Here is a 57671-nt window from a genome sequence, read left to right on the forward strand (position 1 = left end):
GCCCGGGCGGCGCGCGCGGGCCACGACGCCGCCGGGCGGGCGCTCGACGGCGGGCACCGGGCCGCGGACCCGGTCGAGCTGTGGACCACGGCGGCCGACCTGGCCGCCGTGGCGATCGAGATCGGGCGCTGCGCGCTGGGCGCTCCGCTCGCGCTGGTCGGCCGTGACACCGCGGCCCGCCTGCGGGCCCCGGGTCCTCGCCCGCTCCACGGCCTCGCCGCGATGCTCGACGCCCACCGCTCCGGCGTTGAGTTCGGGCAGACGGCGGCCCTGGCCGGTCACTACGCCAGGTCGGTGCTCCGCCCGCGCACGGGCCCCGGCCTGGTCGTGCTGGCCAACAGCCGGTCCGGTGACCGGCTGAGCGAGGCGGTCGAGGCCCGGCTGAGGGGCATACGCCAGATGACGGAGAACCCCCTGGACAGGCGGTGACGGAACGTGACAGGAGGGGGCTCGCTCCTGGGGGGAGCGGAGAAGGGGCAGGCACGTAGCGTGAGTTGGTAGAGAATTGTGTTGTCAGGGCCAGGCCTGCTTCACACAATGTCTTCGCAGTGTCTTCGCGGGGGGCGGGGCGTGCGGTCCTGGAAGGAGGCGGTGTGACGCCCCGGTTGTCATTCCAGGTGCTGGGCCCGCTCAAGGTGAGCGTTGACGGTCGTCCGCTGCTGCTGCGCAGCGCCCGGCAGCGTACGGTGCTCGCCGTGCTGCTGCTCACCCCGGGCCGCGCCGTCTCCGTGGACGCGCTCGCGGACGCCGTCTGGCACAGCGACCCGCCCGCCACCGCCCGCAACCAGATCGCCATCTGCGTCTCCGCGCTGCGCAAGACGTTCCGCGACGAAGCGGGCGTCAGCGGCCTCATCGAGACGCTGCTGCCCGGCTATGTGCTGCACCGGGAGGGTCATTACGTCGATGTGGCCGACCTGTACGAGTCGGCCGCCGCTGCCCGCTCCGCCGTCGAGGCGGGAGACGCGAGCGAGGCGGCGGCCCGCTTCGAGGACGCCCTCGCCCTGTGGTCGGGCCCGGTCCTCGACGGCCTCGACGGCAGCGCGCTGAGCGGCACCGTGGGCCGGATCTCCGAGCTGCGCATCGACCTGGCCGAGGAGTACGCCGCCGTCCAGCTCCAGCAGGGCCGCTATCGGTCGGTGGTGGAGAGCCTGGGCCCGGTCGTCGCCGAACACCCGCTGCGCGAGCACGCCCGGGCCGTCCTGATGCAGGCCTACCACCTCTCGGGCCGCCGCTCCGAAGCGCTGGACTGCTATCGCGAAGGGCGCCGCGTCCTCGTCGAGGAGCTGGGCGTCGAACCGGGCGCCGAACTGCGGGAACTGCACCGTACGGTGCTGGCGGGCGACGGGCGGGCCCTGATGCGGACCGCCGTCGTGCCGGACGCCGTGGCTCCCGACGCCGCTCCCAGTGCCGTACTCGACCTCGTTCCCCGTCAACTGCCCTTACCTCCCGAGCCGTTCGTCGGACGGGAGGGCGAACTGGAGCTGCTGCGGCGGATCGTGCCGCCGGGGCCCGGCTACTCCGGCGGCCCGACGGCCGGCGTCGCCGCCATCTGCGGTCCCGCCGGGGTCGGCAAGAGCGCGCTCGCCCTGCACTGGGCCGACCGGGTCGCCGGACGTTTCCCCGACGGCCAGCTCTACCTGGACCTCCAGGCGCACGGCCACGGCTGCCCCGGAACACCGCAGGCGGCCCTCGACCGGGCGCTGCGCGCGCTCGGTGTGCCCGGCACCTCGATCCCCGAGAGCCTGGAGGACCGGGCCGCGCTCTACCGCGGAATCCTGGACGGCAGACGGCTGCTCGTCGTCCTCGACAACGCCCGCTCCGTTGAACAGATCCGTCCGCTGCTGCCCGGCCGCGGCTCCGTCCGGGCCGTGGTCACCAGCCGTGACCCGCTGCACGGGCTCGCCGGGACGCTCGCCGTGGCCCGGGTCGAGCTGGGCGCCATGAGCGCGGCCGAGAGCCTGGACCTGCTCGCCGCCACGATCGGCGAGCACCGGGTGACGGCCGAACCGGTCGCGGCCGAGCGCCTGGTGGACCTGTGCGACCGGCTTCCGCTGGCGCTGCGGGTCGTCGCCACCCGCCTGCTCTCCGACCATCGGTGGTCGCTGGGCCAGATGGCGGCGCGGATGGAGGACCGCCGTGAGCGCATCGGTGTGCTCAACCCGGGTGAGAGCGGGCTGCGTTCGGGCGTCTGGCTCGGCTACCGTGCCCTGTCGGTGCAGGCCGCACGCTTCTACCGGCAGCTGAGCATGCTGGAGGTGCCCGACGTCCCCGCCTGGATCGGCGCCCCCGTCCTCGGCGTCACCCCGGCCGCCTCCGAGGAGCTGCTGCACCAGCTCGTCAAGGCCCAGCTCCTGGAGGCCCGCCCCGCACACGGCGGCGGGACCCGCTTCCGCTTCCAGGACCCGCTGCGGCTGTTCGCCCGGGAACGCTGCCTGGCCGAGGACAGCCCGCAGGAGCGCGATCAGGTTCTGGAGCGGGTCATGGCCGCCGTGCTGACGCTGGTGTACGCCGCCCAGGAACAGCTGTACGGCAGGGGCGAGGCCCCGCAGGAGAGCCCGGCGTACATCGAGCCCGTACCGGGGGAGACGGTCAGTGAACTCGTCGCCGACCCCATCGAGTGGTTCGAGGGTGAGCGGGAGACGCTGGGCGCCCTGGTGGCGCAGGCGGTCCGCGACGGGCAGGCGGGCCGCGCCTGGCTCCTGGTTGTCGGGACCGTTCCGTTCTACGAGACCCGCAACTACCTGGAGGACTGGCGGCGCACCGCCGAATGTGCCCTCGAAGGCGCCCGGCGCGCGGGCCACACGCGAGGCGCGGGCACGATGCTCCGCTCCCTGGGGACGCTCGCCATCTACCAGCGCCGCTACGAGGAGGCGCGGGAGCGGCTGCTCACCGCCCTGGTCCACCTGGAGCGGACGGACGACACCCAGGGCCGGGCGATCGCGCGGCGCAACCTCGCGGTGTGCGCCCGCTTCTTCGGGGACATCGCCGAGGCGGCCCGCTACTGCGAGGAATCCCTGGTGCTGTTCCGAAGGGCCGGGGACTACTCGGGCCTCTCCCACGCGCTGGGGCTGCTCGCCCAGATGGAGATCGAGCAGGGCAACCCCGAGCGCGGCGTCGAGCTGAGCAACCAGGCCATCGAGGTCAGTTACGAGGCCGGGTCGCTGCGCAGCCGTACCCAGAACCTCTACCGGCTGGCCGAGGCCCTGCTCGGTACGGGCCGGTCGGCACAGGCGGAGCGGATCTGCCACGACGTGGTGGGTCTCGCCCGCGGCCAGGGCGACCGGCTCGGCGAGGCCCACGGTTTGTGCGCCCTCGGTGAGGCGCAGTGGCGGCAGAACGAGCCGCACCGCGCCCGCGCCAGCCTGCTGCGGGCGCTGCGGCTCGCCGAGGAGGTGGGCGACCGGTTCCTCCAGGCACGGATCGTCATCCATCTCGCCTGCGCCGAGGCGATCCGCGGGACCGCCGGGGCGGGTGAGCCGCTGGACTGGGCCCAGGAGGAGTTCCGCACCTTCAACGCGACGATGTGGGCACGGCGGGCGGGGCGGCTGCGCGAGGTTCTGGAGTCCCACGACACCGTCCGCCCCATCGAGGGCTCGGTCCTGGTCTGCCTGCTCGCCGACGGCTGACCCGCCTGCGGGTCACGTCCAGGGCAGGTCGTCGTCCGCGGTGGTGACGTGGGCCCTGACCTCGGTCCACGGCAGGTCGCCCGTGTTCTGCTCGGCGCCCATGGCGGCCAGCAGGGGAAGAAGCAGGAGGAGCGCGGTGCCGGCGAGCGCACGTGCGACCGAGGTACGGGGCTTACGCATGAACGATTCTCCTCATGGTGGCCGGTAATGCTGGAAGAAACTCCCTGACGAGGTTTCTGTAAGCATCATAGGAGGCATATGCTTTTGATTCGATGTCCCGGCCATTTCGCGCACTCGAAATCGTGCCGATAACGCGCTGAAAGTGCCCGCGCATAGATTTCCGGCGATGGATTCGCCGAGGGTCCGCGGGACGGAGATGCGCTGTGGTGAAGTCTGCTGGTGTGGCTTTCCTGCCCGCCGAGGGAGCCGCCGAGGGAGTCGATGCGGGAGCCGTCGAAACCGATGCCCCGGGGGCGTTGGCCTTCCGGCTGCTGGGCCCGGTCTCCGCGACCCGGGAGGGCGCTCCGGTCCCGCTCTCCGGCACGAAGATCCACACCGTGCTCGCGGTGCTGCTGCTCGCCCGCGGTGCTCTGGTGGCCGACAGCCGGCTGAGCGCCGCCCTGTGGGGCGACGCGCCGCCGCCCACCTCGAACGCGCAGATCTACACCTACGTTTCCCGGCTCAGAAAGACACTCGGAAACCGGGTGGAGATATTCCGGAAAGGGCCGGGCTACGTTCTCGACGTTCGTGCGGCCGAAGTCGATCTCTTCTCCTTCGAACGGCTCGACCGGCTCGGCCGTCAGGCCCTGGAAGAGGGCCGCCACGAAGAAGCGGGCAGACTGCTCGGCGGTGCGCTCGACTGCTGGAGCGGCCACGCCCTGGAAAACGTGACCGAGCATCTTCTCCAGTTCGAGCGGCCGCGGCTGGAATTCCTGCGGGCGCAGGCGCTGGAGCGCCGGATCGAGGCGGACCTGTCGCTCGGCCGCCACCGCTCACTGGTGCCCGAACTCCTCTCCCTGGTGGCCCGCTTCCCCATGGACGAGAACCTCCGCGCCCACCTGATCACCGCCCTGCACCGCTCCGACCGGCAGGCCGAGGCCGTCCAGGTCTACGGCGAGGGGCGGCGCATCCTCGACGAACAGCTGGGTGTCGTGCCCGGGCGACGGCTCAGCACGGCCTATCTGCGGATGCTGCGGGGCGAGGGCCCCGGCGTTCCGCCGCGGCGGCCGCCCGTGCTGCTGCCCGCCCGGGCCGCCGCGTTCACCGGGCGCACCGCCGAGGCGGCCCGGCTCAGATCCCTGCTGCTGAGCCGACCCTCGGACCCCGCCGCCCGGCTCAGGGCGGCGCTGGTCACCGGGATGCCGGGCAGCGGAAAGACGGCCCTGGCCGCCGAAGTGGCCCACGGCTGCGCCGAGGCGTTCCCGGACGGTGTGGTGCACGCCGAACTCCACGACGCCGACGGGGCCGCCCGGCCGCCCGGCGCCGTCCTCGGCGACATCCTCGCCGCGCTCGGCGAGGCCGGAAGCGCCGAACGGACCACGGACCGCAACGGACTGACGACCCGCCACGGCCTGAACGAACTGGTCGTCCGCTACCGGGCCCGGACCGCCGACGCCCGGCTGCTCGTGGTCCTGGACGACGCGTCCAGCGACGTACAGCTGACCGGGCTGCTGCCCGCCGGACCGGACAGCGCGCTGCTCGTCACCAGCCGGGGGCGGCCCGCGTGCGTGCCCGCCGCCCATACCGTCGGACTCGGACCCCTGGGCGACGTTGACGCCGCCGCGCTGCTCGCCGAAACCGTCGGGGCCGAGCGGACCGGCGCCGAGCCCGGGGCCGTCCGGGACCTGGTCCGCCACTGCGCCGGACTGCCACTCGCGCTGCGGATCGCGGCCGCCCGGCTCGCCGCCCGCCCGCACCGGACCATCGCCCGGTTCGCGGACCGGCTGGCCGACCCCCGCACCCGGCTTGCCGCCCTGAGCTACGGAAGGCTCGACCTGGCCCGCACGCTCGGCCGGGCCCTCACCCGGCTGAGCCCGGCCACCGCCGCCCTGGTGCCCTGGCTCGCCGCGGTGGGGCCGGGCCCCTTCACCGCCCGGCTCGCGGGCGAGCTGACCGGCCTGACCGAGGCCCAGGCGGAACACGCCCTGGAAGAACTGGTCGACGGCAGCCTGCTCCTCGCCGAGCCCGACGGCCACCTCGGCGAGGGCCGCTACCGCTTCCACTCGCTGGTCCTGCTGTACGCGGACACCACGCCCCGGCGCGAGCTGCCCCGGTGAGCCCGCGTCAGGCCGACGGCAAGTCCGGCGACAGCCCTGTTCAAGACGCGGCCGAGGGTGGCCGCGATGAAGCCCAAGGATGGTGACTGCCATGAGTGAGGCGGCCCCGATCACTCGCCAGTACGCGGCACAGGCCCTCTCCTCGGCCATCGAGGAGGCGGCCGGACTGCTGGAGGTGCGGTACGAACGCGAGGACGTACTGCGCATCCTGGACCTGTACGGAGGAGATCTTCCCGAGGCCCTGATCGCGTTCCGGGTATCCACCGGCGCAAGCCGCGCGGGTGAGCTGGACTGCCGGTTCACCGTGCCACAGGACAGCGACCCGTACCGGCTCGCCCTGGAGAACGGTCTGCTGGAGACGACGGACCACCCGGTGTCCAGGCTGCTCTCGGAGGTGCACGACACCTGCCCCGTCGACGGATACGGCATCGACTTCGGCGTTGTGGGCGGGTTCAAGAAGATCTGGGTGGTGCTGCCCCGCACCGCTCTCCAGGACGTCGCGAAGCTCGCCGAGCTCCCGTCGATGCCGCCCGCCCTCGGCCGGAGCCTCGACTTCTTCGACCGGCACGGCCTGGGCGACACCGTGGGCCTGCTCGGCATCGACTACCGCAACCGCACCGTCAACATCTACTTCGGCGAGCCGCCAGCCGGGGGCATCGCCCCCGAGTCCGTGCGGGCCATGCTCCGCGAGGTCGACCAGGCCGAACCCAGCGAGCAGATGCTCCGGCTCGGCCGCGAGGCCTTCGGCGTCTACGTGACCCTCGACTGGGACTCGCCGGCCATCACACGGATCTGCTTCGCCGTGGCGACGACCGACCCGGCCTCCCTGCCCGTCGAACTCGACGAGCGCATCCGGCTGTTCGTACAGCACGTGCAACGGGCCGATCCGCACACGCGGTTCGTCTACGCGGTCGCCTCCCAGCCGGACGGCGAGTACTACAAGCTCCAGTCCTACTACCGGTGGGGCGCCGGCGTGCCGGAGATCATGCAGCTCCCCGAAGGGTCCCTCGCGGACCCGGTGTGAGCCCGCCTCCCTCCACTGCCCCCTCTTCCCTCTCCCTATCTCTCCCTCTTCCTCCTCGACTTCCTCTGGAAGGACGCACCTTGAGCACCGTAGAAGTCCCGGTACTGATCGTCGGCGGTGGCGGATCCGGCCTGGCCGCCTCCGTCTTCCTGTCCGGCCACGGCGTCGACCACCTGCTGGTCGAGCGCCGCGACGACACCTCGCGCCTGCCGAAGGCGCACTACCTCAACCAGCGGACCATGGAGATCTTCCGCCAGTACGGCCTGGCGGACGACGTCACCGAACCGGCGGCGTCCCCCGAGCAGTTCGGCAAGGTCCGCTGGCAGACCACTCTCACCGGCGACGGCCCGCTGGACGGGCGGGTCATCCACGAGATGGACGGCTTCGGCGGCGGCGGACTGCGCGAGGCGTACGAAGCGGCGGGACCCGTGCTGCCCGCCAAGCTGCCGCAGCTGCGCCTGGAACCGGTGCTGCGCCGCCATGCGGAGGAGCGCAACCCCGGGCGCGTCCGGTTCGGCCACGAGCTGATCTCGCTCACCGAGGACGAGGACGGCGGGAGCGTCACCGCCGAGATCCGCTCCACCGAGAACGGCGAGACCACCACGGTCCACGCGCAGTACGTGATCGCGGCGGACGCCGGCCGCACGGTGGGCCCCGCCCTCGGCATCCGTATGGAGGGGCTGCCCGCCCTGTTCGACGCCACCACCGCCTACTTCTCCGCCGATCTGTCGCCGTGGTGGACCGAGGGCTCGGTCATCACCTGGTTCCTCAACCCCTACCGCGCCGACCTGTCCAGCGCCCTCATCGAGATGGGCCCGACCTGGGGCAAGCACTGCGAGGAGTGGGGCCTGCACCTGCCGCTCGCCGGGATCGACCGCGACGACGACGAAGCGGTGACCGGCCGCATCCGCGAGGTGCTGGGCCTGCCCGAACTGGAGCTGACCCTGCACGAGGTGACCAGCTGGACCGTGGAGGCCGTGCTCGCCGAGCGCTACCGCCACGGCCGGGCGTTCCTCGTCGGCGACGCCGCCCACCGCCAGCCGCCTGCCGTCGGACTCGGCCTCAACAGCGGCATCCAGGACGCGCACAACCTCGCCTGGAAGCTCGCCGCCGTGCTCTCGGGCCGGGCGGGCGAGGGCCTGCTCGACACCTACGAGGCCGAGCGCCGGCCCGTCGGGCAGTACAACCTGGGCTGGGCCATGTCCGCCGCCGCGCACCACCAGGTCGTCATCGACGCCGCCGTCGGCCTCGGCCCGCACGTGCCGCCGGAGCGCCGCACCCCGGTGTTCTTCTCGTACTTCTCGCCGACCCCGGTCGGGGCCGCCCAGCGCGCCCGGGCCGCGGAGATCTTCGCCACCCACCGCGGCGAGTGCCAGGCACTCGACGTGGAGACCGGCTTCGCCTACGAGCAGGGCGCGGTAGTTCCGGACGGCAGTCACCCGCCGGCCCGCTCGCCGCTGGGCGATGTGTACCGGCCGACGACCCGGCCGGGACATCTGCTGCCGCACGCCTGGGTCGAGCGGGACGGCCGCCGGGTCTCCACCCACGACCTCGTCGGCTCCGCCACCGGCTTCACGCTGATCACCGGGGCGGACGGGGCGGCCTGGGCCGACGCCGCCGCCGTGGCTGCCGAGAAGCTGTCCGTCCCCGTGACCGTGGTCCGGATCGGCGCGGGCGGCGAAGGCACGGAGTGCACCGACGCCGACGGCGTCTGGCAGCGGCTGCGCGGTACGGACGGGGCGGGCGCGGTCCTCGTCCGGCCCGACCAGCACGTGGCCTGGCGCGTCACGGGCACCGCGACCGATCCGGCCCAGGCCCTGACCGAGGTGCTCTCCCTCGTCCTGGGCCACGGGGCCCCGTGACCGCCCACGACGTCTGCTCCACCTGCCCGGACTCCCTCACGAACACGGAAGAAGCAGCATGATCAACAGAAGGTCCTTCCTCACCGGCGCCGGCGGTGTCGCGCTCGCCGCGACGGCGCTGTCCGGTGCCGCGCAGGCGAAGCCGGCCGGCTTCGGCACCCAGTGGAGCCGACTGGCCGACCGGCTCCGGGGGCGTCTCGTGCTCCCGTCGGACGCCGACTACCAGCGGGCCAAGCAGCTCTACCAGGTCCAGTTCGACGCCACCAGCCCGCGGGCGGTCGCCTACTGCGTCTCCACCTCCGACGTGGCCAACTGCATCCGCTTCGCCGAGGCCTACGGCATACCCGTCGCCGCGCGCAGCGGTGGGCACAGCGCGGGCGGCTACTCCACCACCCCGGGCCTGGTCATCGACGTCTCCGGGCTCAACTCCGTGGAGCTCGGCAACGGTTCCGTGCGGATGGGCCCCGGCGCCCAGCTCGTCGACATCACGGACACGCTCGCACCGGCCGGGCTCGGCATCTCCGGCGGCTACTGCCCCACGGTCGCGGCGGGCGGGTTCTTCCAGGGCGGGGGGATGGGCCTGTTCACCCGCAGCATCGGCATCGCCTCCGACAAGGTGACCTCGGCGCAGGTGGTCCTCGCCGACGGGTGCACCGTCACCGCCTCGGCGAACCGTCACAGCGACCTGTTCTGGGCGTTGCGCGGAGGCGGCGGCGGCAACTTCGGGATCGTCACGTCCTACGACGTCACGCCCTCGCCGCTGACCGATGTGGCCGCCATCAACCTCGTGTGGACCTTCGACCAGGCCCTGGACATGCTGGACGGCTGGACCCGGTGGCTGCCCGACGCCCCGTGGACGGTCGGCAGCGGTGTCAACGTCACGCTCGCCGACGCCGCTCCCGGCGGAGTGCCGACCGCCTCGGTGTTCCTCGGCTCGGTGGACACCGGCCCGGGGTTCCAGGAGGAGATCGCCCGGCTGATCTCGCTGGTCGGCCGCCCCCCGGTGTACCAGCAGAAGTTCAACGCCCCGTACAAGTCGGTACTGATGTCGCTGTACCAGTGCTCCGAGCTGACGGTCCAGCAGTGCCACCGCGCCGACACCTCCCCCGACGGGAAACTCCAGCGCCCGGCGTTCGGCGCCTGGCGCAGCCGTCTGTTCGAGCGGACGATGCCGCGTGAGGGCTGGGCCAGGGCCCTGGAGACGTTCGACTCGAAGCGGTTCTCCGGGCAGATGCGCCAGTTGCAGATCTCGGCACTGGGCGGCCGGGCCAACACCGTGGCCCGCGACGCCACCGCCTATGTCCACCGCGACAGCCTCTTCTCGGTCAGCTACCTCACCTCGAACGCCTCCGGGCCGGTCTCCGACGAGGCCAAGAGCGCCGCGTGGGAGTACGTGGACGACGGCTTCGCGACGATCGACCCGTACTCCAACGGTGAGACGTACCAGAACTTCATCGACCCGCGCCTGCCGAACTGGCAGCGCTCCTACTACGCCGAGAACTACGCGCGGCTGGCCCGGGTCAAGCGGAAGTACGACCGGTACGGATTCTTCCGGTTCGCGCAGAGCATCCGCTGATCCGCCACCCGGCTCCGCACGGGGTTCCTCCCGGCGGAGCGGGTCCCTCCCGTAATCCCTGGCCATTCCCGCCGGTTCGGACCGGCCGAGACAGGAGCACTCCATGAAGATCGCGGACCGCGCGCGTCCGGCCCCGCCGACGCTGCCCGACGGGATTCGCCCAAACGAGGTGACCCGGGCCACGAACCGGCTGGTGGCGTACGTCAGCGGCAGAACCGACGACGACGGCGCGATACGGGAACAGTGCGAGAGCAGAGTGCTGGAATCCGCGCTCGCCCTCGCGCTGATGACCCGGGCCGGGGACGTCTCCCCGGCCCGGGACCGCCTCCTGGCCTATCTGCGCGGCCACCAGGAGTCCCCCGACGAGCTCGACCGGGTCCTCGCCTCACTCGCCGTCGGCGGTGCCGCGGGCCGGGCTCCCGGCGGCGACAGCGCCCTGGTCGCCACCCTGGCGGCAGGCGTACTCGGTGCCGCCCCGGGCTTCATCTCCACCCGCCGCCGCCTCATGGTCTACGCGGTGCTCGCGGTGCTCGGCTGCCCCCTGCCCGCCGACGCCGAACTGCCGGGCGGCGGCGAGGTGCCCACCGACCCGCTGCACTCCTGGGCAGCCGTCCAGCAGGCGTCCATCACCCTGATCCTGGCCGCCGCCCTCGGCGTACGGAACCGGGCCACCGACGCCGCCCTGGACACCCTGGTCGCCACCGACCCGGCCGCCACGGTATGGGAGGGCTACGCGCTGATGCACCTGCTGGTGCTGCACGCGCTCGCCGGTACGCCCGGTCACGAGGAGACCGTGCGCCGGGGCCTGGCGACGCTGCTGCGCCACCAACGTACCGACGGCGGCTTCCCGTTCGTCCTGGAGATGCACAACTGGTGCACGTCCACCGGAGGCCTCGCCCTGCACGCGGCAGGCGCGGACCCCGCACTGCTGCGCCGGATGGCTGCGACGCTCGCCGCGCAGCGGGGCGGGGCCGAGCTGCGCTCGCTCTCCCGTGGCGCGGCGCTGACCGGCGGCTGGTCGATGTCGCCGATCGTCGCGCAGAACGATGTCGACGACACCTCCTGCGCCCTGGAGTTCCTCCAGGTGGTCGACCCGGTCGCGCATGCCGCGACGGTACGGGACGGGGTGGCCGCACTGCTGGCCGTGCAGGGCGCCGACGGCGGCTTCCCCACCTATGTCCGGGACGCTTCGTCCGAGCCGTGCATGACGGCCGCCGCGGTCTGCGCGCTCGGCCCGCACCCGGCCACCGCACCGCAGCGGGCCAAGGCGCTCGGCTTCCTCGCCGACCACCAGCTCGCCGACGGCGGCTTCGAGCCGGGCTGGAGCCGCAGTCGGCTGCACAGCCTGTTCCGGGTGCGGCTCGCCGCCTGCACGGCGGGCCCGAACGACCCGCGCACCGCCGCGATGGCCGCGCGGATCGACCGGACGGTGCGCGAGACGCAGAACGCCGACGGCGGCTGGGGCATGCAACCCGGCGACCCCAGCGACGACATCAGCACCGCCTACGGACTCATCACGCTGTGCCACGCGGAGGACCCGCGGCCCGTCGGCACCGCCCTGACCTGGCTGCTCGACCGGCAGAAGGCCGACGGCAGTTACGGCGGCCCACCCGACATGGTCGGCCCGCGCCCCTTCGCCTACCACTTCCCGCTCCTCACCGACATACCGGTGCTGCTCGCCCTCGGGCACGTCCGTGCCCGGGTCCTGCACCTCTGAACGCACCATTCACCCCCACACCGACCACGGATCACCCCCACACCAACCACGGAGAGACAGACATGCTGCGAAAACTGGCCGCCTTGCCCAGCGGAAGGGTGGGCAAGTGGGTCGTCATCGCGCTCTGGGCCGTCGTACTGGTCCCGGCGCTGATGCTCGCCGGGAAGCTCGGCGAGGCGGAGGAGAACGACAACTCGGCCTGGCTGCCCGCCAACGCGGAGGCCACCGCCGTCGTCGAGCGCGCCCAGAAGCTGATGCCCACCGACTCCGTGCCCGCGATCGTGATCTACGAACGGTCCGGCGGCGTCACCGACGCGGACCTGGCCAAGGCGGGGGCTGACGTCCAGGCCTTCCAGGACATCGACAACGTCGTGGGCCCGGCCCAGGGCCCGGTCAGGTCCCAGGACGGCAAGGCCATCCAGACCGTCATCCAGGTCCACAAGGACAAGACCGGCTGGGAAGGGCTCGGCAAGGTCGTCGACGCGATGGCCGAGGTCGGCGAGAAGGACGCCGACGGACTCAACTTCTACGTCACGGGACCGGCGGGCTACGGAGCCGACTCGATCAAGGCGTTCGGCGGCGGCGACAGCGCGCTCACGACCATCACCGCGCTGGTCGTGGTCGCGATCCTGCTGCTCACCTACCGCAGTCCGGTACTGCCCCTGCTGCCGCTGATCACCGTCGGCGTCGCCCTGACGGTGGCGCAGGCGCTGATCTACCTGCTGGCCAAGGACGCCGGCCTGGTCGTCAACAAGCAGACCAGCTTCATCCTGGTCGTCCTGATCTTCGGTGCCGCCACCGACTACGCACTCCTGCTGATCTCCCGCTACCGGGAGGAACTGGCCCGCCACGAGGACCGGCACGAGGCGATGGCGGAGGCCCTGTACCGGGCGGGCCCGGCGATCGTGGCCAGCGCGGCGACCGTCGCGATCAGCCTGATGCTGCTGATGCTCGCCGTGCTCAACTCCACCAAGGGGATGGGCCCGGCCTGCGCCATCGGAGTCCTGGTCGGCCTGCTCGCCATGGTGACGCTGATGCCCGCGCTGCTGGTCGCCTGCGGCCGGTGGATCTTCTGGCCGTCCAAGCCGGTGCACGGCGCGGTCGCGGAGGAGAAGGAGACGATCTGGACCCGGATCGGCAACGCGATCTCCGGCCGTCCCCGGCTGGTGTGGGTGGGAACCGTGGCGGTGCTCGGCCTGATGTCGCTCGGCGCGCTCGGGCTCGACGCCAACGGCCTTTCCAACAAGGACCAGTTCACCAACAAGCCGCAGATGGCGGTCGGCGAGGAGATCCGCACCGAGCACTTCCCGGCCGGATCCGGCGACCCCGTCTACGTCGTGGCCAAGGCCGAGGCGGCCGACGAGGTCCGGACGGCACTGGCCGGGGTGGCCGGGGTCAGCAGCGTCGCGGACCCGGTGGTCAAGGGCGGCGAAGCGGTGCTGCTCGCCCAGCTCGCGGACGAGCCCAGCAGCGAGGGGGCGATGCGCACCGTCGAGCGGGCCCGGGACGCGGTCCACGGCGTCGATGGCGCGAACGCCCAGGTCGGCGGCAGCACCGCGATCATGGTCGACACGCAGAACGCGGCCGCCCGGGACTCCAAGGTGATCATCCCGATCGTGCTGCTCGCGGTGCTCCTGATCCTGGGTGTACTGCTGCGCGCGGTGGTCGCGCCGCTGCTGCTGATGGGGACGGTGCTGCTGTCGTTCGGCGCGGCCCTCGGCGTGAGCAGCCTGGTGTTCGAGCACATCTTCGGCCTGGCCGGGGCCGAGTCCTCGTTCCCGCTGCTGGCGTTCGTGTTCCTGGTCGCCCTCGGCATCGACTACAACATCTTCCTGGTCACCCGGGTCCGCGAGGACGCGCTGCGGCTCGGCACCCGGCGCGCCGCGCTGACCGGACTGTCGTCCACCGGCGGTGTGATCACCTCGGCGGGCGTGGTGCTGGCGGGCACCTTCGCGGCGATGGCCTCGCTGCCGCTGGTGTTCGCGGTGGAGCTGGGCTTCGCGGTGGCGTTCGGCGTGCTGCTCGACACCCTGGTGGTGCGCTCGGTGCTGGTCACCGCGCTGACCCTGGACGTGGGCCGCTGGATGTGGTGGCCCAGCAAGCTGTTCCGGCGCTCCGACGGCCTGGGGCAGCCCGAGACGGAGGAGTCCGGCAAGGTGCCCGCGTACAGCGGGAGTTGAACCAGCCCCTGCCACCGGCCCCCGGCACCGCCGCCTGTCGCGGCGGTGCCGGGCGGGCCCGGTGGCAGCGGCGATCGCATGCACAGTCCGGGGCAGGCCCGGACACACTTTCGCGGGGGCAGACCTATGAGTGCAGCGAGAACGGACGGCGATGGTTCCCGCCGTATAGCCGAACTGGAGTACGAAGTACGGGAGTTGAAGCGAGCCAACGAGACGCTCAAGCAGTACGTCAGCAGGGCGCTCGACCTCGACACCGCATCCCACCGACGCCCGGACGACCGGGCCCCGGACAGCGTGGCACGAGCCGCCCCGGGTCTCACGGCACGAGCCGCCCCGGAGCCGACGGACCCGCCGCGCCGCCCCGGTCTCGGTACCGGCACCGGTCTCGGCAGCGGTCTCGGCACCGGACCGGGCGCCGTGGTGGAATTCCGCGTGCTCGGCCCGGTCGAGGCGGCCGTCGGCGGTCGGTGGGTGGACCTGGGCGCGCCCAAGCAGCGCGCGGCGCTGGTGCTGCTGGTGAGCCAGGTGGGCCAGCCGGTCTCGGTCGACGTCCTGGTGGAGGCGCTGTGGGACGGGCGGCCACCGCAGTCCGCGATCACCTCGCTGCACGCCTACATCGCCAATCTGCGCCGAGCCCTCGAACCGCACCGCGCACCGCGCACCCCCTCGACGGTGCTGTGCACGCGCGGCCGCGGCTACCTGCTGAACAGCCGGGCCGTCGAGGTCGACGCCCACCGCTTCTGGACGAACGCCACCGCCGGCTGGCAGGCACTGGACCGGGGGGACCCGAGGCGGGCGCTGTACGCGTTCGAAGCGGGCCTGGCCCTGTGGCGTGGGGAGGCCTACGCCGAGGTGGCCGCGGCCCCGCTCGTCGCACCCGAGGCCGTACGCCTGGAGGAGCTGCGCCTGTCGGTGATCGAGGGCCGCTGCGCCACCCTGATCGCGGTGGGCAACCACGAGATGGCGGTGCCCGAACTGGTGGCGTTCACCCAGGCCCATCCGCTGCGCGAGTACGGCTGCGAACTGCTCAGCCTCGCGCTGTACCGGGCGGGCCGGCAGGCCGACGCGCTGTCGGTTCTGCGGGCCCACCAGAAGCGGATGGTGGAGGAGCTGGGCATCTCCTCCAGCCCCGCGCTCCAACACCTGGAGCTGGAGATACTGCGTCAGGCGCCGGAACTCGAACACTCCTGAGGGCTGTCCCGCCAGGGACGACGGGACAGCCCCTGGCCCGGCCACTGCCGAGGAAGCCTCTGGCGCGGCGACCCCGAACGGGGCCGCCGCGCCAGAGGCTTCCTCGGCCGGGTCAGCGGGCGAGCACCAGCGTGGTGGGGGAGGGGGTGTCCACGAACCGGATGTCCTCGAACCCGGCGGCGGTGAGCCACGCGTGGTAGTCGGCGCGCCGCCATGTGGAGCCGTGGCGGCTCTTGAGGAGCATCTCCCCGGCGAAGGTCAGGGCGAACGGCGGCCCGCTGCGGTCGTCGTCGGTCGTGTAGTCGGAGACGACGAGCGTCCCCCCGGGCCGCAGCGCCCTGCGGATGCGGGCGAAGACCGCCCGGTTGTCCTCGGGCCCCTCCTGGTGGGCGATGTTGGAGTACATGACGACGTCGTGCTCGCCCTCGCCGAAGCCGACGGTGTGGAAGTCGCCGTCGATGTGGTCGACCCGGTCGCCCACCCCTTGTTCGGCCAGCAGTCGGCGGGCGATCGCGTTGATCGGCGCCCAGTCGATCTGGGTGGCCCGGGCATCGGGGTTGAGCCCCAGCCAGACGGCCGAGCAGACCCCCGAACCACCGCCGATGTCGAGGATCGAGACCTTCCCCGCCCCGGCCAGCCCGAGCTCCTCGGCGGCGAGGTGCGCCACGGGCACGGCCTGGGCGGCGATGGCCTGGACGAGGTTCTCCCAGTGCGGGTTGTCGGCGACCTCCACCACCGCGTCCGTCACCGGCCCCCCGGCGCGTACGACGTCGGGCAGCGCGGCCAGCGACCCCAGGTGCCCCATCTTCAGCCGGGCGAACCCGGCCAGCGACCTCGGCCGGTCCGCCACGAGGAAGGCGGACGCCTCGGGGGAGTTGCGGTAGCCGCCCCGCTCCACCTCGACCACACCGAGCGCGACCAGCCCGTCCAGGAGCGCCTGCGCGCCGCGCGGCGCGATCCCGGCCCGCTCCGCCAGTGCCGCCGGAGTGGTGACGCCGTCCTCCAGGTGCGTGAACAGGTCGTACGTCGCCGCCGTGCCCAGGACCCCGGTGGCCCAGTAGCCGTTGATCATCCGCAGGATGCGGTCGGAGGAGATGCCTGTCGGTGTGCCGGTGCTGCTCATGCGATCCTCCCCGCGTACGGACGCGGCGCGGCCTCGGCGGCCAGGCGCGTCCGGTGGTCGTGTGATGTGCCGTCGACCCAGGTGCCGAGGGCCATCTCGGCGGTGATCCCGGGGCCGAAGCCGGCGATGACGCCGGTGGCGTCCGCGGGCAGCGGCCCCTCCTCGAACCGTCGGCGCAGCGCGTCGAGCACCACCGCGCTGGCGATGTTCCCGTACTCGCTCAGCGTTCCCCAGCTGTGCCGGAACACCGTGCGGTCGACCCCGAGGTACTTGGCGAGGTCGTCCAGGATCCGGGGGCCGCCCGCGTGGACGATGTAGAAGTCGAGGTCCGCCGCGTTCCAGCCGTGGCTCGCGGCGAGGTCGCGCAGGACCGGGGCGAGCGGTTCCATGGTGCCGGGTACCCGGCGGTCGAGCTGGAAGTGGAACCCGGTGTCGCGCACCGCGTACGAGATCCACTCCTCGGTGTGGGGAATGAGGTAGGAGGCGTTGCGCCGCAGTTCGACGCCGGTGACTCCGGGGCCGCCCCGGCCGCGCACCACCGCCGCCGCGACCGCGTCGCCGAACAGCCCGTCGGACAGCAGCGAGCCGATGTCGTCGGCGTCGGGCTGGTAGCACAGCGAGCACAGCTCGCACGAGACGATCAGCACATTGCTGTCGGGGTGGGCCGCGCAGAAGTCGTGGGCGCGGTTGATCGCCGCCCCGCCCCCCGCGCAGCCCAGCTGGGCGATGGGCAGCTGGCGGGTGTCGTAGCGGAACCCCATGGTGTTGATCAGCCAGGCGGTGAGCGAGGGCATCATGAATCCGGTGCACGACACATAGATGATCGCGTCGATGTCCTCGGCCCGCAGCAACGCGTTCGCCAGGGCTTCTTCCACGGCCTCGGGGCAGCGCTTCTTGGACTCGGTCTCGTAGATGCGGTTGCGTTCTTCGAACCCCGGGTGGTCCAGGGTCTTTTCGATGGGCTGCACCAGGTGCCGCTTCTGCACCCCGGTGTTCACTATCAGTCGGAGAGCGAGCGGAAGCTGTGGCTTTCCCGCATGGGCTTTCCTGGCGAAATCCAGGGTCTGCTCCATGGTGATGATGTATTCCGGTACGCGCACCGCGGGCTTGCAGAGGATGGGCATGTCCGGCGTCTGCCTCTCAGAAAGTGAAGACATTTCTCGTGTCTTGTCTTCGGTTATCAGGGTGTCAATTTCGTACGTCGGGCTTGCCCGCTCCTTGGCGTGCGCTTGCGAGCACCGCGCGGGCGATCGCGTCCGCGTCGCCGAGGGTCATGGAGTCGACGCCGGGGCGGATTCCGGCGGCGGTGACCCAGTGCACGCCCTCGGTCGGCACCCCGAGGGCGAACCGGCGCGGATGGACCCGCCCGGCCGCGTCGACGAGCCGGTACGGGCGCTCGGTGACGGCCAGCCCCCGAGTCGTGTACGCGGCCCCGCAGGAGCCGCCGATCCGGAACGGGGCGGCCTGCCCGCTCCCCACCAGCCCCCGCAGCAGCGGGTCCGCGGTGCGGGTGAGATCCGGCTCGGGCAGCCGCGCCTCGATCAGGGCGGTCGCCGACACCGGCGGCCCGGGCACGACATCGGAGACGACGCGGAACGCGGCCCGCCGCCCGCCGGGTTCGGCGGCACCGGGGGCGAGGACCCGCACCTGGGGCCCCATGATCTCCACCACGCCCGCCTCGACGAGCGCGATCAGTTCCTCCACCCGCGAGACGGGCGGGCCGATCGACAGGAACGCGTTCAGCGGGGTGTACCAGCCCTGGAGATCGTCCCGGTACGAGTCGCCCTCCAGCCGCCCGTGGTCCACCGCCGCGCGTATCTCGTTGCGCAGATCCCGCAGGACGTCCAGCGCGGCCTTCAGCGGACCGTCCGCATTGCCCGCCCGGGCCTCGCGCACATCGTCGGCCAGATGGCGCAGGAGCCAGGCCCGGTGGGCCTCCCGGTCGCTCAGGTCACGGCCCTGCCAGGGACGGGCCAGCCGCTCCCAGTCCCACCGCTCGCCCGGCGCGATCGCGGCCGCCTCCAGCAGCCGGCCCTCGGCCGCCCTGTCCTCCGCGGCCAGGAAGTCCCGTACGAAAGACGCACGTTCGGGCTGCCGGCCACGGGCGGACAGCAACGTGCCGTAGTAGACGCTCTCCACCTCCTTGGCGATCAGCGGCCACAGATCGGCGACGAAGGACAGCCGCTCGCCGTCCTCGGCGCGCCGGTGCAGCCGGGCCACCGTGCGGAGCGTCAGCAGCCGCGGCTCGTGGCGGTCGTAGGGACCCTTCCGGTTCTCGCCGCGCGCGTGGTACGGCACACCGCGCCGGGACCCGGCGACGATCCGCGGCTCCCGCCCCGAGGGCCGGTAGTGCAACAGGCCGCCGTCGCGGACGAAGACACCGCCCCGGTCCTCGGTCAGCAGGGCGAGCACGTCGAAGAAGCTGAGCCCGAGGCCCCGTACGAAGACGGTCTCGCCGGGCGCGAGGGCCGACAGGTCCAGGTCGGCCGGGTTCGCCGGGGCGATGTAGGTCAGACCGTGCCTGGCGGCGGTCGCCGCCAGGGTCCGCTGCCCGGACATGGGGACCGCCGGGACGTGTCCCTGGGCCAGGACCACGGCGTCCAGGCCGGTCAGCCGGGAGCCGTCCGCCAGGAGGAGCGACTGCGATCCGCCCGGCCCGCTCCCGTCGTGCAGCGCCACCGCACTGGTGCGGTGCTCGACGACGGTGACATGCGCGGGCGCCGCCTCCCGTACGGTGCGGAAGGCGTCGAGCAGGTACGCGCCGTAGAAGGCGCGCGTGGGGTAGTCGTCGGGGCCGAGCCGGGCCGCCTCGGCCAGCACCTCCGGTGGGAACCGGGCGCGTACCGGAGGGTCCGCCGACCGCAGGGCGAGGTCAGTGGCCCACGCGTACAGACTCGGCCCCTCCTCCACCGGGCCGTCCATCGTCACGGTGTGGTCGGTGAACACGGTCACCTGCGAGGCGACGGTGTTCATCAGCAGCCGCCGCGACTGCCCGGTGCGCCACACCTTTCCCGCGCCCGGTGCGTACGGGTCCACGACATGCACGGTCACAGCCGTGTGCGCCGGGGACTTGCGCTCGTTGGCGCACAGCCGCTCCAGGACCGACAGACCGCGCGGCCCCGCTCCGACAAGACAGACGACAAGCACGGACTCTCCTTGAAGGGGGATACGGAAACGGAGGGGGCGCCCCGGGCACCTCGGTCAGCTCGGGCGCAGGTTGTTCCGCAACTCGGCCCGCAGGACGTCCACGACGCGTTCGACCTGGCCCGGGCGGAGTTCGGCGTGCATGGGGATGGCCAGGTTCCGCTGGAAGAGATCCGCGGAGACCGGGCAGCTCTGCCGGGCGTCGTACACCGGCTGGAGATGGCTGGCCCAGGTGCCGTGCCCGCAGCCGACGCCCTGGGCGCGCAGCGAGGCGGCGAGCCCCGAGCGGTCCACACGCGGATCGAGGGTCACCAAGTAGGACTGCCAGGCGTGGGTGCGGTCACCGGGGACGGACGGCACCGTGAGCAGCTCCTCGTCGGCGAGCAGCTCTCCGTACGCCGCCGCGACCGTGCTCCGGCGCTCCAGAAGTTCACCGACCCGCTCCACCTGCACCTGGAGGATGGCGGCGGCGATGTCGGACAGCTTGTAGTTGTAGCCGATGTCGGTGAACGTGGGGATCGGCAGCCCGACCACCTGCGCCTGGTCGTAGATGCTCCCGATGCCGAACGAGGACCGCAGGCGGGCGTCCGCCCCGATCACCGGATCGGCGGCGAGCAGCGCCCCGCCCTCTCCGCTGCTGGCTCCCTTGCGGCCGTGGAAGGAGAGGCACGCCACCGGGGCCAGCGCGCCCGCCGGGCGGCCCTGGTAGGTGGCGCCGACCGCGCAGGCGGCGTCCTCGACGACGAACAGGCCGTGGCGGTCGGCGACGGCCATCAGCTCGGTGTAGTCGGCGGGCAGCCCGACGGTGTCCACCGCGATCACGCCCACCGTGCGCGGGCCGATCAGGTCCGCCACCGCCCGCGGGTCGATGGTTCCGGTGTCGGGGCGGACGTCGGCGAAGACGGGGGTCGCGCCGACGTAGCGCACGGCGTGGGCAGGGGCGGGGAAGGTGTAGTCGGCGACGATCACCTCGTCGCCCGGTTCGACGCCGAGTGCCAGCATGGCCAGGTGAAGCGCCGCGCCGCAGTTGCTCAGCGTGACCGCGTCACCAACGCCGTAGAGCTGCTTCAACCGCGCTTCGAGCGCCTTGCCCCGCGGCCCCTGGCCGGCCGGCCAGCCCGAGGCGAACACCTCGGCGACGGCGGCGAGTTCCTGCTCGCCCAGGCTCGCGTGCACGAGCGAGATGCTGTCCGTGGTCGTCACGGTCATCGGAGGTCACCCCTCGGTTCTTGGTCCCGGGTCGGATCGGAGCCGGTCACGCCGCGGACCGCCCGGCCGTCGTCGGGACGGGCTGCTCGGGGACCCGTGGGTGCGGCACGGGCGGGGTGAAGCGCAGCGGGGTGATCTGCTGGACGTCGTAGCGCTCGCGCATCCGCTCCACGGCGTCGGAGTCCACCGACCGGCCCGCGGCGAAGATCTCGACGATCTCCTCGAAGTAGCGCTCGTGCTCCGGCGACGGGGAGCTCTGGAAGAGCATCCGGGCCGGCTTGCCCGTGGGGTTGCGGAAGGCGTGCGGGCAGCCCGGCGGCACGAACATGCAACTGCCCGCGACCGCGCGAGTGGCACGGGCGCCTTCCGGGGACTCCCAGCCGTGCCAGGTGTCCTCGGTCCGCTCGGTGGGCTCGAACGCGAAGAGCTCCAACTCCCCTTCCAGGACGTAGAAGAACTCCTGCGAATGGCTGTGGGTGTGCGCGCCGACGTCGAAACCCGGCGGTACGACCACCTCGAAGATCGAAACCGCGGAGCCGTCCGCGGCCGTGACCTTGAACGTGACGTCCTGCGCTTTGGTGACGAGTTTCCTGCCCTGGCCGGGCGGGACGACGAGACCGCTCATGGAGTGCTGCTCCTTCGGTGGAATACGGGCGCGGGCAAGAGAAGTCCGCGCGGCGGGGGAATTCCGGAACGGGGAATCGAGAAGTGAGGCTGCCAGCGGTCTCTTGACGGCCACTTGGGGCCCCGATTGGCGTCCGCTTGACGCCAAGCCGGGACCAACTCGCCGCGTATTCCCCGGCAAGGGGCGGTGCCGAGGATGCGTTTCGCGGTCCGCCGATCACGGTCGGAACGGCTGCACCCGTACGGAATTCCAGAATCCGGCGGGCGAACCGCACTCCGTCGAATCTCGTTCCGACCCATCCCGAGGGGGAAACCATGCCGTCCGCCCTGCAACGAGTCCTGCTCGCCGAGCCCCGCGGGGCCTGTGCCGGAGTGCACCGGGCCATCGAGACGGTGGAACGCGCGCTCCGGATACATGGCGCGCCCGTCTACGTACGCAAGCAGATCGTGCACAACGAGCACGTCGTGCGGGAACTGGAGGGCCGGGGCGCCCGGTTCGTCGAAACGGAGGAGGAGGTGCCGGCCGGAGCGGTGTGCGTCTTCTCCGCACACGGGGTGTCCCCGCAGGTCCGCGAGAACGCCCGCCGCCGGGAGCTCACCGTCATCGACGCGACCTGCCCGCTGGTGGCCAAGGTCCACCAGGAGGCCGTCCGGTTCGCCCGGGACATGGACACGCTGATCCTCATCGGGCACGTCGGCCACGAGGAGATCGAGGGCACCTACGGAGAGGCCCCGGAGCGCACCGTAGTCGTCGGCAGCGTGGAGGAGGCAAGACGGCTCGATCTCCCGCCGGACGTCCGGGCCGCCTATCTCACCCAGACCACCCTGTCGGTGGACGACACGGCGGGCATCGTGGCCGTCCTACGGGAGCGGTTCCCGGAGCTGACCGGCCCGGCGAGCGCCGACATCTGCTACGCCAGCCAGAACCGGCAGAACGCGGTGAAGGCGATCGCGGGCCGCAGCGACCTCGTCCTGGTCGTCGGCTCGGCCAACTCCAGCAACTCACTGCGCCTCGTGGAGGTCGCCCGGGCCGCGGGCGCCGAAGCCCGGCTCCTGCCCGACCCCGAACTACTCGACCCCGCCTGGCTGGAGGGCGTGCGCACGGTCGGCCTCACGGCGGGCGCGAGCGTGCCCGAGATACAGGTGGAGCGGGCCCTGAGGCTGCTGGCGGAGCTGGGCTACGGAGACCTGGAGACAGAGGTGACGGCTACCGAGAACGTGGTGTTCAAACTGCCGCCGGAGCTGGAGGAGCAGAGCATGGCGAAGCACGGGGGAGACACGGTGGCCGGTCCTCCGGCGGCCGTGGAGCGCGGCGTCGTCGAGGAGGCCTGCGGCAAACTCCTGGACCGCGTCGACCGGCGGATCGAGGAGCTGCTGAGGGCCGAGGAGGCCCGCTGGAACGCCGTGGATGCCCGGGTCGCGGTGCCGGTGTCGGTCATCGCGGAGCTGATCGCGGCGGGCGGCAAGCGGCTGCGCCCGCTGTTCTGCCTCACCGGCTATCTGGCCGCCGGGGGCGCGACGGACGAGGACACGGTCGTCGACGCGGCGGCGGCGCTGGAACTGCTGCACGCGTTCGCGCTCATCCACGACGACATCATGGACAACTCACCCACCCGGCGCGGCGTCCCGACCGTCCACGCCGCCTACACGGACCTCCACGCGCGACGCGCCTGGGCGGGGGAGTCCCGGCGGTACGGGGAGGGCGTCGCCATCCTCGCCGGGGACCTCGCGCTCAGCTACGCCAACCGCCTCGCGGGCCGGCTGACCGGCCCGGCGGCGGAGGTCTGGCACGAGCTGGCCGCGGAGATGATCATCGGCCAGCAGCTGGACATCGCCCTGGCCGCCGAGGTCAAGGCGGACCCTGACCTGGCCCGCTGGGTCGCCGTCTGCAAGTCAGGCCGCTACACCATCCACCGCCCGCTCGCCCTCGGCGCGGCCATCGCCGGACGCCCCGGGCTGAACGGGGTCTTCGAGGCGTACGGGGTCGCGGCGGGCGAGGCGTTCCAGCTGCGGGACGACCTGCTCGACGCGTTCGGGGACGCGGCGGTCACCGGCAAGCCGACCGGCCTGGACCTCGACGAGCACAAGATGACCCTGCTGCTCGCGCTGGGCGCCGCCAAGGACCCGCGCGTCGCCGAGCTGGTCGAGGGCAGCCGCCGGGCCGACTGGGACCCGGCCGGACTCCGTGCCGCCCTGCTGGCCTCCGGGGTGCGGGCGGAGGTCGAGGAGCGGATCGACGCCCTGGTCGCCGACGCCCGCACGGCCGTGGCGGACGCGGGCCTGCCGGACCACTGGCGCCTGCGCTTCGGAGAACTGGCCGACATGGTCGCCTACCGCGACCGCTGACACCGCATCCGCACCCCGTACCACCGCCCCGTACCACCGTCCCCTCGGACGCTCAGGGAGAACTCATGGGAAGCACGTTGCTGGACAAGCTGAGCCACCGGCCGAAGCACACGCCGGTGCGCACACCGGACCACAAGCGGGGCCTCTACCTCGGACTCGTACCGGCGAGAGCCGCACGCGTCCACGGGGTCTTGCCGCTCGTCCTGGACCACGACCTCGACGTCCTGCCGGAAGCCGGACGCAGGCTGACGGTGCGCCGACTCGCCTCGTACGTGGAGGACATCGCCAACCGGTTCGCCGCGGCCGGGGTGCGCCCCGGCGGCCACGCGGTGGTCTGCAAGGCCCCCAACTTCGACCTCTGGCTGCTGGCGACGGCCCTGGAGCGCATCGGCGCGGTTCCGGTCATGCTCTCGCAGCACCTGGACTCCGAGGCCCTCGGCGCACTGCTGGACCGGCTGGACCGGCCGCACCTGGTCACCGACGGGCCCAAGCTCCGATCCCTGACGGCGGACGGCGTGGACCTGGCGGGACTGACCCGGGGCGTGATCGGCGTGGGCGACGCGGGGCCGGGCGCGGTGGCGCTGGCCGACTTCGAGGGCGCCGCGCCGGTACGGCCGGTGCTGCGCGGGCTGGACGATCCGGCCATGATCACGCACACGTCCGGCACCACGGGACTGCCCAAGCTGGTCGTGCACACACCCCGGACGATGCGTTCCCGGCTGCGCCCGCAGCTGTTTCTGCTGGGGCTGATGAGAACGCGGGGAACCGTCGCGATCCATATCCCCTTCGGCCACTCCCGGACCTTCGCGGCGATGTCGCTCTGCCTGCTCCAGGGGATGCCCGCGCTGCTGGTCAACGAGGGCGCTCCCGACGCCGTCGCGGGATTCTTCGCCGAGCGCCGCCCCTGGCTGATCGAGGCGCTGCCCAACTCCTTCCTGGCCTGGGAGGAGCTGGCGGACGACCCGCGCCGCCCGTTCGCGTCGGTGAAGTTCTTCAGCAGCACGTTCGACGCGATCCACCCGCGGACCGTACGCCGTCTGCTCAACGCCTCCGACCGGCGGGCGCAGTTCTTCCAGATCTACGGACAGAGCGAGGTCGGTCCCGCGGCGGGCCGGCCCTACTACCGCCGGTTCGCCCACCGGATGGACGGCCGCTGCGTCGGCTACCCGCTGCCGGGCAGCGCCCGGGTCCGGCTGGTGAGCCGGGACGGCAGACGCCCTTCGCAGCAGAACCCCGGTTTCATCGAAGTCCGTTGGGACGGGATAGCGAAGACGTACCACGGTGAGCAGGACCGCTACGACGCCAATCTGCACGACGGCTGGTGGCGTACCGGCGACGTCGGCTACCGCAGTGCGTTCGGCTGCCTGCACATGCTGGACCGCGAGTTCGACGCGATCCCCGGGGTGGGCAGCAACCTGGAGATCGAGGACGTCCTCCTGGACGAGCTGGCTGAGCTGGCCGAGGTCGTCGTGGTGCCGGGCCCCGGGTCCGACGCGGTCCCCGTCGTCTGCACCCACCGGGACGAACCGCTGGACCCGGACCGCTGGCGCGCCGCCACGGCCGGTTACCCGCAGCTGGCGGCACCCGTTCAGATCCCGCTGGCCGAACTGCCCCGCACCGCCACGCTGAAGACCCGCCGGGTCGAACTGTCCCGTCGCCTCAAGGCCGGTCTGCAGAGGTAGAGCCTGTCGGCCCCGGACCCCGGGGCTACCAGGCGCCCCGGTCGAGGATGCCGAGGACGAGGACGGCCGCCGCGGTGATCAGGAACGAGATGCCGCCCACGATGTCCCGGGAGCCGACCCGCAGGTGGGCGATGATGGCGCCGATGAAGTAGAGGATGAGCCCGATGGCGGCGAGCGTCCCCAGCAGCGGCACGGCGAGCCCGGCCAGCAGCCCCAGGGCGCCCGCCGCCAGCAACAGGCCAAGAACCGGGACGTACTTCCGGGGAATCCCCTTCATGTCCGCCTGGGTCTTGGGGTATTCGTGGCCGATCAGATACGTGACGGCGGCGGCACCGTTGAAGAGCACGCCGAGGATCGTGACCGTGATGAAGGCGATGTGCACGTTCTCTCCAACCTGTGGGGCCCGTGGTGCGATGTGATGGTGCTGTTGGGGCAGGGTGTGCTTTTGATGCGCTGATGATCGTACATGGCGCCCGCTGGCCGTAACTGGCCTTCCTTGAATGAGAGTTCAGCCGAAAATGAGCGAAGCCCCCTGGCCGGAAACCGACATGCGGATTTCGGACAGAGGGCTCTGATTCCCGCGCTGTTCGCTTTTCCCTACCGCCCCGCCTCCACCCGCAGCTCCGCCACCCCCGCGGGCTTCTCCGGGTCCTCGGACCGCACCGTCACCCGCACCTTGCGGGCCGTGGCACCGGGCAGGTACGGGCGCCAGAAGCGGCCGTCGAGCGAGGTCTCCAGAGTGTGGGAGGCGGGCGGTACGTCGCTCCAGCGCGGGGCCACCGACGCGATCCGGAGCGGGCGGGCGCCCAGGTCCACCGTCAGGCTCCCCGTCGCACCGCCCGGGGACCAGGACGTCGCCGGGCTGCCGTCCACCGCCGCCTCCGCGTACAGGCCAGGGGCCTCCGAGTCCGCCGTCACCGGGCGGCAGCGCGCCACGTCGGCCGTCGGGGCCAGGTCGGGGCGGCGCGTGGGCAGGGTGAGGGCCGAGGAGAGCAGGCGCGGGCCCTCGGCCGTACGCACGGTGAACGGGGTGCCCGAGGTCAGGCGGACCGTGCTCGTGCGGGCGCCGATCTCGACCTCGTACGTCGCGTCCCGGTGGCGCAGGCCCTTCAGCGTGACGCCCTCGCCCAGCTGCGGCGGCAGCATCGGGTCCAGGCGCACCCCGTCCTCGCGGAGGCGCAGGCCCGTCAGTCCGTGGGTGAACACCTGGAGGAAGCCGCCCTTCCCGGTCAGGAAGTCGTCGGCCGGGAAACCGGACAGCGGGTCCTCGGCACCGGACTTCTCCCCCCGCGCCTCGGAGAACAGGTCGTACGGGCCCCGCAGGTAGGGCCGTACCGCGCGCTGGAGATACGTGTACGTCGAGCAGCCCGGCTCCCCGGTCCCGGCCGCGGCGATCGCGTGCACCGAGTCCGTCATCGCCGGGCCGTCCGGGTCGGTGCGGGCCGCGTAGTAGTCGAGGGTGGCGGCTGCGGCGCCGGGCTCCATCGGCCACTCCAGCGGGTACATGAGCAGCACGGTGTCCGCCTGCTTGATCGTGGAGCCGTTGTACCCCGCGTACTGGAGGAAGACCTTCCGCTCCGCGTCGTACGGGATGCGCAGCCCGTCCGCGACCTTGTTCCAGGCGGCGGGCGGGCGGTGGCCGAGGAGTTCGGCGGCGCGGGTCGCGTTGCGGAGGGCGGTGGCGGCGACGGCGTTGGTGAAGACGCCGTCGTCGACGCCGTTGCTGTACTCGTCGGGCCCCGCCACGTTCCGGATCGAGTAGCCGCCGTCCGTGTTCGCCGTGGCGCGGGACCGCCAGAAGTCGGCGATGCCCTTCAGCAGCGGCCAGCCCCGTGCCGCCAGCCAGTCGCGGTCGCCGGTGGCCAGGTAGTACTGCCAGACGGCGAGGGAGACATCGCCCTGGAGGTGGTTCTGGGTCAGGCAGTGCGGCGGGTCCCAGCTGTGGCACTCGGAGTCGAGCCGGCCCCGGCTCGCGCTGGTCCAGGGGTAGAACAGGCCCTCGTAGCCCAGCTTCTCGGCGTTCGCACGTGCCGCGTCCCGGGTGCGGTAGCGGTACTCGACGACCGAGCGGGCCAGCTCCGGCCGGGTGGCGAGCAGCCCGGGGAACATCCATGTCTCGGCGTCCCAGAACACCAGGCCCGCGTAGTTGTCGCTGGTCAGACCGGCCGGGGCGAGGCCGTCGGCGGAGCCGCGCCGGGTGCCGGCGAGCAGCCCGTACTGGGCGGAGCGCAGCCAGCCCTGGAGCTCGCGGCTGCCTGGCACCAGGACGTCGGCGGACCATGCCTCGCGCCAGGCGGCCTCGTTCGCCGCGAAGACCCGGTCCCAGCCGCGCCGGGCCGCGCGGTGGGCGGCCTCGCGGGCGTCATCGGCCGGGGCGGCCGAGGTGAGGGCGGTGTCGACGCCGACGTACTTCTCGAAGGTGTACGTCCGGCCCGCGCGCACCGGGGTCCGCTTCGGGGACGTACGGGCGTCCGGCCGCAGCGTCTCGACCACCCCCGAGCCGCGCCGCATCGTCTGGGCGACGGCCCCCTCGACCCCCGTGCCGTGTGTCCTGAACGTGCCGTCCTCGCGGAGCGTGATCCGGCGCGCGCCCCGGTCGTCGAGCCGCCCGACGACGGTCACCTCGCCGCTCCAGTGCGGGGTGATCCGCAGCCGTACGGCCCCGGTGTGCACGTCCGCGCGGTTGGCCAGCACGTCGTAGACGACGTCGGTGGCCCGGCCGTCGGCGGTCGTCCAGCGCAGGGACGTGCGGACGAGCCCGCAGCCGAGGAAGAGCGTCTGCCGGTACCGCGACACCCGGCCCGCGGTGGTGCCGTCCCCGAGAGTCTCCCGGCCGACGCGGACGTCGATGTTCGTCCAGCTCGGCAGGGCGGCGACCACCTCGCGTCCCTGGGCGACGGCCTTGTCCGCGGCGTACAGCCCGGAGACGAACGCCCCGTCGTAGCGAGGGGTGTAGAGCGGCCAGCCGGTCTTCCCGCCGGTGGCCGCGTATCCGGCCCCGGTGGCGGGGACCCGGTGGCCGAGATAGCCGTTCCCGACGTACGGGTCGTATTCGTCGGCCTCACCGAAGCGGGTGGACGTCCGCACCCAGGCGCCCCCGGACGCGCCCTGGCCGCAGGCGGGGACGGACGCGGGTGGCGGGGCCGGGGTGGGACCGGGGGCGCGGGACCCGTGGGCGAGGGGCGGCAGCGGGGCGATCAGGGCGGCCGCGAGCAGGGGCGCGAGGACGGAGGTACGCGAGAGGCTCACGGTACGAAGGTAGGGAGACGCTCGCACGCTCGGCGATCACGGCACGCACGGCCCCGGCCCATGGCGTGAACACGCCCACCGGATGGAGCAGATCCGCGCCGCCGTACGCGCCGGGGCACGGCGAGGGCCCGCCCGGGGAAGACGCGGCGAGCCCCCCGCCCCCTCTCACCCTCCCCCCACCCCCATCCCCGTCTTCAGCCCCGCACCGCACAGCGGCACGACCACACCGCCGCGTACGAGGTCGGCGCCCCCCTGCCGTACCGCCGCCCAGCAGGCCACCCCTGTCGTCTCGACGTAGAACCCGCGTGCCGCCAGGTCGCGTTGGGCCTCGCGGATGTGGTCCTCCGGAACCGTCAGGAACGTGCCGCCCGAGGCCCGCACCGCGGCCAGGATCTGGCGGGCGCGCGGCGGGCGGGGGATCGCGATGCCCTCCGCGAGGGTGGGCGCGGCCTCGGCCGGGGTGCCGGGCGGCAGGTCCTCCGCGCCCGCGTGGAAGGCGGCGGCCAGCGGGGCGACCGCCTCGGCCTGGACGGCGATCAGCCGGGGGCGGGCCGTGATCAGGCCCAGCGCGTGCAGCTCCGCGGTGGCGAGGGCCGCACCCAGCAGCAGGGTGCCGTTGCCGACGGGTACGGCCAGCGCGTCCGGCAGTCGGCCGCCGAGGTCCTCCCAGATTTCGTATACATATGTCTTCGTGCCGTGCAGGAAATACGGGTTGAACACGTGCGACGCGTAGAACGTGCCCGGCTCGTCCGCCGCCGCGCGGGCCGCCAGGGCCGTCGCCTCCCGCCCGCCGGGGACGGTCACCAGGCGTGCGCCGTGGGCCCGGATCTGCTCGGTCTTCTTGGGCGATGTGCCCTCGGGGACGTGCACCGTGCAGGGGAGCCCGACCCGCGCGCAGTACGCGGCGACGGAGGTGCCCGCGTTGCCGGTGCTGTCCGCCACGACCCGGTCCGGTCCCAGCCGCCGGGCCAGCTCCGCGAGCATCACCGCGCCCCGGTCCTTGAAGGAGAGCGTCGGCATCAGATAGTCGAGCTTCGCCGAGACGGTGTCCGTGAGGGGGACGAGCGGGGTCCGGCCCTCGCCGAGGGAGGCCGCGGGGGCGGCGAGCGGCAGCATCTCCTCGTAGCGCCACAATGAATTCACCCGCGTGGAAAGCGCGTTCGAGCCGAAGCCCGGTGCGGGGGTGAAGTCGAGGTCCCAGGGGCCCCGGCAGACCGGACAGCACCAGGTCAGGGCGGTGGTGCTGGACCGGGTCCCGTCCACGGGGCAGTGGTAGGTCGTCATGTCCGCCAGCATTTCAGGCGTATGGCAGATGAATGGCGGGCGTATGGCAAACCCTCACGCACCCTTGTGGGTTTGCCATGGATCGGTCAATCTTTCGCTGGCAGCAGGGCATGCCGGTCACGGACGGCGCAGAAAACGGGGCGCCGGACGGCTGATTTGTCATGCCCCTGTCGGGAGCTGTGTCCTGGCTCCGGTACCACCCCCCACCAAAGCACCGCCTATGAGGAGGACCCCTCACATGTCAGTGATGCGTCACACCCCCCATGCACGGCGAAGACTCGCCACGGCGACTGTCATAGCCACCGCTGCCGCCGTCGCCCTCGGTGCCGCCGCCGCACTCCCGGCGACCGCGGCCGAGCGGGCACCCGAGGGCGTGATCCAGAACGCGGGCGCTCCCGGCACCATCAGTGACAGCTACATCGTCACCCTGAAGGACTCCGCCGCGAAGTCCGACTCCGCGAAGGGCAAGGCCCTCGCGAAGAAGTACGGCGCGAGCGTCGAGCGGACCTACCGCGCGGCCCTCAACGGGTACGCGGTCGAGGCCACCGCCGAGGAGGCGAAGAGGTTCGCCGCCGACCCGGCCGTGGAGTCCGTCTCGCAGAACCGCACCTTCACGGTCTCCGACACCCAGAACAACCCGCCCTCGTGGGGTCTGGACCGGATCGACCAGAGGAACCTCCCGCTGGACCAGCGCTACACCTACCCGGACAAGGCGGGCGAGGGCGTCACCGCCTACGTCATCGACACCGGGGTGCGGATCAGCCACAACGACTTCGGCGGCCGGGCCTTCAACGGCTACGACGCCGTCGACGACGACAACGTCTCGCAGGACGGTCACGGCCACGGCACCCACGTGGCGGGCACCGTCGCGGGCTCCGCCTACGGCGTCGCCAAGAAGGCGAAGATCGTCGGCGTCCGCGTGCTGAACAACCAGGGTTCGGGCACCACCGCGCAGGTCGTCGCGGGTATCGACTGGGTGACGGCCAACGCCGTCAAGCCCGCCGTCGCCAACATGAGCCTCGGCGGTGGCGCGGACTCGGTGCTCGACGCCGCCGTGCGCCGGTCCATCGACTCCGGCATCACCTACGCCGTCGCGGCGGGCAACGAGTCGACCAACGCCAGCACGAAGTCCCCGGCGCGCGTCGCGGAGGCCATCACGGTCGGCTCGACGACCAGCTCCGATTCCCGTTCCAGCTTCTCCAACTACGGTTCGGTCGTCGACCTGTTCGCGCCCGGTTCCTCGATCACCTCGGCGTGGAACTCCAGCGACAGCGCCACCAACACCATCTCCGGTACGTCGATGGCCAGCCCGCATGTGGCCGGCGCGGCCGCCATCTACCTCGCCGACAACCCGGGCTCGACCCCCGCGCAGGTCTCCGCGGGCCTCGTCGGCGCCGCCACCACCGGCGTCGTCGGCAACCCGGGCAGCGGCTCGCCCAACCGGCTGCTGTACGTCGGCACGGGCAGCACCAACCCGCCGGACCCGGACCCCAAGAAGTTCGAGAACACCACCGGGTACCCGATCAACGACAACTCGACCGTCGAGTCCCCGATCGCCGTCACCGGGGTCGACGGCAACGCGCCGGCCACGCTCAAGGTTCCGGTCAACATCTCCCACACGTACATCGGTGACCTGAAGATCGACCTGGTCGCACCGAACGGCACGGTCTTCAACCTGAAGGCCTTCGGCTCCGGCGGCAGCAGCGACGACGTGGTCACCACGTACACGGTCAACGCCTCCTCCGTCGCCGCCAACGGCACCTGGAAGCTCCGCGTCACCGACAACTGGACGTGGGACACCGGGCGGATCAACAGCTGGGGTCTGCACTTCTGATCCCCTCGGTCGCTGCTTGATAGCTGACTGAAGTACGGGAACAGGGTGGGGGCGGTCGCTTCGCGCGACCGCCCCCACACGCGTGCCCTGGGTATGCCGGGGTATGCAGGGGTATGCGTCGCCGACCATGACTTCATTACATTGAGTGAAACCTTGGCCTACGCTTGCGGCGCACAACCCACGGTTGTCAGGCTGTCGCAGACTGTCAACCTGTTGGGAGTGGCCTGTGGCTTTCGGTGAGCAGCCCGCCTATCTGCGCGTGGCGAGCGATCTGCGGGAGAAGATCGTCAACGGCGCGCTGCCGCCCCATACGCGCCTGCCGTCGCAGGCTCGCATCCGGGAGGAGTACGGGGTCTCGGACACCGTCGCCCTGGAGGCGCGGAAGGTCCTGATGGCGGAGGGGCTGGTCGAAGGGCGTTCCGGCTCCGGTACGTATGTGCGCGAGCGCCCCGTCCCCCGCATGATCGCCCGCTCCGGCTACCGGCCGGACAAGGGGGCCAGTCCCTTCCGGCAGGAGCAGGCGGCCGAGGGGGCGCGCGGGACGTGGGAGTCCCGCAGTGAGCAGGAGGGGGCGAGCCCCGAGGTCGCCGAGCGGCTGGGCATCGAGCCGGGCGACCGGGTCATGCGCACGCACTATGTCTTCCGGGAGGCGGGTGAGCCGATCATGCTGTCCACCTCGTGGGAGCCGCTCGCCGTCACCGGGCGGACCCCGGTGATGCTCCCGGAGGAGGGCCCGTTGGGCGGCTGCGGGGTGGTCGACCGGATGGCCGCGATCGACGTCGTCGTGGACAACGTCGCCGAGGAGGTGGGCGCGCGCCCGGGTCTCGCGGAGGAGCTCCTGGCGCTCGGCGGGGTGCCCGGCCATGTGGTCATCGTCATCGGGCGTACGTACTACGCCTCGGGCCGTGCCGTGGAGACGGCCGACGTCGTGGTGCCGGCGGACCGCTATCGGGTCGCGTACCACCTGCCGGTGCGGTGAGTTGACGCTCCGTCGGGCCCCGGGCGGGCCCGACGGGCGGGGCCGCTGGGGCAGGAGGGGTGTGAGAGGGGCACGAGGAGGGGCGCATTCCATGGATGCGCCCCTTCGTGCTGGCCGGATGCGTATCTCTTTGTGCAAAGACGCCTGCGCTGAGTGAAGGTCAGGCGTACGCTCAGGCATATGCGTATTGCGGTTTCCTGGGGATCCTTAGAGACGTGCACGCCGGCGGGGAGAGGGGCGACATGCGGGGGAGCGACACGATGAGCGACAGCGGCGCCGTGCTTCCCTGGCAGGTGATACGGCAGGACGACACCGGCAATCGCTACCGCGTAGGCAGGTATGCCACCCAGGCCGAGGCCCAGGAGGTCGCCGACGGCCTCGACGACCGCCGCCACCACCAGACCTACCGGGTGGAGCGCGTGGGGCAGGGCCCCCGCCCGTAAGGCGGCGCCCCCGGCCGGATGGGCGGTAAGGTCCCGCCCGGCCGGAGGTGCGGAGCCGCCGGGGCGCGAAACGAGGGCGGAGTCATGGCGGTGCTGATCGACACGGTGGCGTGGGTGCGGATCGAAGGGGGCAGAATCCTCTGCGCGCGACCCCGGGGCAAGGATGTCTTCTACATCCCGGGCGGCAAGCGCGAGGGGGCGGAGAGCGACCTCCAGACCCTCCTGCGCGAGATCGAGGAGGAACTGACGGTCGGCCTGATTCGCGAGACCGTCGTCCACGCCGGGACGTACGAGGCCCCCGTCGACGCGGGATCCGGCGCCGCCGTGGTGCGGATGAGCTGCTATTACGGCGACTACCGCGGCACGCTCGCCGCGAGCAGCGAGATCGAGGAGGTCGCGTGGTTCTCCTTCGCCGACCGGGCCCTCGTGCCGCCCGTGGACCAGCTGCTCTTCGATGACCTCAAGGCGGCCGGTGAGCTGATCTGACCCGCGCCCGCGGGCCGCGTACGGCCGTCTGCACCAAACGCCGGATTGCACGGTAGTAAGCAATCAATGGTGGGTATGGGCTGTTTAGTCCCCATTTGCCTGTGGGGTGTGCCCGTGGTCGTCCCTGGGAAGTGATCGGCGTGATCGATACCGAAGGCGACTGCGCCGAGTGGACTTTTCCGGCCGAACCAGGTTCCGTGCGCAGTGCCCGGCACGCCGTCCGGGACGCCTTGGGCGGCTGGGGGCTGGACGCGGCGGTCGGCGACATGACCGTACTGCTCGTCAGTGAGCTGGTGACCAATTCCCTGCGGTACGCCTCCGGCCCCATCGGCGTACGCCTCGTCCGGGTCCAGCCGGACGCCTCGGGCAACGGGTCCGGGAGGCTGACCGGGGACTTCTCCACCGATCTCCGGCTCGACAGCCGACCGGTCCGCCCGGCCGCCGCCCCGCCGCTCTCCCCGGGGCTGCTGGTCGAAGTCTCCGATCCGCTCCCGGATCCACCCACCGAACGCAGTGCGGGACCCGAGGACGAAGGAGGCCGGGGACTGCAGCTCGTGGCCTGTTCCGCACGCCGCTGGGGGACCCGGCGAGGAAAGAGCGGCAAGACGGTGTGGTTCGAGCTGCCTCTCCCTGGTTAGGAGTGGGTAGGGACGCACAGCGATCACCAGAGGTCGGGCAGAACCTGGCTGAAAGGGACTGAGACCTTGCTGTGATCGTGAACGCCGTGCCGGTCGGGGCCGTAGTGCTGAATACTGCGGGCAGGACCGGTCCGGTGTGTGAGCTGGAGGGGACGGTCGCGTGAGCGAAATACCTGGGACGACGGGCGATGCCGTCGGGACGACGGGCGACGTCGTGTGGCAGAACAGCCCGCCCGGCTCGATCTACGACTACATCAGGGTCGCCTCCTTCTCGATCGGCCCCGACGGGCTGATCGAGCAGTGGAGCAGCCGGGCCGCCGGTCTGTTCGGCATGACTTCGAACGAGGCTGTCGGCCGTGACCCGGTGGAGGCCTTCATGCCCGCCGAGCTGCGCTCGGAGGGCCACCGGCGGGTCGGCGAGATCCTCGACGGCAAGGAGTGGACGGGGCTCGTCCCGTTCCGGATGCCGGGCGAGGGCGGGGCACACGGCCTCGCCGAGGTCTATGTGATGCCGAGTCTGACGGGCGACGGGGAACGGGCCGCGCTCTGCATCGTCGTGGATGTCAGAGCCCTGCGCCGCATCGAAACCGACCTCGCCGCCTCGCAAGCCATATTCGGCCAATCTCCTTTCGGCTTTGTGCTGTTCGGCACCGACTTCACCGTCGTACGGGCCAACCAGCGCTTCGCGACCGTCTTCGGCGGCGCGGCCGAGGACCACCGCGGCCGCACGGTGGAGGACTATCTGCCCCGGGGCGAGGCCGACCGGCTCTCCGCCACCCTCGAACGCGTCCTGGAGACCGGCGAGTCCGTCACCGACCTCCAGCTCGTCGGCACCGCCCCCGGCACCACCGACCGCCGCCACTGGTCCATGAACCTCTACCGGGTGCACAGCGGGGCCGGCCGCCCCGTCGGCATCGCGGGCCTGGCCACCGACGTCACCCGCCGCCACATCGCCGCCCGCGAGGCGGCCAGCGCCCGCCGCAACCTCGCCCTCCTCAACGAGGCCAGCGCCCGCATCGGCAACTCCCTCGACCTGGAGACCACCGCCCGCGAGCTCCTCGACGTCGCCGTCCCCGGCTTCTGCGACCTGGCCGCCGTCGACCTCTACCAGGGCCTGCTCTCCGGCGAGGAGGCCGCGCCCGGCAGTTGGGCCCCCGCGCACCGCGAGTCCGCCGGAGGCTCCGCCGAGCTGCGCCGGGTCGCCCACGCCAGCGCCGTGGCCGACGCGCTGCCCACCGCCGTGGCGGGCGGCGGCACCCCCGGCCCGGACGACGTGCCGCCCGCGCTCGGCTCCGTCCACCGCTTCCCGTTCGGCTCGCCCTGCGCCGTCGCCTTGCGCTCAGGCCGGGTCGAGGACGTCCCCGGCGACGAGATGGGCTTCGTGCAGTCGACGCTAGCCGTGCCGATGGTCGCCCACGACACCGTCGTCGGGCTCGTCCAGTTCTCCCGTACGAAGGGCAGCGAGCCGTTCGGGGAGCGGGACCGGGCCCTGGCCACCGAACTGGCCGCCCGCGCCGCCGTCTGCATCGACAACGCCCGCCTCTACCGCCGCGAGCACGAACGCGCCCTGATCCTCCAGCGCAGCCTGCTGCCCCCCGGCGACCCCGAGGCCGCCGGGCTCGACATCGCCTGCCGCTACCTCCCCGGCAACACCGCCACCGAGGTCGGCGGCGACTGGTTCGACGTCATCGAGCTGCCCGGGCACCGCACCGCCCTCGTCGTCGGCGACGTCATGGGCCGCGGCCTGCGCGCCGCCGTCGCCATGGGCGAACTGCGCACCGCCGTCAGGACCCTGGCCCTGCTCGACCTGGAGCCGGCCGAGGTGCTCTCCGCCCTCGACGAGGTCGCCCGCGGCCTCGGCTCCCCGGGCTGCGGCGAGCGCAACGAGGGGCTCGGCGGCAGCGGGGGAGCCCAGTGGCCCTCCCGCGCCGCGCAGAAGTCCCGCGAGGCGGACCTCTCCGAGGTGTATCTCGCCACCTGCGTGTACGCGGTCTACGACCCGGTCACCCGGCGCTGTACGTTCGCCAACGCCGGGCACCTCCCCCCGGCGGTCGTCGAGCCCGGCCGGCCCGCCCGGCTCATCGACGTACCCCCGGGGATGCCGCTCGGCGTCGGCGGCGAGCCGTTCGAGGAGGTCGAGGTCGAACTCGCCGAGAACGCCCTGCTCACCCTCTACACCGACGGTCTGGTCGAGTCCCGGGACCAGCCGCTGGACGAGGGCCTGGCGGCCCTGCGCACCGTGCTCACCGGCCCGCAGATGCCCCTGGAGGACGCCTGCGACCACGTCCTGACCACCCTCGACACCCGGCACGGCGAGGACGACATCGCCCTGCTGATGGCCCGCATCCAGGGCCTGCCGGGGGAGGCGGTCGGGGACTGGACGCTGCCGCGCGAACCGCGCTCGGTGGGCCGCGCCCGCGAGCTGGCCCGCGCCCAGCTGCGCTCCTGGGACCTCGACGACCTGGTCGACACCACCGAACTCCTCGTCAGCGAGCTGGTCACCAACGCCCTGCGCTACGGCGAGGGCGAGATCCGGCTCCGGCTGCTGCGCGACCGCACCCTCGTCTGCGAGGTGTGGGACGCCGGACTCGTCCAGCCGCGCCGCCGCCGCGCCCGCGACACCGACGAGGGCGGGCGCGGACTCCAGCTGGTGGGCCTGCTCAGCGCCGCCTGGGGCTCGCGCCGCACCCCGCGCGGCAAGACCGTCTGGTTCGAACTGGCCCTGCCGGACGGGGCCCCGGCGGCCGAACTCTCGGTGGAGCAGCTGCTGAGCATGTACTGAGCCCGTTACGCCGACCCGGCTTTCAGAGCTGCCAGCCGCGCCTCCACCTCCGCGCCGGCGCCCAGGCTGTCCAGCTGCTCGAACTGGGCGTCCAGCGAGGAGGCGGCCAGCTCCTGCTTGCCCAGCGCCTTCGCCTCCTCGCGCCGCACCTTGTCCTCGAAGCGGCTCAGCTCGCTCGTCGGGTCGAGGATGTCGATGCTCTTCACCGCGTCCATCATCCGGTTCTGCGCCTGAGCGGACTTGGCACGCGCCACCAGCTCATCGCGCTTGGCCTTCAGCTCGGACAGCTTGGTCTTCATCTGGTCGAGCCCCGTCCTGAGCCTGTCCACCACCTCGGACTGCGAGGCGATGGTCGGCTCCGCCGTCCTCGCCTCCTGCTCCGACCGGAGCTGGCGGCCCAGCGCGACCTTGGCCAGGTTGTCGAACTTGTCGGCCTCCGCCGCCGACCCCGCCCCGCGCAGCTCGTCGGCCTTCCGGCTCGCGGCCAGAGCCTTGCCGCCCCACTCGGCGGCCGCCTCGACGTCCTCCTTGTGGTCCTGCTCCATCAGCCGGAGGTTGCCGATGGTCGACGCGACCGCCTGCTCGGCCTCCGCGATGTTGTTCGTGTAGTCCCGGATCAGCTGGTCCAGCATCTTCTGCGGGTCCTCGGCCTGGTCGAGGAGGGCGTTGACGTTGGCCTTCGCCAGCTGGGTGACGCGGCCGAGGACGGTCTGCTTGGTCATGGAAACGGCTCCTTGCGTGTGTCGAGATCTCTGGTGCGGGTGACGGGATGAGGCCAGGCCGGGCCGGAAGCGGCCGCCGCCGCACAGGCCCCCGGGTGGGTCAGAAGCGACCGCCACCGCCCCGGCGGCCGCGCGTCCCGCCCCCGCCGAAGCTGCCCGGCCCGCCGCCCATACCGCCGCCCCTGCCGCCCCCGCCGAACAGCCCGCCGAGGATGATGCCGCCGAGCACCGCCCCGCCCATACCGCCGCCCCCGCCCCGCACGGCTCCCGGCCCCAGACGCCCGCCGAAGCCGCGGACGTCCTGCTCGGCCAGGCTCAGCGCCTGCCCGGCCAGCGCGTCCGCCTGGCGCGCCTCGGTCAGCGCCGACCTGACGTCCGTGCTCGCCAGCTCCCGGGCCCGCTCCCACCGCCGCTGCGCCTCGGCGAGCCGGGTACGGGCCTGGCTGCCGACCGCGCCCCGGTTGGTGGTGACGTAGTCGGCCGCCGCCCCGATCGCGGACCGGGCGGTGAGCATCGCCTGATCGAGGAGGGTGCGGGCCTTGGCCTCGCCCCGCTCCTGCTCCCGCGCGCCGGCCAGCGCCTCGTCCAGGGCCGCGTCCGCCTCCTCCACCCGGCGCAGCGCGTCGACCGGGTCGTACGGGCCCGCCGCCATCGCGCCCCGGACGTCGGCGAGCACCGCCTCGGCGCGGGCGATCCGGCCGCGCAGACCGGCGGTCGACGCGCCCCCGGCGGTGCCTTCCAGCAGCCCGCCCGCGTCCGCGAGGTCGGTGTCCGTCTCGGTGAGCGCGGCGGGCAGCTTCCCGGCCGCCTCGCCCAGCTCCGCCGCCCGCCGGTCCACCGAGTCCAGCAGCGTGCCCGCCTGCCCCACCGCGCCCTCGGCGGCCCGGATGTACACCGCGGCCCGGGAGTTCTCGCCCGCGTCGACCGCCGTACGGGCCTGGTCCACGGCCGAGGTGGCGAAGACGAGCCGGTCCTCGGCCTGTTCGATGTCGGCCGCGGCGGGTGCGGCGGCGCCTTCCCCGTACCGCTCGCGCAGTCCGCCGACGCCCGTCTCCGCCGCCGACACCCGCCCGGCGAGCTCGCGGTAGGTGGCGTCCACGGCGGCCAGCGCCTGCGGAGCGGTGCGTTCCAGGGCGCGCAGCCGGTCGAAGTCCGCGGAGACGGTGTCGAGCCTCTCGTTCGCGGCCGCGCACCGGGTGAGGATCTCCTTCAGCATCCGGCGGCGGGTCGCGTCGTCCTCGGGGAAGGCGTCGTCGAGCTGCTGGCGCAACCGGAACGACTGCGTCAGCTCGTCCTTCGCCCGCGCGACGGCCTCGGTGAAGGGCTTCGCCGCCTCCTCGCCGAACTGGGCGGTCGCGAAACCCAGTTCCTCCTCGCTGGTGCGTACCGCGTCGTCGGTGTCCACCAGCACCTCCTTGGCCCTCTCGTCCAGCTCCGGGAGCGGCGTCGGCGGCTCCGGAGCGCCGCCCGCCTCCCCGCCCCGCCCCCAGCCGGTCGCTGCCGGGGTGGTGCGGGTCGTCGTACGCCGTTTGCGCCGGGTGTACGCGTAGAGGGCGACCGCGCCCGCGCCTCCGACGACCGCCACCGGCAGGATGAGGTCGCCCGCGCTCGTGCTGGAGCCGCCCGTTCCGGGGTCGGCGGGGCCCGGGGTGACAGTGGGGGCGGTCACGGGACGTCCGCCCAGCACGGCCACGAATCCGTTCGCCGCCCCGATCGCGGCCCCCGCCCAGTCGTTCTCCCGCAGCGCGGGTTCGACGGCGGTGCCCGCCACCTCCCGCAGCTGCCCGTCCGTGAGCCGGGAGTCCGCGTCGACGGAGTAGGCGTACTGCCGGTCGTGGGTGGCGACGGACAGCAGCACGTCGTCCTGGCCCAGGCCGTTGCGGTCGGCGGTCTCGTTGCTCCAGGTCTGCGCGGACCGGCCGGAGAAATCGCGTACGTACACCACGAAGAGCTGGATGCGCTGTTCCGCGTAGAGCCGGTCGAGGGCGTCCTCCACCTGTGCCGTCCGGTCGCGCAGGGCCCCGACCCGGTCGGTGATCTGCCCGTCCCGGGACAGCTCGACGGGGTCGTCGGCGCGGGCGTCGCCGGCGGGCAGCGCGAGCCAGCAGACGGCGGCCAGCGTGGCGAGGAGGCCGGTGAGCAGGGCCCTGCCGGGTGCGGCGGGCCGGGGCCGCGACCGTACGGAAGACATCACGTTTGCGAGGCTATGTTCCGTTGTGCACCCTCGCGACCCGGCGCGAGGCACCTCCCGCTTCCCCGCCCGCCCACCGGCCGCGTCGGCTGTTCGCATGAACGGGCGCGGTAAAGGAGGGGCCCGTGCGCGTGTGAGCGGCGGCGGACACCACGCGTCGTCGTCAGATGGGGCGGACGCGGCGCAGGGACCGGAGCCCGGAGGTGACGAGTGGCAGGCCTTCAGCTGTCGGTCGTCGTGCCATGCTTCAACGAGGCCGAGGTCATCGAGTCCTTCCACGCCGCGCTGCTCACCGTCCTGGACCCGCTCGGCAGCACCTTCGAGGTCTGTTACGTGGACGACGGCAGCCGCGACCGGACCCGTCCGCTGCTGAGCGCCATTGCCGCCCGGGACCCCCGTGTCCACTACACCGCCTTCAGCCGCAACTTCGGCAAGGAGGCCGCCATGCTCGCCGGTCTCCGTATGTCGCAAGGGGCGGCCGTGGTGATCATGGACGCCGACCTCCAGCACCCGCCCGAGCTGATCCCCCGCATGCTGGAGCTGCACCGGCACGGCTACGACCAGGTCATCCCGCGCCGCGACCGCACGGGCGACGGCATGCTCCGCAGCACGCTCAGCCACACCTACTACGCACTCGTCCGGCGCTGCATGGACGTCGAACTCATCGACGGCACGGGGGACTTCCGGCTGCTGTCCCGGCGGGCGGTGGAGAGCGTCCTGTCCCTGCCCGAGAGCAACCGCTTCTCCAAGGGGATCTTCTCCTGGATCGGCTTCGACACGGTCAGCTTCCGCTACCGCAACAGCAGGCGTGCCGCCGGAGAGTCGAAGTGGGGCGGCAAACGCCTGCTGAACTACGGCATCGACGGACTCCTCTCCTTCAACAACCGGCCGCTGCGGCTCGCGATCTACGCCGGTTTCTGGGTCTTCGTCTCGGCCCTGGCCTACGCACTGTGGACGGTCGTGCGGGTCGTTGTGCACGGCGTGGACACCCCCGGCTACGCCACCCTGCTCACCGCCGTCGTCGCGCTCAGCGGCATCCAGCTGGTGACGCTCGGCGTCATCGGGGAGTACGTGGGCCGCATCTACCACGAGGCGAAGCACCGCCCGCCGTATGTGGTGCGGGAGACGGACGCGACGTGCCGGCCCCTGCCGGCGGGCCCGGGGCCGTACTCGGGGGGTCCGGGGCCGTACATACTGACGGGCGGGCCCGTCGGTATCCCCACCCGGGCCGAACCGGTCGGCCCGCTCGACCCGGGCGGCGGAGCGCCGGGCCGGGCCCGTACGGCTCGTCAGTTCGCCAGCTTCGTCCTCATCGGCTGCGTCAACACCGCTGTCTACCTCGGCGTCTACGTCGCGCTGAACCGCTGGATCCCCTATCTGACCGCCCACGCCGTCGGTTACGCGGTCAGCATCGTGTGCTCGTTCCTGCTCAACTCCTACGTCACCTGCCGGACGCAGCCCACCTGGCAGGCATTCCTGCGCTTCCCGCTCTCCAGCCTGGTCAACCTGGTGGCGTCCGGGGCACTGCTCTACGGCGCGGTCAGTGGCCTCGGGATGGACAAGAACCTCGCCGCGCTGGCGGCCGGGGTCATCGTGACACCGATCTCGTTCCTGCTGGCCCGCTGGGCGATCACCTCGGGCCAGGCCGAGGCCGCCGCCTCCGTACCGGACCACGCGGACCACGCGGTGCGCCCGGTGCCTACATCGCTGCCCACCCGCCCGACCGAGGACGGGTGACCGCCGATGCCCGAGCACGTTCCCGGAACGACCGCCCCGGAACGGCCTGAGGGCCAGGACGCGCGGCAGCTGAGAGGGAAGGGCAGGGGAAGGGGAAAGGGCAGGACCAGGGGCAACGGGAACGGCAACGGGGGTGCGCAGGGCCGCCCGTGGACCGCTCTCTGGGTGACCGCCCTGGCGCTCCCGCCGCTGTCCCTGCTCGCCGCGGCGTCCTGGTTCGGCCGGTGGGTGAGGCCCAGCGCCGACGACTGGTGCTTCCTGCCTGTCGTACGGGACGACGGCATCGCGGGAATCGTCGGGAAGTTCTACTTCGACGACAACGGCCGCGTCGCCAACGCTCTCATGGTCGGCGCCTACGCGAAGTTCCAGGTGGCGGGCCACCAGTGGTTCCCACTGGTCAGCGGGGCCCTGGTGCTCGCGGTCCTGTGGGCCGTGGCCGTCGTGGCACTGCGCCGGGCCCGGCTGAGCACTCCGCGCGGCCTGCCGCTCCTGCTCGCTGCCATGGTCACGGCGCTGTTCCTGTTCGTCACCCCGAACACGTACAAGACGTTCTACTGGCCCGCCGCCTCGGTCTCGCACACCCTGCCACCGGTCCTGGCCTGCGCGGCCCTGATCCCGCTGCTGCTGGCCCGTACTCGTCGGGGCAGGGCGGCCGCGGTGGCCGTGGCGCTCCTCATGTCCGCCTTCCTCGCCACGCTGTCCGAGGAGACGGCGATCGTGGTGGTGATGGTGCTGGTGGCCGCCCTGCTCCTGAGCGGCCGCGTCGTTCCCGCCCCTGACCGGGCCTTCGTCCGCCTGTGGTGCGCGGCGGGCATCGCCGGGACCGTGGTCGGGGCCCTCGTCCTCATCACCTCCCCCGGCTCGACCAACCGCCGGAACCGGTTCGGGGCGGAGACGACGTCGCTGCTGGCCCCCGAGTCGCTCGCCGCGTCGCTGCGCGGCTTCGCCGAGATCACCGTCACCGTCGCCGCGACCTGGCAGTACGTGGGCGCGGTCGCGGCAGGCGTACTGCTCGGCCTGCTGTGCGCCCGCTCGGACGGCAGGGCACCCCGCCCGCCGGCGCACTGGCCCCTGCTGACCGCCGCCGGATTGCTCACGCTCCTGTCCTCCGGCTACCTCTGCACGGTCATCGCCTACCCGGTCTTCCAGGACCGGGTGAGCGACCCGAGCGCCAACCGGTTGTGGAACGACTACCTCCTGCTGTACGTCATCCTGCTGGTCGGCGTCGGCACCCTCCTGGGCCTCGCGGTCCGCCGCCGCGCATGGCGCACCGCCCCGGTGAAGGCAGGGGCCGCCGCGCTGTGCGTGCTGGTCTGCTTCGGTCCGGCGGTCGCGCTGCTCAACCTGGACACGAACATGCGCGCGCGGGCCGAGAAGTGGGACGCCCAGGACCGCCGCCTGCGGGAGGGAGCGGCGGCGGGCGAACGAGTCCTCCCCTACGAGCGACTGGTCATCAGCGGCACCCTGGAGCCCTTCAGCAAGGGGGGCCGCAGCTACTGGCCGGGCGGATGCGTCGCCGACTTCTATGGGCTGGACCGCGTCACGGACGGGGCCAGGAACCCCTGAGGCCGGCAGCTGTCGGGGTCCGTCGATGCCCGAGGTTCGGGGGATCTCCGGCCGCGGATCTCTGGCTGCTGAGAGCCGATGGCCCACAAACGCGCCGGTCTCCGGCGGGCAGGTGTCCGGCAGCGCCCTTGCGTCTCGATCGGAACCTTGGTGTGCCAGGGGTTACCGGCGCAGCTCGCCGTCCCAGTGCTGTGACCGGGATGGTTCACCGTGGTCGGGAGACGGCTCACGGGGCGAGCGCGGTCCGCGGGGCGACTGGTATTACTGGTGCATGCAGGAAGAGCAGGAAGAGACCGCGCGGTCCGCGATCGACACGTTCATCTCCGCGTTCAACGCCTCGGACGACAGCTATGTGACTGCGCTGCTCTCCCAGGCCCTCACCTCGGACGTGGTCTTCTGGGGACCGTTGGGTCGCAGTGAGGGGATCGAGGCGGTCGAGCGGTTCGTGCTGGACATCCGGCGCCACCCCGCGGGGACCGGCACGATGGTGCGCTGTTCGGCGGTGGACATGCCGGACGAGTGGGCCCGGTACCAGTGGGTCTTCACGACGCCGGACGGAGGCCCCCGCCTGGCGGGAACGGACGTCGTCCATCTGCGTCGGAGCCTCATCGACCAGGTCATCGTCTTCGCGGGGGAGATCGGGCCGTCCGCCTCCTGAGTCGTTCTCCTCCGGCGCCGTCCTCCTCCTGAACCGGCCCCGTCCGGGGCCTCGGGTCTGCCCAGCCGAGATCATCTTCACTACGCTTCGGTCGTCCCGTGCGGAGGTCGTCCGCCCCGGCCGCACGCGGGTGGTCTGCCGGTGCGATCTGCTGATGGTGGACGCCGAGGGCTCTGCGGCCGGGCACGTCAGTCGACACAGAGCTCGTTGCCCTGGATGTCCTGCATCACGAGGCGGGATCCGTTCTCCTCGTCGGCCTCCATGACCCGCACACACACCAGTGGGAGGCTCCATGGCCGGTTCCTGCGGACCGTGTACACCGGACCATGCACACCGGACCGTCTCCATGCCCTGGCGCAGTGGAACCGTGACCAGCTCGCCGAAGGCGCGAGGGCTCAGCGCGTAGAACGGGTTATCCAGGCGCGGCTCCGACGCCGTGATCACACCAGCCACGCCCGGAGCGTCTCAGCTCGCCGGTCGGCCTGCGTGCCTTTCACGGCTGACGGTCGGCCCGCTTCCGTCGCCTCCCGGGCGGGTGTCTCCGGCCACCGCGCTGGCCATCCTGCAACGGAACGTCGACTACCTGCTGGAAGGCGGGTCCGACCGCAACTGACTCCTCAGCTCCGGGCGACAGGCGCGCACCAGTTCCAGTGGCAGCCTGCTCAAAGTGGATTCGGAGTCACGGAGCATCGCTTAGGGGGCCGTACGACCAGAGGCGTACGCCTAAATGTCCCATAGTTTGATGCTTTCAGGTCATTCGCAGTCGAAAGTGGAGGTGAGCAAAAGAGATTCGTTCGCAGTCGAACAGGAGAGAACATGCGTGGCGTTCTGATAGGCGTCGTGGGCGCCGTGGCGGTGCTCGGAGTCGCGGCCGCGGTGGCCGTACCCGAGGCCAAGGAGTGGTACGAAGGGCGTCACGAGCAGACCTCGGCCTACGCGACGGGCAAGGAGGCGAAGGAGGAGCGCGAGTCCGTTCCCCGCTGGCTGCCGGACGACGCGGCCTCTGTCGAGTACGCCATGAAGACCACCGGCGGCGAGCGCATCCTGAAGGCCACGCTCAGCGACGGCGGCCTCCCCGCGCGGTGTGAACCGCTCGACGGCGGGAGCGGCCCGGCCCCGGCTCCCGAGATCAGCGCGTCCTGGTTCCCCTCGGGGGTCGCGAGCAGCGCGAAGGGCCGCTGCGGCTCCTACTACGTCTCGCTGGAGAACCACACGCTGTACGCCTGGCAGACGAACGACGACTGGGTCGAGGGGAACCGCCGCTCGACGCAGTAGGCCGCCGACCTGGGGCCCTGCGGACCTGCGCCCGCGGACCTGCGCCCGCGGACTTGGGGTCCTGCGGACCTGGGGTCCTGCGGACTCACCGACCCGCTGCCCCCCCGCTGCCCCCGCCTCGACGGTGCCGCGTACCACGCGGCCGACCGACCCGACGCACCCGACGCACCCGACGCACCCGACGCACCCGAGGTCCCAGTGATCGCCTTCGTACCGACAGCCGTCTTCCTCCTCTGGTTCTGCTGGGGCGTACGGCAGGACCGTCGCCAGTTCCGTAACGCGGTCCTGCTCGGCCTGACCGTGCTGAGCCTGTCGTTCGCCCTGCTGACGCAGGTGGACCGGCTGCCGGGGAATCTGGCTGTCCTGGTGTACTCGCTGGTCTTCCTCGTCCCCGTCCTCGCGGTCGTGGTCCTCGGCGGCTTCCTCCTCGTCAACGGCCTCACCATGGTCCGCAAGGAAGGCCGCAGACCGGCCAACCTCCTGTCGGGGCTGGCCGGGGTGGGTATTTTCGTCGTCCTGACGCTCGTGGCCACGGCCGACTACTTCGGCGGCTCGAACGCGTACCGGTCGTTCATCCTGGCCGTAGTGCTGATCACCGGCTATATCGGCTTCCTGTTCCTCTGCTTCCTCGCCTACGCCTTTCTGTACGGGCGCATCCGCGTGCGCGGCGATGTGGACTTCGTGGTGATGCTGGGCTCGGGCCTCATCGCAGGTGAACGCGTGCCTCCGCTGCTCGCCTCGCGCTTGCGGGCCGGACTCCGCATCCAGGAGCAGCAGGTGGCACGAGGTGCGGCGGCCCCCGTACTGCTGGTCTCCGGCGGCCAGGGCGTGGACGAGAAACTGCCGGAGGCCGAGGCGATGGGCCGCTGGCTGGCAGCCGAGGGTGCCGACCCGGAACTCGTCCTGGAGGAGTCCCGCTCCCGTACGACGACGGAGAACCTGCGCTTCAGCCGACGGCTGATGGAGGCGGCCGACGAGCGTTACGTATGCGTCGTGGTGACCAACAACTTCCACGCGTTCCGCGCGGCGATGACCGCCCGCCGGGAGGGCGTGCGCGGCCAGGTGATCGGCTCTCCGACGGCCGCGTACTTCTGGCCGAGCGCCACGATCCGGGAGTTCGTCGCGGTCTTCTGGGAACACCGGATCGTCAACGCTGCTTTGTGCGTGCTGCTGGCGGCGCTGGCTGTGGTGGTCGGCATGGGCTGGTGAGAGGGAGGGCGGCCACTGGGAACTCGTGACACGATCATGAAGAGGTGCCATCCCTGGTCATAGGCCCGCGGCGGCCCAGAGCCCTGTGGTGTCTACGACTTGGGCGTACGCGACCCGAAGGCGGGACCGAACACCACGAGCAACGCCAAGTCCTCGGTCACGTCGATGAATCGGTGCTCCTCACCGGCCGGTACGAAGATCACCGCCCCGGGGCCCACCTCGGACGTCCGGTCAGGCGTCATGATCTTGGCCCGCCCGGCCATGACGACGTAGATCTCATCCTCGGTGTGAGGGCTCTGGGTATCGCGCCCTCCGACGGGGATGCAGTACGTGCCCAGCGACAGATCTGACGTCCGTAGCTGCTCAACCCAGTCGTTGCCCACTTCGCCGGGATGCGCCCACACTCCGGCGCCCTTGATGATCTCCATGGCATGAGCCTAGTGATACACCCGACCCCCAGCACCCAAGACCCTTACGAGCGCTTAAGATCGATGTCCGCCGCACCCGACCCTGACCAAGTCGGGCCCACGCGGCTCAAGGAAGACCAATGGGCGAAACATATACGGGGGAATCGAAGTGCACGCAGATGAAGGTGTGGGAGTCCCGTCGAAGAACGACGAGGTGAGAAGCCTTCCCTACTGGCTGACGCTCACTGTTTCGCTCGGCGTGGTTTTCGTTGGCGGGCAGTTCTTCGGCTTTCCGTGGTGGCTGCGCCTGATGACGGTCGTGGCCGTCACCTGCCTCCTGGAAGGCGTCAACCAAGCTGTGGGCCGTGCCCGCGCGAAGAAGGGGCGCCGCTAGGAGCCCGGCGGATCATGGCCGGGGCTGCGGTGTTCCGTGACCACCAGCTGCGCCTGACCCTGCCCTGCGCGGGCAGCGGCGAGGCGGTCCGGGCGCACTACCGCGAGCACCCCGAAGTCACGGGCGTACCGCGCTACTTGGACGCGGCGACGGGGCGATCCGGCTGAGGCCCGCCCACCCTCGTCGCGGCCGCGCTCCTCGACCCGTCCGTGCCGCCGCCAGGGCAGTTCGCCGTGCACCACGCGCTGGCCGGGGAGCGGGAGATCCAGGTGCTGGCGGCCGGGCACTTCGCGTACCGGGGGATGACGGCCGAGGCGGAGGAGCTGGACGCGAACCGGACGCGGTTCTTCGGGGAGCGGATCAGGGCGCGTGGCACTGGACCACCTCCTGGTCCGGCCAGTCCCACCGTCATGCCGTGCACCCCGCGAGGCGTCCCGGCGCCCTGGGCCGGGGCCTACTGGACCAGGTAGGTGTACGGGTGGTCCGGGGACGCCGGACAGAGATGGAGTTGCAGGTCGTAGCCTCGGGCGAGGTCGAGCATGGTCGGATTCGACGGCTGAGGGGCAGGCAGGGGCGGCGTGGGGCGGGCCTGGTCCTCATAGGGGGCCCAACTGAGGGTGACGGCGTTCCATTCGGCGGAGGCGATCGTCAGCAGCGGGTCCATTTGGGTGCCGCATGCGGGGCAGAGCCTGGGGACGGGATCGGTGAGGCCCCAACGGGTCCAGCCGCCGACCTTCCAGCCGGGAGCCACCGACAGCTCGTTCCGGTAGAAGGCCCGCGGCGTGGGCTCGTAGGAAGGGGCGACTGCGGCCCCGGCCGCCTGCCAGGTGCGCCAGTCCTCCAGCCGTCGCTGTAGTTCGCTGCTCAGCTCCATGGGGTTGGGGTACTCGGTGATCTGTTCCGGCGCGAGCAGGCACGGCTCGGGCAGATAGCCGGGGAACTGGATCACGGGCGGTTCGGGCGGGGCTGTGAGAGTTTCGGTGACATCCGCCGAGGACCGCCAGAACAGCGCGGGCTCGGGGTGGGCGGGGTGGTCGAAGGGGCACCACAGCACCTGGAGGAGATCGGCCTCGGACTGTCCGGGCGGGCGCAGCGAGGGGATGTCGCGCGCGTACAGCTGCGCCACGGGCAGCAGGGCGACCGGCCCTTCCGGCCAGGGGCCGCCCTCGATCCGCTGATAGCGCATCCACTCCTCGATCGTGTACGGCGCTGTCCAGGTGCTGTCGTCCGGCCGCGTCGCTCGTGCCGCCCGGATGCGCCGTTGCAGCCGTACGTCATCCGGGGCCAGAGCCTCGTTCAGTTGATCCCACTCGTGCGGGCCTTCGCACTGGGGCCACGGCTCGTCGGCGGGCCACAGCAGTGGCCCGCCGATCGAGCTTTCGTGGGGTGACGGTGTTCCGGGACGCGGGTGCAGCCGGGTCGCGGGACGTGCCAACGGGGCCAGTTGAGGAACGACCGCGGTGATGTCGACGGGGCGCGGCGGGGTGGTACGGCTCATTCTGGCTCCCGGTGGTGTGATGCGGTGGGACCAGTTTCCGAGATTCAGCAGCCGGTGTTGCCTCGGGTGTTGGTGATGGAGATCGCGTCACTCGGCCCGATGGTGCCGTCATTCACTGCCTTCTGGATCAGCGCCTCATAGGAGCGCATACCGGCGTTCCGATGTTCATCCCTACGTGCCGACAGGGGGCGAGGTTATCCGCTCCTGATGGCTGCGCAGTCGCGTTTGAGCGCGCGCCAAAACGTTCCTCCGGGCGAGTGAGCTTCGGGCCCGTGTCCGTCGTGTCGCCGTCCCCTCGCGCAGGCGGGCGCTTTCAGTGGGTGGAAGGAATCGGTGTGATCAACTGCAAATGCCACCAAACACGCACTATCCGGTCCATTCCGGTACGGGGTGGTCCGGGCCGGCCCCGGAGGTACCAGCCATGTCCCACGTCGGCGTCCCGCGCGGGACGGTCCGAAAGCGCCGATCGCTTCGCCAGTGCCGATCGCTCGCGCTCCTCACGACGGGGGTGCTTACGATCCCGGTACTGGCGGGATGCAGCTCCGGCACCGAGGAGGCCTCCCGGGCGGTTCCCCAGGACATCGCACCCGCCGCCCGCGACGCGGTCGCCGACGGCTCGACGGTGAACTGGGCGGTCGACGCGCTGCCCGCCACCTTCAACGCCTTCCAGGCGGACGCCGACAGTGCCACCACCCGGATCACCGGCGCCCTGCTCCCCACCCTCTTCCCGATGGACGCCTCCGGGCAGCCGAAGCTCAACCCGGACTATCTGGAGTCCGCGAAGATCATCGAGCGTGAGCCGAAGCAAGTGGTCCTCTACAAGCTCAACCAGCAGGCGGTGTGGAGCGACGGACGGGAGATCGGGGCCCCCGACTTCGTCGCCCAGTGGCGGGCGCTCAGCGGCAAGGACTCCGCGTTCTGGACCGCCCGCAACGCCGGGTACGAGCGGGTCGAGAAGATCGAGCGCGGCGCGGACGACCTCCAGGTGCGGGTCACCTTCTCCAAGCCGTACGCCGACTGGCGCTCGCTGTTCTCCCCGCTCTACCCGAAGGAGATCACCGGCTCCCCGGACGCCTTCAACGACGGGGCGCGCACGACGCTGAAGAACACCGCCGGGCCCTTCGTCCTGCGCAGTGTCAGCAAGTCCAAGGGCACCGTCACCCTGGCCCGCAACCCGCGCTGGTGGGGCGACAGGGCCAAGCTGGACACCCTCGTCTTCCATGCCGTCGCCACCAAGGACCGTACGAAGGCCCTCGCCGACGGCACGGTGCACGTCGCCGACATCGACGCGGCCACCGCCGACCGCATCACCCTCGCCCGCCGCGACCGGGGGAACAACGGGCAGCCGCTCACCCACGGCCCCGGCTCCGAGATCACACCCGCCGCGGCCCTGCGCTCCTGGGCCCTGGCGTACGGCTCCGACGAGGAGCAGGCGGAGATCGCGCAGGCGGCCCGGGAGAAGAACCGTAAGGCCGTCGCCGTGTACGGGGCCCAGCAGAAGGCCCTGCGCGACTTCGCCGTCCGCAAGTCCCTGGAGCCCGCCTACACCCAGCTCGCGCTGAACGGCGAGTCCGGGCCGCTCGCCGACGACCGGGTCCGGCGCGCGGTGGCCCGCGCCCTGGACCGCGAGGAGCTCGCCCGGACGGTGCTGGGGCCCCTGGGCCTTCCGGCGAAGCCGCTCGGCAGTCACCTCGCCCTCGCCGGGCAGCCCGGCTACAAGGACGGCAGCGGCGCGCTCGGCGACCAGGACACCAAGGAGGCCCGGGCTCTGCTGGCGGACGCCGGCTGGACCCGGGGCGGCGCCCTCGACAAGCCCAAGGACACCAAGGCGGGCAGCGAGGCGGAGAAGAAGGACGACGCGGCGAAGGAGAAGGACAAGAAGGAGAAGGAGGAGGACAAGAAGGAGACGGGCGCCGACGCCGAGGGGTCCGAGGCGGCCGAGAAGAAGAAGGCCGACGAGGAGGCGGACGAGAAGAAGGCCGAGAAGGAAGAGAAGGCCGAGGAGAAGGCCGAGAAGGAAGAGAAGGCCGAGGAGAAGGCCGAGAAGGAAGAGAAGGCGGCCGCGAAGAAGAAGGCCGACCAGGACTCCGAGGACACCGCCGCCTCCCGCGACGAGGGCCTCTACATCGTCGGCGGCGACAACAAGCCCGGCGCCCAGGCCCCCGTGCGGCCCCCGGCCTCCGCCACCGGCGCCTCCGCCGTCCACGTCCTCGCCCCCGCCCGGGCGGCCGCCGCCCAGAGCACCGCCCTGCTCCGCCAGGCCGGAGCCCTCGGTGCGGACGGTGCCGCCGCCCAGGACAAGCAGCCCGGCGTCGCCGCCGGAGCGTACGCCCCCGTGGGTACCGCGGCCCCGGCTGCCCCCGCCGCGGCCAAGGGACAGCTCGGCAAGGACGGCAAGACGCTGACCCTGCGCTTCGTGCTCCCCTCCGGGCCCGGCTCCCAGTCGCTGCGCAGCGTCGGTGACAAGATCGCGGCGATGCTGCAGAAGATCGGGATCGGCACGGAGATCACCAAGGTCTCCGACGAGAGCTACTTCAAGGACCACATCGCCTCCGGCGACTTCGACCTGGCGCTCTACTCCTGGCCCGCCACCGCCTACCCGGCCACCGACGGGCGCCCGATCTACGCCAAGCCGGAGCCCGCCACCGACGGATCGCTCCTCGTCGAGCAGAACTACACGCGCGTCGGCACCGACCACATCGACCAGCTCTTCGACCAGGCCGTCGCCGAGCTGGACGAGAAGGCCGCGAGGGAGCTGATGAAGCAGGCGGACGCCCGGATCTGGGCCGCCGCCGGATCGATTCCGCTCTTCCAGCGCCCGCAGCTCGTCGCGGTCGACAAAAAGCTCGTGAACGTCGGCGCCTTCGGGTTCGCCGCCCCCCGGTATCAGGACATCGGGTTCAAGAACCGGAAAGCGGCAGGTTCCCCCGCAGACCGCAAGAAGTAGCGGGGAAGCGCCCCGCCCCTCCGCCGCCAAGCTCAGATGCACCTCAAAACCCTTGCCCGCCGGTTTGCCCGGCGGGCAATGTGGTTCCTGCCCTGACCCGGGCCGTTCATCGCTTCACCACTCCTCACCCCCCCCAAAGCTTCGCCAGAGCTCCACCACAGCTCCCCCCACCGGCCCCCCACGGGCCCGGCAGCACCTTGACATCGGCTCACCGCAGCACCCAAGGGCCCTCCTCCGCCCTTGACACCGGCTGAATATCGCCTGAATCACACGGGAAGACCGCCTCTGCGGATCGGCCCGGGAAGCCCGGTGGGCGCAGGGCCCGTACCATGGGACGAGCCGTGGCGTGCCGCCCGGCGGGCGTACGAGGACTCGAAGACCGACTGAGACGCCTGATCCCACGATCCGAGAGAAGCGCAAGCCACCCATGCCCACGCGCCACGACATCCGTAACGTAGCCATCGTCGCCCACGTCGACCACGGCAAGACCACGCTGGTCGACGCCATGCTCAAGCAGGCCGGCTCCTTCGCCGCGCACGCCGCCGAGTCGCTCGACGACCGCATGATGGACTCGAACGACCTGGAGCGTGAGAAGGGCATCACGATCCTCGCCAAGAACACGGCGGTGAAGTACCACCCCAAGGACGGCGGGGACCCGATCACGATCAACATCATCGACACCCCCGGCCACGCCGACTTCGGCGGCGAGGTCGAGCGCGGTCTGTCGATGGTGGACGCGGTCGTGCTGCTCGTCGACGCCTCCGAGGGCCCGCTGCCCCAGACCCGCTTCGTGCTGCGCAAGGCGCTGGCCGCGAAGATGCCGGTCATCCTGTGCATCAACAAGACGGACCGCCCCGACTCCCGGATCGCCGAGGTCGTCGACGAGACGTACGACCTGTTCCTGGACCTGGACGCGGACGAGGACCAGATCGAGTTCCCGATCGTCTACGCCTGCGCCCGTGACGGCGTCGCCTCGCTGACCAAGCCCGAGGACGGCACCGTCCCGCAGGACAGCGAGAACCTGGAGCCCTTCTTCTCCACGATCCTGTCGCACGTCCCGGCCCCGGAGTACGACGAGGACGCGCCGCTCCAGGCTCACGTCACCAACCTGGACGCCGACAACTTCCTCGGCCGTATCGCGCTGTGCCGCGTCGAGCAGGGCGAGCTGCGCAAGGGCCAGACCGTCACCTGGATCAAGCGCGACGGCACCATGTCCAGCGTCCGCATCACCGAGCTGATGATGACGGAGGCGCTCACCCGCAAGCCGGCCGAGGTGGCGGGCCCGGGCGACATCTGCGCCATCGCCGGTATCCCGGACATCATGATCGGCGAGACCCTGGCCGACCCCGAGAACCCGATCGCGCTGCCGCTGATCACGGTCGACGAGCCCGCCATCTCGATGACCATCGGCACCAACACCTCGCCGCTCGTCGGCAAGGGCGGCAAGGGCCACAAGGTCACCGCCCGCCAGGTGAAGGACCGCCTGGACCGCGAGCTGATCGGTAACGTCTCGCTCCGCGTCCTGGACACCGAGCGCCCCGACGCCTGGGAGGTCCAGGGCCGCGGTGAGCTCGCGCTCGCCATCCTGGTCGAGCAGATGCGCCGCGAGGGCTTCGAGCTGACCGTGGGCAAGCCCGAGGTCGTCACCAAGCAGATCGACGGCAAGACCCACGAGCCGATCGAGCGCATGACGATCGACTCCCCCGAGGAGCACCTCGGCGCCATCACCCAGCTCATGGCGACCCGCAAGGGCCGGATGGAGACCATGACGAACCACGGTTCGGGCTGGGTCCGCATGGAGTGGATCGTGCCCTCCCGCGGCCTCATCGGCTTCCGTACGGAGTTCCTGACCCAGACCCGCGGCACCGGCATCGCGCACTCGATCTTCGAGGGCCACGAGCCGTGGTTCGGTGACCTGCGTACGCGTCACAACGGCTCGCTGGTGGCCGACCGCGCGGGCTCCGTCACGCCGTTCGCGATGGTCAACCTCCAGGAGCGCGGTGTCATCTTCACCGAGGCCGGCACCGAGGTCTACGAGGGCATGATCATCGGCGAGAACTCCCGCGCCGACGACATGGACGTGAACATCACCAAGGAGAAGAAGCTCACCAACATGCGTGCGGCCTCCGCGGACACCACGGAGAACGTGGTCCCGGCCCGCAAGCTGTCGCTGGAGCAGTCCCTGGAGTTCTGCCGCGAGGACGAGTGCATCGAGGTGACCCCGGAGACCGTGCGTATCCGCAAGGTCGTCCTGGACCAGAGGGAGCGCAGCCGCGCCGCCTCGCGCGCCAAGAACGGCTGAGTCCGAGCCGAGCACGCCTGAGCCGTCGCCAAGTACGGCTGAGTCCGCGCCGAGCAGCGCTGGGCGAGCGCCTGCTTCCTGAGCCCCTCCAGGGGCTCGGCACGGCCGGAGGCACACGCTCCGTATGCGAAGGCCCGTCCGATCGCGATTCATCCGGTCGGACGGACCGTCAGCACAGGCATTGACAGAAGGCCCGGCCCCCCGCAGACACTGTGGGGGGCCGGGCCTTCGTCAATCTCTTTTCCTGACCGCGGTGTCCGGATATCGGGGGTCGCTCTCCGGAACATGTGTTAACAGTCCGTTTCGGGCGTGTCTGTCTGGGATCACTTTGTCCGGATTTCGGGCACACGGGGGGGTCTGATGTTGTCAAACCGAGACCCTTTAAGTGTGGTTTACAGCCCGGTCGTACTCAATAGTTGGCTCCATTGAGCTCGGGTCAATGGGTCACGCACTGTGGGGAGTGCCGACTCACGAGCACACTCGGGGCACTGAACGATCACCGTCAGGGGTGTCGGTGAATCTCTCCAGTGCCCTTCTTGTAGTCAAAAAGTGGACTCATGAGGAGGAAACCCATGCGCGGTGCCAAGAGCGCCAAGTGGGTCGCGGGAGCGGCAATCATCGCCCTGGCCGCGACGGCCTGTGGCGGTGGCAGTGGTGACGGTGACAAGAAGAACACGTCGGGTCAGCCTGCCGGTTACGTCTCGATCGACGTCGGTGAGCCCCAGAAGCTGCTGATGCCGGCCGACACCAACGAGAGCAACGGCTCCTACGTCATCCAGTCGCTGTTCACCCAGCTGCTGGACTTCGACTCCAAGGGCGAGATCGTTCTCACGAACGCCGAGTCCGTGGAGACCGAGGACTCCAAGACGTGGACCGTCAAGCTCAAGAAGGGCTGGAAGTTCCACAACGGCGAGGACGTCACCGCGCAGTCCTACATCGACGCGTGGAACTGGTACGCCAACGTCAAGAACAAGCAGCAGAACGCGTTCTGGTTCTCCGACATCAAGGGCTACGCGGACGTCCACCCGGACAAGGGTGAGCCGAAGTCCGACAAGATGTCTGGCCTGACGGCCGTGGACGACACCACCTTCACCATCGAGCTGACGGAGAAGGTTCCGTACTTCAACTACAAGCTCGGCTACTCGACGTTCGCGCCGCTGCCGAAGGTGTTCTACGACGACCCGAAGGCGTTCGGCCTCAAGCCGATCGGTAACGGTCCGTACACCTTCGAGAAGTGGGACCGCAAGAAGCTGATCCAGGTCAAGGCCTGGGACCAGTACCAGGGCCCGAACAAGGCTGCCAACAAGGGCATCCAGTTCAAGAACTACTCGACCGTCGAGGCCGCTTACGCGGACGTCGTCTCGGGCAACCTGGACATCATCCGCCAGGTCGGTCCGCGTGACCTGCCCAAGTACAAGTCGGACCTCGGCGACGGCGCCATCGAGCAGCCGTACGCCGCGATCCAGACGCTCGTCCCGGCGTTCTACACGGACACCTTCAAGGACATCGACCCCAAGGTCCTCCAGGGTCTGTCCATGGCGATCGACCGTGACACGATCACCAAGACCGTCCTGAACAGCACCCGTACGCCCGCGACGAGCTTCACGCCGCCGCAGGTCAAGGGCAACCAGCAGCTGGAGTCGGACTTCCTGAAGTTCGACCCGGTCAAGGCCAAGGCCCTCATCAAGGAGGGTGGCGGTGTCCCGGGGAACAAGTTCTCCATCCAGTACAACGCCGACGGCGGGCACAAGGAGTGGGTGACCGCGGTCTGCGAGTCCATCCGCAACTCCACCGGGGTCGACTGCGTCGGCGACGCCAAGCCGGACTTCCCGACCGACCTTGAGGCTCGTGACAACAACGAGGTCAAGGGCATGTACCGCGGTGGCTGGGTCGCCGACTACCCGGTCAACGTGAACTTCATCAAGGAGCTCTACCACTCCAAGGCGGAGTCCAACAACGGTCGCTTCTCCGACAAGGAGATCGACGAGCTGATGGCCAAGGGCGACAAGGCCGACTCGCTGGAAGAGTCCGTCGCCGCCTACCAGGAGGTCGAGAAGGCGCTCGTCGAGAAGATGCCGGCGATCCCGCTCTGGTACTACCGCATCAACGGCGGCCACGGAAAGAACGTCGACAACGTCAAGGTCGACTTCCACGGTGACCTCGAACTGACCGGCGTCACCACCAAGTAACACGCCTGCGGGTCATTTCCCCACCTGGCCGTCATCCGGTCGCGTCGGTCATCGGCGCGACCGGAGGCGCGGGGGCCGCCTCTGCCAAGAGGCGGCCCCCGCGCCGCAGTTATCCCCACACGGAGGCACCCATGGGGCGCTATGTCGCACGACGACTGCTCCAGATGATCCCGGTCTTCCTCGGGTCGACCCTGCTGGTCTTCCTGATGATGTACGCACTGCCCGGCGACCCCGTCAGAGCGCTTGCCGGTGAACAGCACGTAGACCCCTCGCAGATCGCCGCTCTGAAGGCCGAGTACGGACTCGACCAGCCGATCTGGCAGCAGTACTTGAACTACCTGGGCAACCTGTTCCAGGGCGACTTCGGCACGCAGATCGGGACGCAGCGTCCGGTCGCCGAAGTCATCGCCGATGCCTACCCGATCACCGTCAGACTGGCGATCTTCGCTTTCGTCTTCACGGTCGTCGCCGGGATCTCGCTCGGCATCATCGCGGGTCTGAAGGCCGAGTCCCTCCGGGACCGTGGGCTGCTCGGGCTGACGCTGGTGCTGATCTCCATGCCGTCCTTCGTGCTGGGCTTCCTCGTGCAGTACTTCTTCGCGTTCCAACTCGGCATCGCCAACCCGAACGTGAGTTTCGAACCGACCAACACCGAGCTGATCATGCCGGCCATCGTGCTGGCGTCCCTGTCACTCGCGTACGTGGCACGTCTCACCCGCACCTCGGTCGCCGAGAACCTGCGCGCCGACTACATGCGTACGGCTGTCGCCAAGGGCCTGCCGCGCCGCCGCATCATCGGCGTTCACCTGATGCGCAACTCGCTCATCCCGGTCGTCACCTTCCTCGGCACCGACATCGGCGCCCTCATGGGCGGCGCGATCGTGACCGAGGGCATCTTCAACATCAAGGGTGTCGGATCGCTCGTCTTCGAAGCTCTGTCCAAGCGTGAGGGCGCCACGGTCGTCGGGATCGTGACGCTGCTCGTCGTCGTCTATCTCGTCTGCAGCCTGCTCGTCGACCTGCTTTACGCGGTCCTGGACCCGAGGATCCGGTATGCCTGACACCACCGTATTCACCAAAAGCACCGATGCTCCGGCCGCCGCAGCTCAGACGCCCACCACGACGGACTCCGGCCCTGCGCCCGGCAAGCCGCGCAGCCTCTGGTCCGACGCCTGGTACGACCTGCGCCGAAACCCGCTCTTCCTCGTCTCGACGGTGCTGATCCTGCTGCTTGCCGTCATGGCGGTCTTCCCGGGCCTGTTCACCAGCGCCTCGCCCCGCGACGCCAACCTGGCCGAGCA

The 57671-nt window shown here is 71.5% G+C and carries 41 protein-coding genes and 1 pseudogene (1 of these 42 running past the window's edge); 29 read left to right on the plus strand and 13 right to left on the minus strand.

From position 1 onward, the window contains the following. Together CIB93_RS37880 and CIB93_RS12780 are read left to right on the plus strand one after the other, a co-directional pair. Nucleotides 1-429, plus strand: a 429-nt coding sequence (locus tag CIB93_RS37880; protein ID WP_218839774.1) for a hypothetical protein, incomplete at its 5' end; no start/stop codon positions are given. A gap of 164 nt (nucleotides 430-593) precedes the next feature. Beyond that, complete coding sequence (locus CIB93_RS12780; RefSeq protein WP_096626914.1) at nucleotides 594-3626, plus strand: BTAD domain-containing putative transcriptional regulator; 3033 nt, start codon at nucleotides 594-596, stop codon at nucleotides 3624-3626. Nucleotides 3627-3638: 12 nt separating this feature from the next. On the opposite strand, the gene CIB93_RS37885 is transcribed toward CIB93_RS12780, so the two are convergent. Continuing rightward, complete coding sequence (locus tag CIB93_RS37885) at nucleotides 3639-3806, minus strand: hypothetical protein (protein WP_179500082.1); 168 nt, start codon at nucleotides 3804-3806, stop codon at nucleotides 3639-3641. 221 nt (nucleotides 3807-4027) lie between these two features. On the opposite strand from CIB93_RS37885, the gene CIB93_RS12785 reads away from it, so the two are divergent. The 7 genes from CIB93_RS12785 to CIB93_RS12815 all read left to right on the plus strand — a co-directional run bounded on the left by CIB93_RS12785 (nucleotide 4028) and on the right by CIB93_RS12815 (nucleotide 15452). Continuing rightward, a complete protein-coding gene (locus CIB93_RS12785) occupies nucleotides 4028-5902 on the plus strand; it encodes an AfsR/SARP family transcriptional regulator (RefSeq protein WP_257002160.1) in 1875 nt (624 codons plus the stop codon). A gap of 91 nt (nucleotides 5903-5993) precedes the next feature. After that, nucleotides 5994-6926: an aromatic prenyltransferase gene (locus CIB93_RS12790; protein ID WP_096626915.1), complete on the plus strand. Its 933-nt coding sequence runs from the start codon at nucleotides 5994-5996 to the stop codon at nucleotides 6924-6926. 80 nt (nucleotides 6927-7006) lie between these two features. After that, nucleotides 7007-8788, plus strand: coding sequence for an FAD-dependent monooxygenase (locus CIB93_RS12795; RefSeq protein ID WP_096626916.1), 1782 nt, complete (start codon nucleotides 7007-7009; stop codon nucleotides 8786-8788). 58 nt (nucleotides 8789-8846) lie between these two features. After that, a complete protein-coding gene (locus CIB93_RS12800) occupies nucleotides 8847-10364 on the plus strand; it encodes an FAD-binding oxidoreductase (RefSeq protein WP_096626917.1) in 1518 nt (505 codons plus the stop codon). Nucleotides 10365-10467: 103 nt separating this feature from the next. Further along, nucleotides 10468-12081, plus strand: coding sequence for a prenyltransferase/squalene oxidase repeat-containing protein (locus tag CIB93_RS12805; protein WP_096626918.1), 1614 nt, complete (start codon nucleotides 10468-10470; stop codon nucleotides 12079-12081). A gap of 62 nt (nucleotides 12082-12143) precedes the next feature. Then, entirely contained in the window at nucleotides 12144-14261 is a 2118-nt protein-coding gene (locus CIB93_RS12810; protein WP_096626919.1) for an MMPL family transporter, read from the plus strand. 126 nt (nucleotides 14262-14387) lie between these two features. Then, nucleotides 14388-15452 carry an AfsR/SARP family transcriptional regulator gene (locus CIB93_RS12815; protein WP_096626920.1) on the plus strand — a complete coding sequence of 355 codons (1065 nt, stop codon included), beginning with the start codon at nucleotides 14388-14390 and terminating at the stop codon, nucleotides 15450-15452. A 112-nt stretch (nucleotides 15453-15564) separates the two neighbouring features. Here CIB93_RS12815 and CIB93_RS12820 read toward each other — a convergent pair whose 3' ends face one another. From CIB93_RS12820 to CIB93_RS12840, 5 genes are all read right to left on the minus strand, one after another. Next, complete coding sequence (locus CIB93_RS12820) at nucleotides 15565-16575, minus strand: class I SAM-dependent methyltransferase (protein WP_096626921.1); 1011 nt, start codon at nucleotides 16573-16575, stop codon at nucleotides 15565-15567. After that, entirely contained in the window at nucleotides 16572-17699 is a 1128-nt protein-coding gene (locus tag CIB93_RS12825) for a type III polyketide synthase (protein WP_257002161.1), read from the minus strand. The genes CIB93_RS12820 and CIB93_RS12825 overlap by 4 nt, the downstream gene beginning before the upstream one ends. 64 nt (nucleotides 17700-17763) lie before the next feature. Then, nucleotides 17764-19722, minus strand: a complete 1959-nt coding sequence (locus CIB93_RS12830; RefSeq protein ID WP_096626922.1) for an FAD/NAD(P)-binding domain-containing protein — start codon at nucleotides 19720-19722, stop codon at nucleotides 17764-17766. 54 nt (nucleotides 19723-19776) lie between these two features. After that, nucleotides 19777-20928: a DegT/DnrJ/EryC1/StrS aminotransferase family protein gene (locus tag CIB93_RS12835; RefSeq protein ID WP_096626923.1), complete on the minus strand. Its 1152-nt coding sequence runs from the start codon at nucleotides 20926-20928 to the stop codon at nucleotides 19777-19779. 46 nt (nucleotides 20929-20974) lie between these two features. Then, on the minus strand, nucleotides 20975-21553 hold the full coding sequence (locus CIB93_RS12840; RefSeq protein WP_096626924.1) for a cupin domain-containing protein: 579 nt from the start codon (nucleotides 21551-21553) through the stop codon (nucleotides 20975-20977). A gap of 314 nt (nucleotides 21554-21867) precedes the next feature. Between CIB93_RS12840 and ispH the strand changes: the two genes are divergently transcribed. Both ispH and CIB93_RS12855 read left to right on the plus strand, forming a co-directional pair. Continuing rightward, nucleotides 21868-23898, plus strand: a complete 2031-nt coding sequence (gene ispH, locus CIB93_RS39420) for a 4-hydroxy-3-methylbut-2-enyl diphosphate reductase (RefSeq protein WP_306454812.1) — start codon at nucleotides 21868-21870, stop codon at nucleotides 23896-23898. Between the two features lie 65 nt (nucleotides 23899-23963). Beyond that, on the plus strand, nucleotides 23964-25580 hold the full coding sequence (locus CIB93_RS12855; protein WP_096626925.1) for a class I adenylate-forming enzyme family protein: 1617 nt from the start codon (nucleotides 23964-23966) through the stop codon (nucleotides 25578-25580). Between the two features lie 25 nt (nucleotides 25581-25605). Here the strand turns inward: CIB93_RS12855 and CIB93_RS12860 are convergent, their stop codons facing one another. From CIB93_RS12860 to CIB93_RS12870, 3 genes are all read right to left on the minus strand, one after another. Further along, nucleotides 25606-25962: a DoxX family protein gene (locus CIB93_RS12860; protein ID WP_096626926.1), complete on the minus strand. Its 357-nt coding sequence runs from the start codon at nucleotides 25960-25962 to the stop codon at nucleotides 25606-25608. Between the two features lie 215 nt (nucleotides 25963-26177). Next, nucleotides 26178-28829: a glycosyl hydrolase family 65 protein gene (locus CIB93_RS12865; protein WP_096626927.1), complete on the minus strand. Its 2652-nt coding sequence runs from the start codon at nucleotides 28827-28829 to the stop codon at nucleotides 26178-26180. Between the two features lie 165 nt (nucleotides 28830-28994). Next, nucleotides 28995-30113, minus strand: coding sequence for a threonine synthase (locus tag CIB93_RS12870; protein ID WP_179500083.1), 1119 nt, complete (start codon nucleotides 30111-30113; stop codon nucleotides 28995-28997). Between the two features lie 238 nt (nucleotides 30114-30351). Between CIB93_RS12870 and CIB93_RS12875 the strand changes: the two genes are divergently transcribed. The 6 genes from CIB93_RS12875 (at nucleotide 30352) to CIB93_RS12900 (ending at nucleotide 37275) form a co-directional block, all read left to right on the plus strand. Next, nucleotides 30352-31947 carry a S8 family peptidase gene (locus CIB93_RS12875; RefSeq protein ID WP_096626929.1) on the plus strand — a complete coding sequence of 532 codons (1596 nt, stop codon included), beginning with the start codon at nucleotides 30352-30354 and terminating at the stop codon, nucleotides 31945-31947. Nucleotides 31948-32173: 226 nt separating this feature from the next. Next, nucleotides 32174-32926 carry a GntR family transcriptional regulator gene (locus CIB93_RS12880; RefSeq protein WP_096626930.1) on the plus strand — a complete coding sequence of 251 codons (753 nt, stop codon included), beginning with the start codon at nucleotides 32174-32176 and terminating at the stop codon, nucleotides 32924-32926. Nucleotides 32927-33168: 242 nt separating this feature from the next. Next, complete coding sequence (locus tag CIB93_RS12885) at nucleotides 33169-33369, plus strand: hypothetical protein (protein ID WP_096626995.1); 201 nt, start codon at nucleotides 33169-33171, stop codon at nucleotides 33367-33369. 84 nt (nucleotides 33370-33453) lie between these two features. Continuing rightward, nucleotides 33454-33855 (plus strand): NUDIX domain-containing protein, encoded by a 402-nt coding sequence (locus CIB93_RS12890; RefSeq protein ID WP_096626931.1) that lies wholly within the window; start codon nucleotides 33454-33456, stop codon nucleotides 33853-33855. A gap of 131 nt (nucleotides 33856-33986) precedes the next feature. Continuing rightward, nucleotides 33987-34493, plus strand: coding sequence for an ATP-binding protein (locus tag CIB93_RS12895; protein ID WP_096626932.1), 507 nt, complete (start codon nucleotides 33987-33989; stop codon nucleotides 34491-34493). Between the two features lie 214 nt (nucleotides 34494-34707). After that, complete coding sequence (locus tag CIB93_RS12900) at nucleotides 34708-37275, plus strand: SpoIIE family protein phosphatase (protein ID WP_096626933.1); 2568 nt, start codon at nucleotides 34708-34710, stop codon at nucleotides 37273-37275. Between the two features lie 5 nt (nucleotides 37276-37280). Here the strand turns inward: CIB93_RS12900 and CIB93_RS12905 are convergent, their stop codons facing one another. Then, the gene (locus tag CIB93_RS12905; protein WP_096626934.1) at nucleotides 37281-37997 is read right to left on the minus strand and encodes a PspA/IM30 family protein; all 717 of its coding nucleotides are present in this window, start codon (nucleotides 37995-37997) and stop codon (nucleotides 37281-37283) included. A 100-nt stretch (nucleotides 37998-38097) separates the two neighbouring features. Beyond that, nucleotides 38098-40188 (minus strand): TPM domain-containing protein, encoded by a 2091-nt coding sequence (locus tag CIB93_RS12910; RefSeq protein ID WP_096626935.1) that lies wholly within the window; start codon nucleotides 40186-40188, stop codon nucleotides 38098-38100. A 210-nt stretch (nucleotides 40189-40398) separates the two neighbouring features. On the opposite strand from CIB93_RS12910, the gene CIB93_RS12915 reads away from it, so the two are divergent. The 5 genes from CIB93_RS12915 to CIB93_RS12940 all read left to right on the plus strand — a co-directional run bounded on the left by CIB93_RS12915 (nucleotide 40399) and on the right by CIB93_RS12940 (nucleotide 46633). Continuing rightward, entirely contained in the window at nucleotides 40399-41925 is a 1527-nt protein-coding gene (locus CIB93_RS12915; RefSeq protein WP_096626936.1) for a glycosyltransferase, read from the plus strand. A gap of 6 nt (nucleotides 41926-41931) precedes the next feature. Then, the gene (locus CIB93_RS12920) at nucleotides 41932-43491 is read left to right on the plus strand and encodes a DUF6056 family protein (RefSeq protein ID WP_096626937.1); all 1560 of its coding nucleotides are present in this window, start codon (nucleotides 41932-41934) and stop codon (nucleotides 43489-43491) included. 271 nt (nucleotides 43492-43762) lie between these two features. Beyond that, nucleotides 43763-44149, plus strand: a complete 387-nt coding sequence (locus CIB93_RS12925) for a nuclear transport factor 2 family protein (RefSeq protein WP_033948004.1) — start codon at nucleotides 43763-43765, stop codon at nucleotides 44147-44149. 816 nt (nucleotides 44150-44965) lie between these two features. Next, complete coding sequence (locus tag CIB93_RS12935) at nucleotides 44966-45424, plus strand: hypothetical protein (RefSeq protein ID WP_096626938.1); 459 nt, start codon at nucleotides 44966-44968, stop codon at nucleotides 45422-45424. A gap of 198 nt (nucleotides 45425-45622) precedes the next feature. Beyond that, a complete protein-coding gene (locus CIB93_RS12940) occupies nucleotides 45623-46633 on the plus strand; it encodes a YdcF family protein (RefSeq protein WP_096626939.1) in 1011 nt (336 codons plus the stop codon). A 92-nt stretch (nucleotides 46634-46725) separates the two neighbouring features. Here the strand turns inward: CIB93_RS12940 and CIB93_RS12945 are convergent, their stop codons facing one another. Continuing rightward, entirely contained in the window at nucleotides 46726-47061 is a 336-nt protein-coding gene (locus tag CIB93_RS12945; RefSeq protein WP_096626940.1) for a cupin domain-containing protein, read from the minus strand. A 148-nt stretch (nucleotides 47062-47209) separates the two neighbouring features. On the opposite strand from CIB93_RS12945, the gene CIB93_RS12950 reads away from it, so the two are divergent. Both CIB93_RS12950 and CIB93_RS12955 read left to right on the plus strand, forming a co-directional pair. Beyond that, a complete protein-coding gene (locus CIB93_RS12950) occupies nucleotides 47210-47434 on the plus strand; it encodes a hypothetical protein (RefSeq protein ID WP_257002162.1) in 225 nt (74 codons plus the stop codon). 32 nt (nucleotides 47435-47466) lie between these two features. Then, nucleotides 47467-47802: pseudogene (locus CIB93_RS12955) on the plus strand (acetylxylan esterase); the annotation flags it as partial. 86 nt (nucleotides 47803-47888) lie between these two features. Here the strand turns inward: CIB93_RS12955 and CIB93_RS12960 are convergent. Beyond that, entirely contained in the window at nucleotides 47889-48932 is a 1044-nt protein-coding gene (locus CIB93_RS12960; protein WP_096626942.1) for a hypothetical protein, read from the minus strand. A 421-nt stretch (nucleotides 48933-49353) separates the two neighbouring features. On the opposite strand from CIB93_RS12960, the gene CIB93_RS12965 reads away from it, so the two are divergent. The 5 genes from CIB93_RS12965 to CIB93_RS12985 form a co-directional block, all read left to right on the plus strand. Beyond that, nucleotides 49354-51879: an ABC transporter family substrate-binding protein gene (locus CIB93_RS12965; protein ID WP_096626943.1), complete on the plus strand. Its 2526-nt coding sequence runs from the start codon at nucleotides 49354-49356 to the stop codon at nucleotides 51877-51879. Between the two features lie 427 nt (nucleotides 51880-52306). Further along, the gene (gene typA, locus CIB93_RS12970) at nucleotides 52307-54181 is read left to right on the plus strand and encodes a translational GTPase TypA (RefSeq protein ID WP_096626944.1); all 1875 of its coding nucleotides are present in this window, start codon (nucleotides 52307-52309) and stop codon (nucleotides 54179-54181) included. Between the two features lie 572 nt (nucleotides 54182-54753). Further along, a complete protein-coding gene (locus CIB93_RS12975; RefSeq protein WP_096626945.1) occupies nucleotides 54754-56370 on the plus strand; it encodes an ABC transporter substrate-binding protein in 1617 nt (538 codons plus the stop codon). Nucleotides 56371-56501: 131 nt separating this feature from the next. After that, nucleotides 56502-57431 (plus strand): ABC transporter permease, encoded by a 930-nt coding sequence (locus CIB93_RS12980; RefSeq protein WP_096626946.1) that lies wholly within the window; start codon nucleotides 56502-56504, stop codon nucleotides 57429-57431. After that, a protein-coding gene (locus CIB93_RS12985; RefSeq protein ID WP_096626947.1) for an ABC transporter permease crosses the window boundary here: on the plus strand, nucleotides 57424-57671 show its beginning. Its footprint extends 709 nt past the window's final position; 248 of the gene's 957 nt are visible here — the first part of the coding sequence; the start codon lies at nucleotides 57424-57426; the stop codon falls past the right edge of the window. Before CIB93_RS12980 ends, CIB93_RS12985 begins: the two co-directional genes overlap by 8 nt.

The sequence above is a fragment of the Streptomyces sp. WZ.A104 genome, assembly GCF_002382885.1.
GTDB lineage: Bacteria > Actinomycetota > Actinomycetes > Streptomycetales > Streptomycetaceae > Streptomyces.

Coding starts and splice junctions, on each gene's coding strand:
- CIB93_RS37885 (WP_179500082.1), bottom strand. CDS start 3,806: ATGCGTAAGCCCCGTACCTCGGTCGCACGTGCGCTCGCCGGCACCGCG.
- CIB93_RS12790 (WP_096626915.1), top strand. CDS start 5,994: ATGAGTGAGGCGGCCCCGATCACTCGCCAGTACGCGGCACAGGCCCTC.
- CIB93_RS12800 (WP_096626917.1), top strand. CDS start 8,847: ATGATCAACAGAAGGTCCTTCCTCACCGGCGCCGGCGGTGTCGCGCTC.
- CIB93_RS12805 (WP_096626918.1), top strand. CDS start 10,468: ATGAAGATCGCGGACCGCGCGCGTCCGGCCCCGCCGACGCTGCCCGAC.
- CIB93_RS12810 (WP_096626919.1), top strand. CDS start 12,144: ATGCTGCGAAAACTGGCCGCCTTGCCCAGCGGAAGGGTGGGCAAGTGG.
- CIB93_RS12815 (WP_096626920.1), top strand. CDS start 14,388: ATGAGTGCAGCGAGAACGGACGGCGATGGTTCCCGCCGTATAGCCGAA.
- CIB93_RS12820 (WP_096626921.1), bottom strand. CDS start 16,575: ATGAGCAGCACCGGCACACCGACAGGCATCTCCTCCGACCGCATCCTG.
- CIB93_RS12825 (WP_257002161.1), bottom strand. CDS start 17,699: ATGCCCATCCTCTGCAAGCCCGCGGTGCGCGTACCGGAATACATCATC.
- CIB93_RS12835 (WP_096626923.1), bottom strand. CDS start 20,928: ATGACCGTGACGACCACGGACAGCATCTCGCTCGTGCACGCGAGCCTG.
- CIB93_RS12840 (WP_096626924.1), bottom strand. CDS start 21,553: ATGAGCGGTCTCGTCGTCCCGCCCGGCCAGGGCAGGAAACTCGTCACC.
- ispH (WP_306454812.1), top strand. CDS start 21,868: ATGCCGTCCGCCCTGCAACGAGTCCTGCTCGCCGAGCCCCGCGGGGCC.
- CIB93_RS12855 (WP_096626925.1), top strand. CDS start 23,964: ATGGGAAGCACGTTGCTGGACAAGCTGAGCCACCGGCCGAAGCACACG.
- CIB93_RS12870 (WP_179500083.1), bottom strand. CDS start 30,113: ATGACGACCTACCACTGCCCCGTGGACGGGACCCGGTCCAGCACCACC.
- CIB93_RS12875 (WP_096626929.1), top strand. CDS start 30,352: ATGTCAGTGATGCGTCACACCCCCCATGCACGGCGAAGACTCGCCACG.
- CIB93_RS12885 (WP_096626995.1), top strand. CDS start 33,169: ATGCGGGGGAGCGACACGATGAGCGACAGCGGCGCCGTGCTTCCCTGG.
- CIB93_RS12890 (WP_096626931.1), top strand. CDS start 33,454: ATGGCGGTGCTGATCGACACGGTGGCGTGGGTGCGGATCGAAGGGGGC.
- CIB93_RS12905 (WP_096626934.1), bottom strand. CDS start 37,997: ATGACCAAGCAGACCGTCCTCGGCCGCGTCACCCAGCTGGCGAAGGCC.
- CIB93_RS12910 (WP_096626935.1), bottom strand. CDS start 40,188: ATGTCTTCCGTACGGTCGCGGCCCCGGCCCGCCGCACCCGGCAGGGCC.
- CIB93_RS12920 (WP_096626937.1), top strand. CDS start 41,932: ATGCCCGAGCACGTTCCCGGAACGACCGCCCCGGAACGGCCTGAGGGC.
- CIB93_RS12925 (WP_033948004.1), top strand. CDS start 43,763: ATGCAGGAAGAGCAGGAAGAGACCGCGCGGTCCGCGATCGACACGTTC.
- CIB93_RS12935 (WP_096626938.1), top strand. CDS start 44,966: ATGCGTGGCGTTCTGATAGGCGTCGTGGGCGCCGTGGCGGTGCTCGGA.
- CIB93_RS12945 (WP_096626940.1), bottom strand. CDS start 47,061: ATGGAGATCATCAAGGGCGCCGGAGTGTGGGCGCATCCCGGCGAAGTG.
- CIB93_RS12960 (WP_096626942.1), bottom strand. CDS start 48,932: ATGAGCCGTACCACCCCGCCGCGCCCCGTCGACATCACCGCGGTCGTT.
- CIB93_RS12965 (WP_096626943.1), top strand. CDS start 49,354: ATGTCCCACGTCGGCGTCCCGCGCGGGACGGTCCGAAAGCGCCGATCG.
- typA (WP_096626944.1), top strand. CDS start 52,307: ATGCCCACGCGCCACGACATCCGTAACGTAGCCATCGTCGCCCACGTC.
- CIB93_RS12975 (WP_096626945.1), top strand. CDS start 54,754: ATGCGCGGTGCCAAGAGCGCCAAGTGGGTCGCGGGAGCGGCAATCATC.
- CIB93_RS12980 (WP_096626946.1), top strand. CDS start 56,502: ATGGGGCGCTATGTCGCACGACGACTGCTCCAGATGATCCCGGTCTTC.